At 51.2% G+C, this 57,671-nt stretch carries 47 protein-coding genes, 1 tRNA gene and 1 riboswitch (1 of these 49 running past the window's edge); of the genes, 25 read left to right on the forward strand and 23 right to left on the reverse strand.

Going from position 1 to position 57,671, the window contains the following annotated elements:
• The 4 genes from ACXAFR_RS15230 to betI all read left to right on the forward strand — a co-directional run.
• On the forward strand, window positions 1-1,370 hold a 1,370-nt coding region (locus ACXAFR_RS15230), incomplete at its 5' end, for a TonB-dependent receptor domain-containing protein (protein WP_475178408.1).
• A gap of 92 nt (window positions 1,371-1,462) precedes the next feature.
• The gene (locus ACXAFR_RS15235) at window positions 1,463-3,496 is read left to right on the forward strand and encodes a sulfotransferase (protein WP_475178410.1); all 2,034 of its coding nucleotides are present in this window, start codon (window positions 1,463-1,465) and stop codon (window positions 3,494-3,496) included.
• 123 nt (window positions 3,497-3,619) lie between these two features.
• Window positions 3,620-5,143, forward strand: a complete 1,524-nt coding sequence (betC, locus tag ACXAFR_RS15240) for a choline-sulfatase (protein ID WP_475178413.1) — start codon at window positions 3,620-3,622, stop codon at window positions 5,141-5,143.
• A gap of 225 nt (window positions 5,144-5,368) precedes the next feature.
• A complete protein-coding gene (gene betI, locus ACXAFR_RS15245) occupies window positions 5,369-5,944 on the forward strand; it encodes a transcriptional regulator BetI (RefSeq protein WP_475178414.1) in 576 nt (191 codons plus the stop codon).
• A gap of 42 nt (window positions 5,945-5,986) precedes the next feature.
• Here betI and nikR read toward each other — a convergent pair whose 3' ends face one another.
• From nikR to ACXAFR_RS15275, 6 genes are all read right to left on the reverse strand, one after another.
• A complete protein-coding gene (gene nikR, locus ACXAFR_RS15250) occupies window positions 5,987-6,436 on the reverse strand; it encodes a nickel-responsive transcriptional regulator NikR (protein ID WP_475178418.1) in 450 nt (149 codons plus the stop codon).
• 122 nt (window positions 6,437-6,558) lie between these two features.
• Window positions 6,559-7,929 carry a type III glutamate--ammonia ligase gene (glnT, locus tag ACXAFR_RS15255; RefSeq protein WP_475178422.1) on the reverse strand — a complete coding sequence of 457 codons (1,371 nt, stop codon included), beginning with the start codon at window positions 7,927-7,929 and terminating at the stop codon, window positions 6,559-6,561.
• Between the two features lie 289 nt (window positions 7,930-8,218).
• Entirely contained in the window at window positions 8,219-9,001 is a 783-nt protein-coding gene (locus ACXAFR_RS15260; protein WP_475178424.1) for a creatininase family protein, read from the reverse strand.
• Window positions 9,001-9,909: an ABC transporter ATP-binding protein gene (locus ACXAFR_RS15265; RefSeq protein WP_475178426.1), complete on the reverse strand. Its 909-nt coding sequence runs from the start codon at window positions 9,907-9,909 to the stop codon at window positions 9,001-9,003. The genes ACXAFR_RS15260 and ACXAFR_RS15265 overlap by 1 nt, the downstream gene beginning before the upstream one ends.
• A 9-nt stretch (window positions 9,910-9,918) precedes the next feature.
• Complete coding sequence (locus ACXAFR_RS15270; RefSeq protein WP_475178428.1) at window positions 9,919-10,866, reverse strand: ABC transporter permease; 948 nt, start codon at window positions 10,864-10,866, stop codon at window positions 9,919-9,921.
• Between the two features lie 186 nt (window positions 10,867-11,052).
• On the reverse strand, window positions 11,053-12,021 hold the full coding sequence (locus tag ACXAFR_RS15275; RefSeq protein WP_475178430.1) for an ABC transporter substrate-binding protein: 969 nt from the start codon (window positions 12,019-12,021) through the stop codon (window positions 11,053-11,055).
• 596 nt (window positions 12,022-12,617) lie between these two features.
• A riboswitch (guanidine-I (ykkC/yxkD leader) is annotated at window positions 12,618-12,777 on the forward strand.
• 55 nt (window positions 12,778-12,832) lie between these two features.
• Here ACXAFR_RS15275 and ACXAFR_RS15280 point away from each other — a divergent pair.
• From ACXAFR_RS15280 to atzF, 4 genes are all read left to right on the forward strand, one after another.
• Window positions 12,833-13,612 carry an urea amidolyase associated protein UAAP1 gene (locus ACXAFR_RS15280; RefSeq protein WP_475178433.1) on the forward strand — a complete coding sequence of 260 codons (780 nt, stop codon included), beginning with the start codon at window positions 12,833-12,835 and terminating at the stop codon, window positions 13,610-13,612.
• A gap of 5 nt (window positions 13,613-13,617) precedes the next feature.
• Window positions 13,618-14,256 carry an urea amidolyase associated protein UAAP2 gene (locus ACXAFR_RS15285; RefSeq protein ID WP_475178436.1) on the forward strand — a complete coding sequence of 213 codons (639 nt, stop codon included), beginning with the start codon at window positions 13,618-13,620 and terminating at the stop codon, window positions 14,254-14,256.
• A 115-nt stretch (window positions 14,257-14,371) separates the two neighbouring features.
• Entirely contained in the window at window positions 14,372-18,073 is a 3,702-nt protein-coding gene (uca, locus tag ACXAFR_RS15290) for an urea carboxylase (protein ID WP_475178438.1), read from the forward strand.
• Window positions 18,070-19,902, forward strand: a complete 1,833-nt coding sequence (atzF, locus tag ACXAFR_RS15295; RefSeq protein WP_475178439.1) for an allophanate hydrolase — start codon at window positions 18,070-18,072, stop codon at window positions 19,900-19,902. Before uca ends, atzF begins: the two co-directional genes overlap by 4 nt.
• Window positions 19,903-19,992: 90 nt before the next feature.
• On the opposite strand, the gene ACXAFR_RS15300 is transcribed toward atzF, so the two are convergent.
• Genes ACXAFR_RS15300 through ACXAFR_RS15310 form a run of 3 tightly spaced genes read right to left on the reverse strand, consistent with a single transcriptional unit; the run spans window position 19,993 to window position 25,814 of the window.
• Complete coding sequence (locus ACXAFR_RS15300) at window positions 19,993-21,375, reverse strand: efflux transporter outer membrane subunit (RefSeq protein WP_475178441.1); 1,383 nt, start codon at window positions 21,373-21,375, stop codon at window positions 19,993-19,995.
• Window positions 21,375-24,545 carry an efflux RND transporter permease subunit gene (locus ACXAFR_RS15305; protein ID WP_475178442.1) on the reverse strand — a complete coding sequence of 1,057 codons (3,171 nt, stop codon included), beginning with the start codon at window positions 24,543-24,545 and terminating at the stop codon, window positions 21,375-21,377. Before ACXAFR_RS15305 ends, ACXAFR_RS15300 begins: the two co-directional genes overlap by 1 nt.
• Window positions 24,546-24,572: 27 nt before the next feature.
• Window positions 24,573-25,814 (reverse strand): efflux RND transporter periplasmic adaptor subunit, encoded by a 1,242-nt coding sequence (locus ACXAFR_RS15310; protein ID WP_475178444.1) that lies wholly within the window; start codon window positions 25,812-25,814, stop codon window positions 24,573-24,575.
• 527 nt (window positions 25,815-26,341) lie between these two features.
• On the opposite strand from ACXAFR_RS15310, the gene ACXAFR_RS15315 reads away from it, so the two are divergent.
• The 5 genes from ACXAFR_RS15315 to ACXAFR_RS15335 all read left to right on the forward strand — a co-directional run bounded on the left by ACXAFR_RS15315 (window position 26,342) and on the right by ACXAFR_RS15335 (window position 31,785).
• A complete protein-coding gene (locus ACXAFR_RS15315) occupies window positions 26,342-26,965 on the forward strand; it encodes a TetR/AcrR family transcriptional regulator (RefSeq protein ID WP_475178445.1) in 624 nt (207 codons plus the stop codon).
• A 130-nt stretch (window positions 26,966-27,095) separates the two neighbouring features.
• On the forward strand, window positions 27,096-28,082 hold the full coding sequence (locus ACXAFR_RS15320) for an AraC family transcriptional regulator (protein WP_475178447.1): 987 nt from the start codon (window positions 27,096-27,098) through the stop codon (window positions 28,080-28,082).
• Between the two features lie 418 nt (window positions 28,083-28,500).
• Complete coding sequence (locus ACXAFR_RS15325; protein WP_475178450.1) at window positions 28,501-30,021, forward strand: glycoside hydrolase family 5 protein; 1,521 nt, start codon at window positions 28,501-28,503, stop codon at window positions 30,019-30,021.
• Between the two features lie 217 nt (window positions 30,022-30,238).
• Window positions 30,239-30,940 carry a P-loop NTPase family protein gene (locus ACXAFR_RS15330; protein WP_475178452.1) on the forward strand — a complete coding sequence of 234 codons (702 nt, stop codon included), beginning with the start codon at window positions 30,239-30,241 and terminating at the stop codon, window positions 30,938-30,940.
• A 2-nt stretch (window positions 30,941-30,942) separates the two neighbouring features.
• On the forward strand, window positions 30,943-31,785 hold the full coding sequence (locus tag ACXAFR_RS15335; RefSeq protein ID WP_475178454.1) for an alpha/beta fold hydrolase: 843 nt from the start codon (window positions 30,943-30,945) through the stop codon (window positions 31,783-31,785).
• A 67-nt stretch (window positions 31,786-31,852) separates the two neighbouring features.
• Here the strand turns inward: ACXAFR_RS15335 and ACXAFR_RS15340 are convergent, their stop codons facing one another.
• The gene (locus tag ACXAFR_RS15340) at window positions 31,853-32,377 is read right to left on the reverse strand and encodes a hypothetical protein (RefSeq protein WP_475178456.1); all 525 of its coding nucleotides are present in this window, start codon (window positions 32,375-32,377) and stop codon (window positions 31,853-31,855) included.
• 212 nt (window positions 32,378-32,589) lie between these two features.
• Between ACXAFR_RS15340 and ACXAFR_RS15345 the strand changes: the two genes are divergently transcribed.
• The 6 genes from ACXAFR_RS15345 to ACXAFR_RS15370 all read left to right on the forward strand — a co-directional run bounded on the left by ACXAFR_RS15345 (window position 32,590) and on the right by ACXAFR_RS15370 (window position 36,587).
• On the forward strand, window positions 32,590-33,219 hold the full coding sequence (locus tag ACXAFR_RS15345; protein WP_475178459.1) for a DUF4136 domain-containing protein: 630 nt from the start codon (window positions 32,590-32,592) through the stop codon (window positions 33,217-33,219).
• Between the two features lie 125 nt (window positions 33,220-33,344).
• Window positions 33,345-34,184, forward strand: coding sequence for an MliC family protein (locus tag ACXAFR_RS15350; RefSeq protein WP_475178461.1), 840 nt, complete (start codon window positions 33,345-33,347; stop codon window positions 34,182-34,184).
• 94 nt (window positions 34,185-34,278) lie between these two features.
• The gene (gene minC, locus ACXAFR_RS15355) at window positions 34,279-35,097 is read left to right on the forward strand and encodes a septum site-determining protein MinC (RefSeq protein ID WP_475178463.1); all 819 of its coding nucleotides are present in this window, start codon (window positions 34,279-34,281) and stop codon (window positions 35,095-35,097) included.
• A 124-nt stretch (window positions 35,098-35,221) separates the two neighbouring features.
• Window positions 35,222-36,031 (forward strand): septum site-determining protein MinD, encoded by an 810-nt coding sequence (gene minD, locus ACXAFR_RS15360; protein WP_475178466.1) that lies wholly within the window; start codon window positions 35,222-35,224, stop codon window positions 36,029-36,031.
• 2 nt (window positions 36,032-36,033) lie between these two features.
• Window positions 36,034-36,288 (forward strand): cell division topological specificity factor MinE, encoded by a 255-nt coding sequence (minE, locus tag ACXAFR_RS15365; RefSeq protein ID WP_475178467.1) that lies wholly within the window; start codon window positions 36,034-36,036, stop codon window positions 36,286-36,288.
• A 149-nt stretch (window positions 36,289-36,437) separates the two neighbouring features.
• Window positions 36,438-36,587: an entericidin A/B family lipoprotein gene (locus ACXAFR_RS15370; protein ID WP_475178468.1), complete on the forward strand. Its 150-nt coding sequence runs from the start codon at window positions 36,438-36,440 to the stop codon at window positions 36,585-36,587.
• Window positions 36,588-36,732: 145 nt separating this feature from the next.
• Here the strand turns inward: ACXAFR_RS15370 and treZ are convergent, their stop codons facing one another.
• The 5 genes from treZ to ACXAFR_RS15395 all read right to left on the reverse strand — a co-directional run bounded on the left by treZ (window position 36,733) and on the right by ACXAFR_RS15395 (window position 44,422).
• Window positions 36,733-38,475 (reverse strand): malto-oligosyltrehalose trehalohydrolase, encoded by a 1,743-nt coding sequence (gene treZ, locus ACXAFR_RS15375; protein WP_475178470.1) that lies wholly within the window; start codon window positions 38,473-38,475, stop codon window positions 36,733-36,735.
• Window positions 38,476-38,490: 15 nt separating this feature from the next.
• Window positions 38,491-41,154: a malto-oligosyltrehalose synthase gene (gene treY, locus ACXAFR_RS15380; protein WP_475178471.1), complete on the reverse strand. Its 2,664-nt coding sequence runs from the start codon at window positions 41,152-41,154 to the stop codon at window positions 38,491-38,493.
• Window positions 41,144-43,243 (reverse strand): glycogen debranching protein GlgX, encoded by a 2,100-nt coding sequence (gene glgX / locus ACXAFR_RS15385; RefSeq protein WP_475178472.1) that lies wholly within the window; start codon window positions 43,241-43,243, stop codon window positions 41,144-41,146. Before glgX ends, treY begins: the two co-directional genes overlap by 11 nt.
• Window positions 43,244-43,787: 544 nt before the next feature.
• Window positions 43,788-43,863, reverse strand: a tRNA-Ala gene (locus ACXAFR_RS15390).
• Window positions 43,864-44,005: 142 nt separating this feature from the next.
• Window positions 44,006-44,422, reverse strand: coding sequence for a globin (locus tag ACXAFR_RS15395; RefSeq protein ID WP_475178474.1), 417 nt, complete (start codon window positions 44,420-44,422; stop codon window positions 44,006-44,008).
• A gap of 281 nt (window positions 44,423-44,703) precedes the next feature.
• Between ACXAFR_RS15395 and ACXAFR_RS15400 the strand changes: the two genes are divergently transcribed.
• The 3 genes from ACXAFR_RS15400 to ACXAFR_RS15410 all read left to right on the forward strand — a co-directional run bounded on the left by ACXAFR_RS15400 (window position 44,704) and on the right by ACXAFR_RS15410 (window position 46,988).
• Window positions 44,704-44,985 (forward strand): polyhydroxyalkanoic acid system family protein, encoded by a 282-nt coding sequence (locus ACXAFR_RS15400; RefSeq protein ID WP_475178476.1) that lies wholly within the window; start codon window positions 44,704-44,706, stop codon window positions 44,983-44,985.
• 10 nt (window positions 44,986-44,995) lie between these two features.
• Window positions 44,996-45,823 (forward strand): hypothetical protein, encoded by an 828-nt coding sequence (locus ACXAFR_RS15405; protein ID WP_475178478.1) that lies wholly within the window; start codon window positions 44,996-44,998, stop codon window positions 45,821-45,823.
• Window positions 45,824-45,992: 169 nt separating this feature from the next.
• A complete protein-coding gene (locus ACXAFR_RS15410) occupies window positions 45,993-46,988 on the forward strand; it encodes an NAD(P)H-dependent glycerol-3-phosphate dehydrogenase (RefSeq protein WP_475178479.1) in 996 nt (331 codons plus the stop codon).
• Between the two features lie 48 nt (window positions 46,989-47,036).
• Here the strand turns inward: ACXAFR_RS15410 and ACXAFR_RS15415 are convergent, their stop codons facing one another.
• A complete protein-coding gene (locus ACXAFR_RS15415; RefSeq protein ID WP_475178481.1) occupies window positions 47,037-47,636 on the reverse strand; it encodes a phasin family protein in 600 nt (199 codons plus the stop codon).
• A 362-nt stretch (window positions 47,637-47,998) separates the two neighbouring features.
• Here ACXAFR_RS15415 and ACXAFR_RS15420 point away from each other — a divergent pair, with 362 nt between their 5' ends.
• Entirely contained in the window at window positions 47,999-48,625 is a 627-nt protein-coding gene (locus tag ACXAFR_RS15420; protein ID WP_475178483.1) for a TetR/AcrR family transcriptional regulator, read from the forward strand.
• 10 nt (window positions 48,626-48,635) lie between these two features.
• Here the strand turns inward: ACXAFR_RS15420 and ACXAFR_RS15425 are convergent, their stop codons facing one another.
• Window positions 48,636-50,054, reverse strand: a complete 1,419-nt coding sequence (locus ACXAFR_RS15425) for a cryptochrome/photolyase family protein (RefSeq protein ID WP_475178484.1) — start codon at window positions 50,052-50,054, stop codon at window positions 48,636-48,638.
• Window positions 50,051-51,043, reverse strand: a complete 993-nt coding sequence (locus ACXAFR_RS15430; protein ID WP_475178485.1) for a YbgA family protein — start codon at window positions 51,041-51,043, stop codon at window positions 50,051-50,053. The genes ACXAFR_RS15425 and ACXAFR_RS15430 overlap by 4 nt, the downstream gene beginning before the upstream one ends.
• A 202-nt stretch (window positions 51,044-51,245) precedes the next feature.
• Between ACXAFR_RS15430 and ACXAFR_RS15435 the strand changes: the two genes are divergently transcribed.
• Window positions 51,246-52,094, forward strand: coding sequence for a DUF1223 domain-containing protein (locus ACXAFR_RS15435; RefSeq protein WP_475178487.1), 849 nt, complete (start codon window positions 51,246-51,248; stop codon window positions 52,092-52,094).
• Window positions 52,095-52,121: 27 nt separating this feature from the next.
• Here ACXAFR_RS15435 and ACXAFR_RS15440 read toward each other — a convergent pair whose 3' ends face one another.
• From ACXAFR_RS15440 to ACXAFR_RS15460, 5 genes are all read right to left on the reverse strand, one after another.
• A complete protein-coding gene (locus ACXAFR_RS15440; protein ID WP_475178489.1) occupies window positions 52,122-52,838 on the reverse strand; it encodes a YebC/PmpR family DNA-binding transcriptional regulator in 717 nt (238 codons plus the stop codon).
• Window positions 52,839-52,925: 87 nt separating this feature from the next.
• Window positions 52,926-53,690, reverse strand: coding sequence for a YciK family oxidoreductase (locus ACXAFR_RS15445; RefSeq protein ID WP_475178491.1), 765 nt, complete (start codon window positions 53,688-53,690; stop codon window positions 52,926-52,928).
• 72 nt (window positions 53,691-53,762) lie between these two features.
• On the reverse strand, window positions 53,763-54,419 hold the full coding sequence (locus ACXAFR_RS15450) for an HAD family hydrolase (protein WP_475178493.1): 657 nt from the start codon (window positions 54,417-54,419) through the stop codon (window positions 53,763-53,765).
• Window positions 54,416-55,135 carry a bifunctional 2-polyprenyl-6-hydroxyphenol methylase/3-demethylubiquinol 3-O-methyltransferase UbiG gene (gene ubiG / locus ACXAFR_RS15455; RefSeq protein ID WP_475178494.1) on the reverse strand — a complete coding sequence of 240 codons (720 nt, stop codon included), beginning with the start codon at window positions 55,133-55,135 and terminating at the stop codon, window positions 54,416-54,418. The genes ACXAFR_RS15450 and ubiG overlap by 4 nt, the downstream gene beginning before the upstream one ends.
• Before the next feature lie 23 nt (window positions 55,136-55,158).
• Window positions 55,159-56,499 carry a TRZ/ATZ family hydrolase gene (locus ACXAFR_RS15460; protein ID WP_475178496.1) on the reverse strand — a complete coding sequence of 447 codons (1,341 nt, stop codon included), beginning with the start codon at window positions 56,497-56,499 and terminating at the stop codon, window positions 55,159-55,161.
• A 247-nt stretch (window positions 56,500-56,746) separates the two neighbouring features.
• On the opposite strand from ACXAFR_RS15460, the gene gyrA reads away from it, so the two are divergent.
• Window positions 56,747-57,671, forward strand: the 5' end (the start) of a protein-coding gene (gene gyrA, locus ACXAFR_RS15465) for a DNA gyrase subunit A (RefSeq protein ID WP_475178498.1). Its footprint extends 1,649 nt past the window's final position; 925 of the gene's 2,574 nt are visible here — the first part of the coding sequence; it begins with the start codon at window positions 56,747-56,749; its stop codon lies beyond the right edge, outside the window.

A 57,671-nucleotide genomic window follows, 5' to 3' on the forward strand; every position in this document is an offset into this window, starting at 1 on the left:
TTCCCTATTATATTTGTAATTATCCGGCCTACGACCAATGTGGATCTTCGGTTCTAGGCTTCGACGGCTACACCGAACAGACACGCTCAACCCACGAAATTCGCCTTTCAACGGATCCAACACGCTTAGTGAGTTTCACTGGTGGCGTTTATTATGATGACGACGAAATCATCAATCGAGGTAATTGGATATACCAAGGAGCCTTTGATGTCGGTGGTTTTGTACAGCGTGGGCCAATACCTGATTCTACAGCGTCGGATCCTGGCATTCGGGATCCTGCGGTTGTTTTCTTCAACGATGCCACTCGCTCGCAGGAGCAAATTGCCGCCTTTGGTGAATTGACCTGGAACGTGTCAGATGTTCTGAGTTTGACCGCCGGGGCGCGCTGGTATGAGATCGATTTAGAGCTGGTTGGTTCGTCAAATAATGGTACTCAGACACCAGGAGCAACGCCAGGCACCAATTTTGACGAAGATCTCAGCCCTGTTACCGAAGATGGCGTCGTTGGTAAATTTACCGTCAACTATACGCCCAATCTCGATATGCTGTTTTATGCAACCTATTCAGAAGGGTTTCGGGCGGGAGGATTTAACCGTCGTCCAAGATATCGACGTGCTTACGATCCTGCAACGGATGGCGCTGCGGTGCCGGCAAGTGGTTACGTTCAGACGACTGCATCTGACCCATTAGCGGAAGTTGTCGTCCCTGAAGCCTATGAATCGGACGAAATCAGTAATTACGAATTCGGGTGGAAGTCAAACCTGGGTGATTCGTTTCAATTTAATGGTTCTGTTTACTTTGTCGAGTGGTCTGATATTCAAATCAGTCTCTTTGATGCAGATACCATTGAAGATGGAGGCAGTGGGCAAAACCTCTACTACATCATCAACGGTGGTGAAGCAGAAATTTACGGTATAGAGGGTGATATTGTTGCTGGCCTTACCGATTATTTTACGTTGTTTGCTGCGTTTTCTTACAACGAAACGGAGTTGACGGATAAGCCGGAAGTCGGCGGGGATGCACTCCTACCGGTTGGCACTGAGCTGGCCGTTGCACCGGAGCTGCAAGGTAATATACGTGGTCGATTCGACTACAGCTTGGGTGATTTCCAATCCTTTTCGCAACTCGCTGCCGTGTATCGTGATAACGCACTTTCTTCCGTCGCTGTAGGTGAAGACTTTCCTATTGATTCTTACGTGACTTTGGATTTCGCAACGGGTATTTCCGCCGATCAATGGAAATTGGAACTCTTTGTTGAAAACCTAACCGATGAGCGTGCTGAGCTTTTTATCAATAATCAAGATGATATCACTCGAGTCGTCACCAATCGACCTCGTACCATGGGACTTAGGGCGTCGTTTGATTTTTAGAGGCGGTCTGTGACGGGTGTTGGCTTTCGTTAATCGGTTTACGTTACTCTATCTGAAAGCCAATACTGTCACGAGTTAGGTAAGGGAAGGTTATGACGTTGGATAAAGATAACCGAAATCTAAACGAAGGTTCGTTGCAAGGTCTGCTTGATCAAGCTAAGTGTCAATTACAGAAGGGCGATTTGTCGGCATGTGCTAACGTCTTGGAAACTATTCTGAGCGACGAACCTTCACAACGAGATGCCCTGTATCTGACAGCCGTTGTGCAACGTTATGGGGATCGGCTCGATGATGCATTGACAACGCTGTGTCAACTTTTGACGATTCACCCAGAGTTCGACCGTGGTTACCAGGAGCGGGGCCACAACTATCGGTTACTTAACTTACCCTTAGAGGCGATTGCTGCTTATGAAGCAGCGATTAATATCAATCCGTTACTGGTGGCTTGCCGGAAAAATTTAATAGGTCTTTATGAGTCTATTGGTGAAACTCAACGTTCTGTGTATGCCCGTCGGGAAGTGGCGCGCTTGGAGGGAATGCCTAAGCCACTATTAAAGGTCGCTAGCCTGCTTCATCAAGGTCATTTATTCGCAGCTGAGCAGAAGTGTAGGGCTTTTCTGAAAAAGTATCGGCATCATCCTGAAGCCATGCGTCTGCTCGCTGCGATAGGGATCAAACTTAATATTCTCGATGACGCTGAGGTATTGCTGGAGAACTGTATACGATTGGCGCCAGATTTTCACTTAGCTCATTTTGATTATGTCGCTGTGCTGCACAAACGACAGCGATTTCTACAAGCTTACGAACAGGCAAAGAAGCTCGTTGCTTTGGATTCAGACAACTCTTCCTTCCAAATGGCGTTGGCAAATGCCTGTATTGGTATTCGTGACTTCGATGCAGGGCTTTCAATCTATCGCCAACTGAGCCAACAAAATTCCAATAACCATCTGGTGCACATGTCTTATGGTCATGCCTTGAAAGCGGTCGGCCAACAAGAGAATGCAATTTCAGCCTATCGCCGTGCATTTTCGATTAAAGCAGATCATGGCGACGCTTTTTGGAGCATGGCTAATCTTAAGACGTATCGATTTTCTGATGAAGAAATTGCTGTCATGGTTTCTAAAGAGTCAGCTGAAGATATAGGTTTGGTCGATAGGTACCATATGTGTTTTGCCCTAGGTAAAGCGTTTGAGGATAGGCAGGATTTCGAAAGATCTTTTAACTACTATCAACAAGGTAACGCCTTAAAGCGTGACGAGCTTGGATATGATCCTGAAAGAATCAATGCTGAACTTGAACGACAAAAGACATTTTTTGATGGAGCATTTTTCTCCGCGACGGATTTTCGAGGCTGTTTGGAGCCGGATCCTATCTTCGTTGTTGGCTTACCGCGTGCGGGATCTACGCTTTTGGAGCAGATTTTAGCGTCCCACTCCCAAGTCGATGGAACCCTGGAGCTTCCCAATATTCTTGCACTTGTCCATCGACTCAACGGTCGGCAGCTCGCTTCCAGTACACCAAAGTATCCTGGTGTAATTTCTGATTTAACGGAAGAAGATTTCAAACGCTACGGGCAGGAATATCTCGATTCAACACGGGTTTATCGTCAGGGTGCTCCTTTCTTTACCGATAAAATGCCAAACAATTTTCGCCATATTGGTTTAATTCATCTGTTGTTGCCAAACGCCAAAATTATCGACGCTCGTCGGCATCCCATGGCCTGTTGTTTTAGCGGATTTAAACAGATTTTTGCTGAAGGCCAAGAGTTTACTTATGGCTTGTCAGATATCGGAGCCTATTATCGTGGCTATATAGAGTTAATTGATCATTGGCAGTCGATATTGCCCGACAAAATATTAACCGTTCAATACGAAGATGTTGTTTCGGATATTGAAACTCAAGTCGCACGAATCTTAGATTTCTGCAAATTACCTTTTGAGCGAGAGTGTATCGATTTTCATAAAACGGAGCGTGCCGTGCAAACCGCAAGTTCTGAACAGGTACGGCAGCCCTTGTATCGCTCGGGTTTAGAGCAATGGCAACATTTTCATCAATATCTACAGCCTTTAGAAGATGCGCTAGGTGAAGAGGTGATGTGTCGCTATCCCATTGATGGGGCTCGGTAAAAGGCGTTTATACGTGATGGATAGATTTCGAGTGCGATGTTTAAGTTGCCTCTGGTCAGAGCGGTAAAAGAAAAGCGTCGGTGTTTTTATTGTTAGGGAAACAGCAACAGTTAGGGAGACAATATGTCACAACCCAATCAATTAATTTTGATGGTCGATCAAATGAGTGGCGTGCTTTTGGATGATAAATTCATTGATGTACTGCATATTCCAAATATACGGAGATTGATTGACATGGGTGTTAAGTTTGATAACGCCTATACCTCAAGCCCGTTGTGCACGCCATCGCGAGGAAGTTTTATGACAGGGCAGTTACCCTCTCGTAATGGCATTTACGACAACGCGGCGGAGTTCAAGGCAACGACGCCTAGTTATGCACATTATTTGCGCAAACTTGGCTATCAGACAGCGTTAAGTGGAAAAATGCACTTTGTCGGGCCAGATCAATTGCACGGCTTTGAGGAGCGATTAACCACAGATATTTACCCTGCGGATTTTGGTTGGACCCCTGACTGGGAGAATCCTCTTGAGCGCATCGACTGGTGGTATCACAATCTGAGTTCTGTAACCGGGGCGGGCGTTGCTGAAATTTCCAATCAATTGGAGTTTGATGATGAGGTTGCCTACCAGGCAAAATTAAAACTCTTTCAATACGCACGTCGTCTGGATCCGAGGCCTTTTAGCTTAACCGTGAGTTTCACTCATCCCCACGACCCCTATGTTGCGCGTCGGCAGTATTGGGATCTTTATGATCATAATGGGATTCCTATGCCGGAATCTCTGGAGATTGCCTACCCCGATCAAGATCCCCATTCCCAGCGGCTTCTTGATGCTGTGGATTTTTCGCGTTTTAACGTTACCGCCGGGGATATTCGAAATGCCAGACACGCGTATTTCGCAAACATCAGTTATTTGGATGATAAAATAGGCGAGATTTTAAAGGTTCTGAAACAATGTGATTTTACTGATGATACACAAATAATTTTGTGCGCTGATCATGGTGATATGTTGGGTGAGCGTGGACTTTGGTACAAAATGACCTTCTTTGAGTGGTCGTGTCGAGTGCCGTTGGTGATCACCGCTCCGCAGATATTTAAACCTCATCGAGTTAAAACTCCCGTTGCAAATCACGATATATTACCGACTCTAATAGAGATGAGCGGTGGTGATCCCAACGATCTGGCTGCTCCCATCGACGGAAGAAGTCTGGTGTCTCTTGCCGAAGGTTCTGAGGATTCCCAACGAGGGGCCTACTCAGAGTATTGCGCAGAGGCGTCGGTCGCGCCTATGGTTATGATCCGGCGGGGACCGTATAAGTTTATATATTGCCCAAACGACCCAGCGCAGTTGTTTGATCTGGATGTAGATCCTTTAGAATTAAATAACGTTTTTGATCATTCTGACTATGCAGGTATAAAGACGAGCTTTCTAAGTGAGATGGAGCAGCGCTGGAATTTTGAGACGTTTACCGCTGTGGTAAAGTCGAGTCAAAAATGTCGTCAGTTGGTCGATAGCGCCAATCGAAAAGGCTATTTTACACCTTGGGATTTTCAACCACAGCAAAATGTTCAGGAACGTTTTATGCGTAATCATATGGATCTTAATGTTCTTGAAGAAAACAATCGTTATCCTAAGTTGGAGCCTTAGAGGCTAATCCTGTCTTGCTGATTCTAGATTGTTATTATTTGTTGGTAGTGCTTGCAATAGGCATTAAGAAAAACACTCTGTCGGTATAAAGTGGGATTTTGGTATACTTTATAAGTGTTTGAGCGGAGGTGCAGACTACGCCTACCAGAATCTCTGGTGTGGGCTAGTGAAGGGCATCGACGACTCATTGTGCGATACGACGCGTTTAAGGAGTTTTAAAATCTGATGCCAAAGGTTGGAATGGGCCCTGTCCGTCGAGCACAATTGATAAAGGCTACGTTTGAAACGGTCAACGAAGTTGGCTTGGCAGATGCGACCATCGCTCGAATCGCGAAGAAAGCGGATGTCTCGACAGGTATTATCAGTCACTATTTCGGTGGCAAAAATGGACTGCTTGAAGCATCCATGCGTGAGATTCTAAAAAATCTTCAAATAAGTGTCTCTGAGGCGTCGGTATCTGCGAAGACGCCCAAAGAGAAGATCAACGCGATTATTGATGGTAATTTTTCATCGCTACAAAGAGATCCACAAGCAGTGACCATTTGGCTGGCGTTTTGGAGCGAGGCGATGCACGTCCCAGAACTCAACCGGCTTCAAAATGTGAATAAACGCCGGCTGTACTCCAACCTTCTTTTTTGGTTTAAAAAGCTTTTGCCGAAAGAGGACGCTGAACTGGCAACAGCAACTATGGCAGCCTTAATCGACGGTATCTGGCTTCGCGGTGCTTTTGATCATGAAGGGATCGACCCTGATCGCGCTAAATTTATCACTCACAGATATCTTCAAATGCTTCTGCCTTAAGGGGGTAGCTATTGATTACCAAGGTAAATACACGACAAGGGGTTACGTATTCTTGGGTGGCAGTGGGTGTATGGGCGGAATAATATAGGAATTCAGTAGTAGTTTGCCGTAGACAACGCCTTTCAGCGTAATCATTTTATCCGCAATCATTGTGAGCTTATCAGCCGGACCTTGAACCAAAATAATTGACAGGGTATTGGTGTGGGTCAAATTCACGTTTAAGTTAGAAATGACTTCATCGATGTATTCAAACTGCAATCCGTGAAGCTTACTTTGCAACCCGGGAGTTGCGTGGTTGTAGACCAAATTTACCGTACCTGTCATCACCTCGCTGCCTTGTTGAGCTCTATGATCATTGAGCTGTAAATTGATCATATCGCAGATGGCCTGAGAGCGGCTTTCAAAACCTCGTTCGGCGACCATTTGGTCGAGACCATCCAGCAAACTTTCTGGTAGAGAGATGCTGATACGGCTGAGTTTCTCCTTGGTCATAGTCTTTGCTTCCGATTCTGTCAGATAAGGACTCCCGCCCGTGCGGGAGTCGTAAATCTATAGGTCTATTGCACGACGGCTAAAACAGGAAACTGCCGGGAATACTCCGGCGGCTCCGTCGATTAAAACAAGTGTGTGTAACGTTCAATTTCCCACGCACTGATGTGTAGATGATATTCGTTCCATTCCTGTTGCTTGTATCGAACGAATTCATCTTTTAGTTCTTTGCCTAACGTCTGCTCGACAAACGGATCGGCGTCGAACGCCTGAATCGCTTCCTGCAGAGTACGTGGCAGGAAGCTGATACCCATGTCTTGTCGCTCGTTTTCTGTCAACTCGTAGAGATTGCGCTCTTGAGGTTTGCCAGGATCAATCCCTTCACGAATTCCCTCCAAACCCGCCGCTAATGCGAGCGCTGCCGCTAAGTAGGGATTAACGGCACCATCGGCATTGCGTGATTCGCAGCGGCCGCCACCCATGGGCACCCGAACTGAGTTTGTGCGGTTATTGGAGCCGAACGAATTAAACACCGGTGCCCAGGTGAAATAGGGCATGTCACCCTGACGGACGAGGCGCTTGTAGGAATTCACCGTTGGTGCGAAGGCCGCGCAAAGCGCGGGGCCGTGTTTTAGAATACCGCCGATAAACTGGTAGCCCGGTTGAGTCAGCCCCAGACCGTGTGGATCATCTGCCTGTGAAGACTGAAACAGGTTTTTACCCGTCTCTCGGTCGTAAAGGGACATATTGAAATGCGCGCCGTTACCAGTTCTATTGGAAAATGGCTTTGGCATAAAGGTGGCCAGCAGTCCTTCCTGCTTGGCGTATTCTTTGGCCATCAGTTTTAGAAAGGTAAAACGGTCGCAGGTAGTCAGCGCGTCAGCGTAGTTAAAATCGAACTCAAATTGCCCGTTGGCGTCTTCGTGATCGAAGGAATACAGCCCCCAGCCCAGATCATCAATGCTGGTTGCCATACGATCCACCCAGCTGAAGTTACTCAGGAAAGCACGGGTGTCGTAGCAGGGTTTTTTCAGCTTATCGTCTGGATCAGGTGCCACCAAACTTCCATCGTCATTTTTCTTCAGTAGAAAGACTTCCGCTTCAATACCCAGGTTCATGCCAAAACCCATGTCGGCCGCTTGCTGCTGAATTTTCTTCAGCAATACGCGGGTATTCAATTCGTAGGGTTTTCCGTAGAGGGTATTGTCGGCGGGCATCCAGGCGATTTCTGGCTGCCAGGGCAGTTGAATAATGTGGTCAAGGTCCGGCACTGAGGCAATTTCATCGTCATTGGGTGCCTGACCCAGACCATCTAACGCATAACCGGTATAGAGTTCGGAACCGTGGGCCATATGATGCAAGTGGCTCAAAGGTACAATTTTTCCCTTGGGGATTCCGTGAATATCTACATAGGTTCCCATGCAGTACTTCACGCCTTTGTCTGCGAGCGCGGTTTGTAATGCCGAGATTTCTGCGTCGGATTTGGTCTCAATCATGTCGTTTACCTGTTTTGCAATGATATTGACCCGGCTGAGCCGTTAGGGCGGCTAGCCGAAAATTCATCGAGTCAGTCAATAATGACTACTCATATTTTCGCCGGGAGATGGTTTCGTACTGAATATGACTACTCAAAATTTGCTTTGAGCAGAATCCGGGACCCTCAACGCTATTTGAATCGACAACTTCTGTCTTCAGGCTCGCCGTAAAAACATCCCTGTTGGCTCGAATGCAGCGTCCATGCTGCATACGGCCTTCAGCCAGAAATTATCGACATAGCGTTGAGCATCAAGCGGACATATCTCCAGTCAGTACACTCTGGTGATAACTGTGATTAAGTGGAGATTCCTCCGTTGTTGCTTTAATCAATAGGGCTGTTAAATCTTCCAGCATCCATTGATACAGTTGCGCGCCTTTCTCTTTTGTGGCGGAAGAGGGGCGTCCAGTAACACCGTTGCTGCTGGTGCGATTCACGGGATGGCTGAAAATGCAGCCGTCGGTGCGATCCGGGTCATCCGCTTCTGAAAGCTTGTCTTCTCTTACAATATCCGGGTGTAGCGCCAGCATCAGTGCGGTTTCGGCGTCATTTGCATGCCAGTCATCGGCATCATCAAAGTGTGCCTGTTTTACTCGATTAGACAAGCGTGCCGTGTGCAGCAGTGCCACCATAAACCCGTCGTGTTTGGCCCTTAGCATTTCCAGCGCGCAGCGAAGAGGGGCTTCGTTAGTTACATGCCCGTTGACCAGTATCAGGCGCCGGATACCTGAGGACTGAACCCAATCTCCGATATCACAAATGACGTCGATCAGAGTCTTGGGGTTTAACGCCATGGTGCCAGGCCAACGCCTGGAATGACCGATGGAACAACCGTAAGGCAGCGTCGGTAAGAGAATGACGGGCGCTTGAACGGCAGCATTCTGACAGAGTGTGTGGGCGATAGCGGTATCCATGCCACACCCCATATGGGGGCCATGTTGTTCGGTCGCGCCTATGGGCAGTACTGCTGTTTCAATACCCGAGGTGACCGCGGCGGCGACTTCTTCCCAGGTCATGTTTTGCAGGTCGTACATCAGAAAACACTCCCGACGTCAGAGTTGACGTTAACCATGCGCACCAGGTTCAGATGATCATCATCGTCATTGTCCGATGGGGGATGTATCAGATGTTCAATGTGCTGCTTAGTCGCGAGAAATTCCGGCGACAAAAATTGATCCGGGTTGCGGGGTTGAGGAACGGGAACTTCAATAAGCTCCTGAACTTCGCCCGGATTGGCTTTAAGAACGAGAATGCGATCCGCCAAATAAACAGCTTCGTCCAGATCGTGAGTGATAAAGAACACCGTGATGTCGATGTTCTTCCAGATTTCCATCAAATAGGCTTGCATCTTGGCGCGGGTTTGCGCGTCGAGAGCACCAAAAGGCTCATCCATCAGCAGAATTTTTGGCTGGTTGGCCAATGCTCGGGCGATGGCGACGCGTTGTTTCATTCCGCCGGACAATTGCGAAGGATAATGATCCTGAAATTTTGATAAGCCGATCAAGTCCGCCCACTGACGGGCTTCCGCTTCGGCATTGTGTTTATCGAGTCCACCTTCGACCAACCCAAACATAATATTCTGTTTGACGGTCAGCCAAGGAAACAGAGTGTAACCTTGAAACACCATGCCGCGTTCTGGGCCGGGGCGGGTTACCGGCTGGCCGTCCAATAGGATTTCACCCTGAGTGGCGGTTTCCAGGCCGGCAAGTATACGAATCAATGTGGATTTACCGCAGCCGGAAGGGCCAATGACACACACAAATTCCCGTTTGTGAATGCTCAGATTAATGTCTTTCAGTGCCGTGACTTTGCCGTTGCGGGTTTCAAATTCTTTCGTAAGGCCATTGACCTGCATGGTGACCGGGCGCTGTTTTAAACGGGTAAAACGATCTTTAACGGCGTCACTTTGCTGCTTGTAATCCGGTAGCTGTAGTTCAGACATGGGCGACTCCTATTGGGCTTTTTGCCAGGGGAACAGACGTCGACCCAGCCAGGCGAGCAGCAGATCGATGGTGAGTCCGAGAATGCCAATCATGATGATGGCGGCGAAGACGTTTTCGAAATTTTTGTAACGAGCTTGCTGGGTAATAAACCAGGTAATTCCCGAGCTGGTACCAATCAGTTCCGCCACGATCAAATAGGTCCAGGCCCATCCAAGCAAAATCCGCGTGTCGCGATACAGGTCTGGCAATATTCCGGGAATAACGATGCGAAAGACCATAGAGCGATTGTTCGCGCCTAATGTTTGGCCCGCTTCCAGTAGTGCTGGATCCAGCTTGCGAGTGGTATTGGCGACGACCAACACTTGCTGAAAAAAAGTGCCGATAAAAATAATCGCGATTTTCGGCGCTTGGTAAATACCGAGAATGGCCACGGCGAGCGCGCCAAAAGCCGGTGCAGGCAAATAGCGGAAAAATTCGATAAAAGGTTCAAACAGTCTGGAGAAAAAATCAAAGGTTCCTGCCAGAATGCCTAACGGAATACCGATGATTGATGAGAGTACAAATCCCCAGAAAATAACTTGGATACTGCTCCACAAACTTTCATGCAACCACATCTCACTGCGTCTTTGTGGTTCTGTGGTAAACGCCGTGTAAAACGCCGTTGCCACTTCGTGAGGCGCTGGCAGATAGACCGGGTTGGCCGGGATCCCCTCCGGAAGCGCTGTGCCGGCTTCTTCTGCTTTCGCTGTCTCCGAATCAAATACCGCATTGTCGACGAGCATTTCTGGGCGAAAATAACTGACGGAACCTGGGTCCGTAATTTCTGTTTGAGGATGCCAAAAAAAGGGGACGTAACTCACCAGGCACCAGAGCAAAATGGGCAGTGCAAAGCTGAGCAGGGTGACCATGGAGCGTGTTTTGGGTGGCAAGCGTTTGTTGACAGCAAAAAGCGACATGCTCGGTTCCTGTGGGTAACGAGTGATTGAGGTTTGGGGTGTCGGCTGTCGGAGAATCGACAGCCTAGGGAACTTCTGATTAATGTTGGCGAGGCAGCAAGGGCAACGCAGGTAATTAGTCAGATGTTCCCTGGTGTATTCGTGGCGGGCGGCGGGCTTAATAAAGCCGCCGCCCAGAGAAGCAATTTACTTCGCTTCTTTCATCAGCGACATGTCGATGTAGGCATCAATCACCTGAGGTTCCACATAGACGGCGTTGTCGACGTTAAAGTCGTCAGCGATTTTGCTGGAACCATAGATCGACTTGAATCCATCGGCTTTTTCCGCAAATTCGAGCGCGTCTTTTATGCTCATAATATGGGTGCCGTCGATAAAGCCTTTATATTCCTCAGGTGAGAGTCCAACACGGGCAGCCATAATAGAAATGGCTTCGTCACGGGTTTTCTCATCGTTTAAGAAAGCTACAGCCATGTCCCAGGCTTTAAGTACTTTGGCCCATTCATCACGGTGTTGTGCGAGGCTGGCGGGTGATACTGCCAGAACATCGTAGATCAAACCGGGTTCATCCATAGAGGAATAAATGCGGGTGGAACCGGGTACTAAATTCAGTGCCTGTCCGGAACTTGGCTGCCAGGCAACGATGGCGTCGACTTGTCCGGAGGCCAATACCTGCGGTGTTTCGTTGGTGGGCACGTTTACCAACTCAACGTCACTTTCGGTCATGCCATTTTTCTCAAGCGCGTTGAGCAACAGCAGGTGGCTGACAAAACCGATTTCGACACCGATTTTCTTGCCTTTGAGTTCTTTGATCGAGGAGATGCCGGGAGCAGCTACGACCATATCGTTGCCGTTGGAGTAATCATTGATAAGAATCATGACATTTTGAGCGCCAGTGGCGCCGGTAACCAGTGCATCGCCATTGGTCATGGTGACAGCGTCCAACTGGCCTGCGGCGAAGGCATCCATACTGGCGACATAGTCAAACCATTCGAACTCGACGTCGACGCCGACCTCTTCAAAAAAATCTTTTTCGATGGCGATTTCCCAAGCGACCCAGCCTGGCCAGTCGCTGTAGCCAATCTTCAGGGGTTCAGCAATGGCTGAGGCAGCCATGGTGAGACTCGCCAGCAGGCCGGCAATCAGTCCTTTCTTCATCAGATACTCCAGGTAATGTCCAGTTTTGTTGCTTTAGTGTTACGAATCATGGTTTTCGTAATACTGGAATTTGCATCAGTCGTGCCAGTCAGTCAAATAAATCGGCGCGGTGACGATCTGTCTGATTCAGCGGATGCAAGCTGCAGCACCTCGTCGAGTGGCTGAGTGTGCGTGTATGTCTTGGAAGACTAAGCGTTTTAATCGAGCCTGAGGGACTCATCGATATCGTTTTAGTTAGGGCAGGACGATGAAATAAAAATTGTTTTAATTCATGCCAGAGGAAGGAGACTGATCGAAAAATACAGAATAAAATGCACAATATGTGTGCGAGATCGGGTTTTCTAACCTCTATGTGTTTCAGATGGGTGCGTTTTGTGCGGCTGCTGTGGATAATGTTTGCCTACTCAACGAGATCGCAGATTTGCATCCTCTTATCGCAACGCCGTTAATCCCGCGTTGAACCAAGGTGGGCGACGAAAGAGCTTTGCCAAATGGTATCCAGTTTGCTAACGTTAAATGCGTCCGTACCCCTGTGTCCTTATCCAGACCGGACTGATGCGGTTATCCAGAATAGACCGCATCTTACAATTTGCTTTTCAATGGAAGGCTAGGGTTCCGGCCTGCGACTGATATCAGAAAATGGATATCGCCGCTGGTGACTGGTCCGAGAGCTTTCGACCTTTCTTAATCCTAGAGCGACCTATGTTGGTCGGCTGGGATTACAAGGTTACACGGCGGGACAAAAGCCCGGGAGACTCAAAGGCGGTAACGCGCCGGGGTACTCCATGTGTTTCCTGAAGAGAGGTGTCTTATGATCCACTCCCTACATTATCAAACTCGTTTGCCCGCAGGTGGCCATTGGTCATTGCGACTGCGCCGCGGCACGGTTCTGCGTCTGACGGATCTTAATGGCGGCGCGAATGTCGGCATGCTTTTTTATAATCCCGAGAATCTGTTGGAACGCTACAACGCGCCGGATTCCTTGAAGTGCCAGCACACCTTTCGGGTAACGGCAGGACACTGTCTTTATTCCGATATGGGGCGGATTTTTGCGTCCGTTGTGCAGGATTCCCACGGTTGGCACGATACGGTGTGTGGCAACAGCCATGCGCAACACGTGGCAGATCGCTGGGGCGAGCGGGATTATCAGAATGCACGTAACGACTGGCATCAAAACGGCACCGATGCGTTTCTGGTGGAGCTGGCCAAGTACGGTATGGGCAAAACGGATCTGGCGTCTAATCTGAACTGGTTCAGTAAAGTTGCTACCGATGCGCAGGGTAATCTCGGTCTGGCCGCCGATGCCGGCGCGGCGGGCGCCCAGGTCACGCTGCGTTTTGAAATGGATACTCTGGTGGTGATGCACGCCTGCCCACACCCGCTCAATGCCAGCGAGCAATATCCCGCCAACCCCGTGGGTATCGAGCTGGGGCTTGCAGAGCCTGTCGCCGAGGATGATCTCTGTCTCAACCTCTGTGACGAAAACCGTCGCGGTTTTGCCAATAACGCGCTCTATTATCTTGGCGCCAACCACGACTATCCGCAGCCGGTTCCGGCGGCGTTATCCAATCTTCAGCCTGCCGGGGAGTAAGTAAAATGTTGACCGAAAGCGCATTAAATTCTGAGCTGGCAGTGATCCGCGATACCGTGCCTGCGGGCGATTATTACATTCGGGTGATCGAGGCCGGGCAGACGGTACGACTGCTGGACCTTGAAGGTAATCAGGCGGCGGACACGCTTTTTTACAGTGCCGCAGACCCCAGTGAGCGCTACAGCGCCAGTGATACCATTCGCGAGCAGGGGAATGTTTATCTGACGACCGGATCTGTATTGCGATCCAATCTGAACACGCCGATGCTGGAAATCGTTGCAGATACTTGTGGTCGTCATGACACACTGGGTGGTGCTTGCGCGACCGAAAGTAATACCGTGCGTTACGATCTGGAGAAGCGTTGCATGCACGCCTGTCGTGATAGCTGGATGCTGGCGATTGCCGAGCATCCGGAGTTTGGTCTGGACAAAGCCGATATTGCCCACAACATCAACTTCTTTATGAATGTGCCGGTGACGGAGCAGGGCGGACTGACGTTTGAAGATGGCATTTCAGCGCCGGGCAAATATGTTGAGCTCAAAGCGTTGATGGATGTGGTCATCCTGATTTCCAATTGCCCGCAATTGAACAATCCCTGCAACGGCTACAATCCGACACCGATTGACGTTCTGATCTGGGATTAATGGTCGGAAGCCAGCCGCTGGCTGGCGGTCAGATTTTGTCGTTTCAGGGACGGCCCGGGAACGATATCGAATAATTGCAGGACGACCTGCACCGCGAACCACGGAGCCAGACTCAATGACTGGACTCAGCAAAGTACTGATAGCTAACCGCGGGGCAATTGCCACCCGCATTATTCGCACGCTCGATGCCATGGGCATTGAATCTGTCGCCATATACGCGGATTGCGATGCCGACAGTCTGCACGTACGTCACGCGACTCAGGCCGTGTGCCTGAATCCGGACACACCGGATCAGAATCAGGCCAGTCATACCTATCTGAACGTCGATCGGATTCTCACCATCGCAAAGGAAACCGGCGCAGAGGCGATTCATCCCGGCTACGGTTTTCTCAGCGAAAACGCGGATTTTGTTACGCGCTGTGAAGCAGAGGGGCTGGTTTTTATTGGCCCGACACCCGAGCAGATCAATGTCTTTGGTCTGAAGCATCAGGCGAGGGATCTGGCGGTAAAAAGTCAGGTGCCGTTGCTGCCCGGTTCTGATCTGCTGGCCGATCTGGAGGAAACGCGTACGGAAGCCGCGCGCATCGGCTACCCGGTCATGCTCAAATCTACCGCCGGTGGTGGTGGCATCGGAATGTCTTTGTGTCACAGCGAAAGTGAGCTGATCGATGCCTTCGAAACCGTCAAACGGCTGGGGGCCAATAACTTCGCCAACGATGGCGTCTTTCTGGAAAAATTCATCGCCCGCGCCCGGCACATTGAAGTGCAGGTGTTTGGCGATGGTAAAGGCAGTGCGCTGGCAATTGGTGAGCGGGACTGTTCCAGTCAGCGTCGCAACCAGAAGGTGGTGGAGGAATGCCCGGCACCGAATCTATCGGAAGACATTCGTCAGCAACTGCACACAACCGCGGAGCGTTTGCTGGCCAGCGTTGCCTATCGCAATGCCGGTACGGTGGAGTTTATCCTCGATGCGGATTCCGGTGAATTTTATTTTCTGGAAGTGAACACCCGCCTGCAGGTCGAGCATGGGGTTACCGAAGAGGTCTACGGTGTTGATCTGGTGAACTGGATGGTGTCTCTGGCGGGAGAATCTCGCGGAGGGGCCGCGCCGGATCTCACTTCTGAGCGGGAGCAGTTGTCTGCCCGGGGCCATGCGATTCAGGTTCGACTCTACGCCGAAGATCCTTACCGTAACTTTCAGCCAGCGGCGGATCTGCTGACGCAGGTGGATTTTTATAAAGGCGAGGCGGACGAGCGCGTGCGCGTCGATACCTGGATCGAAACCGGTATTGAGATTCCGCCCTTCTTTGATCCCATGTTGGCAAAACTGATTGTTCACAGTAACGACAGGACACAGGCGTTAGCGCTGCTGCAGAAAGTCCTGGGTGAGTCATCCATTTATGGTTGTGAAACCAATCTGGATTATTTGCGGGTGTTAACGAGTGATGCACGCTTGCAGGCGGGCGAAGTTACGACCCGTTACCTGAACGATTTTCGCTATTCGCCAGCGCGTATCGATGTGCTGGCCGGTGGAACCCAGACGACGATTCAGGATATGCCGGGGCGACGGGGTTATTGGGATGTGGGTATACCGCCTTCTGGTCCCTTTGACAGCCACTCATTTCAATTGGCGAATCGTCTACTGGGAAATGACTCTGATGCAGCGGGGTTGGAGATCACCATTCAGGGGCCGACCCTGCAATTCAGTCAGGCGACCAGAATTGTGTTGGGCGGTGCCGATATTGATGCCAGCGTCACGCGCAATCGTGATAGCAGTATGCTGTCTGTTTCACCCTGGGAAGTCATCGAGCTGGCTGCGGGAGATATTCTGACTCTTGGGCGGGTTTCGCAGCAGGGCGGCGCACGCGCCTATCTGGCCGTGGCCGGCGGCATTCAGTGTCCGGATTATCTCGGTTCCAAATCCACCTTTACCCTCGGCCAGTTTGGTGGTCATAACGGCCGTGGTTTGAGGGCAGGGGATGTGCTGCATTTGGATGCCGCTGCCGTTACTTCCTCGGCAGCCTCAGAACGTTTACCCGAAGAGCTGCGACCCGCAATCTGCTCGGCCAGTAACCCGGCTGGCAGTCAAGTCTGGGATCTGCGGGTGATCTATGGCCCGCACGGCGCGCCGGATTTTTTCACCGATAACGACGTTGAGACCTTTTTCAGTACGGATTGGGAAGTGCACTACAATTCGAGCCGCACCGGTGTACGCCTGATTGGGCCCAAGCCTGAATGGGCGCGCAAAGACGGCGGTGAAGCCGGCCTGCATCCCTCCAATCTGCACGACAACGCCTACGCGTTTGGTTCAGTGGATTTTACCGGTGATATGCCGGTGATTCTGGGGCCGGATGGTCCGTCTCTAGGCGGCTTTGTCTGTCCGGCGACGGTGATTAGCGCTGACTTGTGGAAACTGGGTCAATTGCGCGCCGGTGACAGAATCCGTTTTTTGCCGGTGGCACTGGATACCGCTGTAGCGCTAGAAAAGGCCGCGCAAGAATCCATTGCCAGTCTGACGCCCGTCTCTGTTGATGTCCCTGTCGTAGAACCGAAGACACCCATTCTGTCGAGCTTGAGTGCGGCCGAGTTTGGCGATGACATTGTTTACCGTGCCGCTGGCGATCACTTCCTGCTGGTGGAATACGGCGAGATGGCGCTGGATCTGCGCCTGCGGTTTCGCGCCCATGCATTAATGCAGTGGCTGCAGAAAAATCCGTTAGCAGGCATTCGTGAACTGACACCGGGCATTCGGTCGCTGCAGGTTCATTACGATTCACAGGTGCTTTCGGCCGCTGAGCTGATCGACTACCTGCACCGGGCTGAACGTACGCTGGCAACGCAATTAGAAGAGCTGACAGTGCCGTCGCGGATTGTTCATATTCCTCTGTCCTGGGATGACGAAGCCTGTCGTCTGGCGATTCAGAAATACGACCAGTCTGTACGGAAAAATGCGCCCTGGGCGCCGAGCAATCTGGAGTTTATTCGTCGGATCAACGGACTCGACAGCATCGAGGCGGTGAAAGACATTGTTTTCAATGCGTCCTATCTGGTGATGGGATTGGGCGATGTGTATCTCGGCGCGCCGGTAGCGACGCCGGTGGATCCCCGTCATCGACTAGTGACGACTAAATACAATCCCGCCCGAACCTGGACGGCGGAGAATTCCGTCGGTATCGGTGGTTCTTATTTATGTGTGTATGGCATGGAAGGGCCAGGCGGTTATCAGTTTGTTGGTCGTACCTTGCAGATGTGGAACCGCTATCGGAAAACGCCGGAATTCACTGAACCCTATCTGCTGCGCTTTTTTGATCAAATTCGCTTCTACGAAGTGAGCCACGAAGAGTTGCAGAAGATACGACGGGATTTTCCTCAGGGGCGCTATCCGCTGAAGATTGAAGAGGGACATTTCAGTCTGTCGGAATATCAGTCCTTTCTGGAGGAAGAGAAAGGCAGCATCGACAGCTTTATGTCCCATCGCAATCAGGCTTTTGCCGATGAACTGGCCCGCTGGCATCGCGATGGTCAGTTTAACTTTTCGGTCGAGGAGTCTGAGGTCGAAGTGACCGAAGGTGACTGGGGGGAGGAAGCCATTCTTGCGGACAGCCCGGTTTCCGGTTCTGTCTGGCAGGTCACTGTACAAGAGGGTGAATCGGTCAAAGCGGGGCAGACGCTGATGATTTTGGAATCCATGAAGATGGAAATCGCCATTCATGCACCGGCCGACGGTGTTGTATCAGATATTTTATTGCAGGCAGGCAGTCGGGTGAATCCTGGCCAGACCCTGGTCGTGTTATCCGAAGAGGTAGACGGAAAATGAGTAACGAACAGATTAAAACGATGGATATGAACATCAAGGTGCTGCAGCGCGCCTACCAAGACAATTCCCTGACGCCGCAAGCATTGATCGAAGACATTATCAAGCGCGCGGACGCGGTAAAAGACTACAACATCTTTATCACGCCTCCATCGCTGGACTGGATTCAACCCTTTCTCGATGCGCTTGCACATAAGTCGCCAGAAGACTGCCCTTTGTGGGGCGTGCCTTTTGTAATTAAGGACAATATTGATCTGGTTGGCGTTACAACGACAGCTGGCTGTCCCGAGTTTGCCTATACACCGGAAAAATCTGCATTCGCCGTCCAGGGTTTGATCGATGCTGGTGCCATTCCCGTCGGTAAAGCCAACCTGGATCAATTCGCGACCGGGTTAAATGGCACTCGATCACCTTATGGCCCCTGTCACAACAGTTTCGATTTTGATTATGTGAGCGGCGGTTCCAGTTCCGGGTCTGCGGTAGCGGTTGCTTTGGGCTTGGCGTCGTTCAGTTTGGGAACGGATACAGCGGGGTCCGGTCGTGTTCCTGCCTGTTTTAATAACTTAATCGGTCTCAAACCGAGTATTGGTCTTCTATCTGGAACGGGCATGGTTTACGCCTGTCGTAGCCTCGATTGCATTAGTATCTTTGCCTACAGCGCCGATGACGCTAACGAGGTGTTAGAGGCGGCCGCTGGTTTTGATCCGGACTACGGATACTCTCGCCAGAATCCTTACCCTAATCAAAAGCGGCAGTACGGACTGTCCGATAGCGGGTTGGTGCTGGGCGTGATTCGAGAAGATCAGTTGGCATTTTTTGGTGATGATGCCTATCAGGACGCCTATCAAAAAACATTAATGGGTTTAAAGGATGCGGGTTTCACCTTAAAGGAAATCGATTTTGCGCCTTTCCTGGAAGCGGCAAAACTACTTTATGAAGGACCCTGGGTCAGCGAGCGTTATATTGCGACACAGCCATTGGTCGATGAAAACCCGGATGCGATTTTCCCTGTGGTCAGAGATATCGTAGCGCCGGGCGGTAAACCCCCTGCAACCGATTTATTCAAATCGCAATATCGGCTGAAAGAGTTGAAGCTGGTTTGCGATGAGATACTGGCCAGTGTCGACAGCCTACTGACGCCGACCACACCGCGGCATTTTACGATTGAGGAAATGCTGGCCGAGCCCATCAAAGCCAATAGCCAACTGGGATTCTATACAAACTTTATGAATCTGTTGGATATGGCATCGATTGCGGTTCCAACACAAATGGTGACGCGAGGGGATTCTCCAATGCCCTTTGGTATTACTTTGGTGGGGCCGTGTTTGAGCGATCGCTGGTTGCTGTCTATCGCCAATCGACTGCAGCGAGTCTTTCCTCTGGCCGCCGGTCGTACCGGCTATGCTCCGACGGCCAATCAAGCAAACCCGGTTGCTAATCCTGCGACTATCGATGTATTGGTGTGTGGTGCGCATCTCGATGGGTTGCCGCTGAATTGGCAGCTTCGTGAACGTGGCGCACATTTGAAGTCGGTTACGACGACCGCTCCTGTCTATCGCATGTATGCGCTGGCGGGAGGTCCGCCGTTACGCCCTGGTTTGGTTCGGGATGAAATAGAAGGCGCTGCGATCGATGTTGAAATCTGGTCGGTTCCCGCAGAACATTTTGGCTCCTTTGTGGCGGGTATTCCTGCACCCTTGGGCATCGGCAAGGTGGAAGTTGCCGATGGATCACAGGTTAGTGGCTTTATCTGCGAACCCTGTGGAATCGCCGGTGCGGAAGAGATTACACACTTTGGTGGCTGGAAGGGGTGGTTGTCTCAAAAAAGCTAATACTCTCATGCCTTTGGTATCGACATCCGGCCTGCGCCGAGGACGGATGTCGATACCTGCACGGTGCGACTTTTGGTTAAACGGCGTCAATTACAGTAGCGTAATGGCACCACCGAAAGATTGGTAAATCGTGACCAGGCGGGAGTAAGTCTGTTGTTCCAACACGACCATCTGATCTCGACTGCGCAACAATTCTCTCTGTGCATCGAGAAAATCCAGGAACTCGCCGCTGCCGGCATCGTAGCGTTTACGGGCTATCTCTACCGCTTTCTCGCTGGCTGTGTACTGTTGTTCTGTTAGCAGTTCCTGGCGTCGACTGTAGTTGTAATTTTGCAGCGATCGCGACATATCGTTAAGCCCCTCATAGATACTTTGCTCAAATTCGGCAAGCACCATTCGAGACGACGCCTCTGCTGCGTCCATGCGAGCGTGAACCGATCCCAGATCCATCAGTTGCCATTGTAAGCTCGGCGCGACCGCCCAGCTTTCTGTTGCGGCACTTAGGGTATTGCCGGGGGAAGAGAGAAAGCCGAGAAACCCAGTGATGCTCAGATCCGGATACAGGTCTGCCGTAGCCACGCCGATGCGCGCACTGGCGGCGGCCAGTTCTCGTTCTTTACTGGCAATATCTGCCCGGTATTGGAGATAGTTTTTCCCGTCGACAATCGTGACTGGCGTGGACAGCGCCGGCAACGCCTCCTGCTGACCAAGATCCAGTGCATCGGGTGTCGTCGCCAACAGCGATGCCAAGGTTGCCAGAGCCGTTGTCAGTTCGGCATCGAAGGCGGGAATGCCGGCTTCGATTTCCCGCAGCTGCGCATCCATTCGTGCCAGCTCCAGTTCCGATTCGGTCCCTGCGTTTAGGCGAGCCTGAACAATGGCGCGACTTTGGCGCAGTATGTCGACGTTTTCCCTGGCAACGCGCAGGCGAAGCCGCATACCGCGCACGGCACCATAGGTGTCCGCGACCTGAGTGATAATGTGCAGCTGCGCATCTTGCCAGAGAAACTCTGCCTGTTGAGCGTCAGCACGAGCGGCTTCCTGGGCGCGTTGAATACGTCCAAAGAGATCGAGATCCCAACTTAGATTGGCCCCGGACTGATAGCCTCGAGACACGAGATCATCATCTGCGGGATCGAGGGAGGTGTTTTTACCCGCTTCATAGGAGGTGTCGAGCGTCCCCTTTGGAAACCTGTCATTGTTGTTGTCTCTAAATACTGCGTAGGCTCTGTCGACATTGGCTCTGGCTTGTACCAGGGTTCTGTTTTCCTGCAGTGCTCGTTCAATCAATTGATTCAACGTTGGATCATCAAATGCCTGCCACCAATTGAGCGATTGTGTCGCTTGTTCAAAATGGGTCGGTAAGGTCACCTGCCCAAGCTGGGCAGGTGCGTGATAGTCAGGCCCGACCGCGCAGGCGGTCAGCGTGCTGATGGCTGTCGCTAGTAAGGATAACCGTATACCAGATAACATCAGTGGGCTCCTTCTACATGTGTAAGGACATTTTTTGAGTGATCAAGCTTAGAGTCCCGTTTCGCCAGTAAGTAATAAAACAAAGGGGTGAGAATCAAACCAAACAAGGTCACACCAATCATTCCTGAGAAGACAGCCACGCCCATCGCCTGCCGCATTTCTGCACCGGCTCCGGTCGAATAAGCCATAGGTACAACACCCATAATAAAGGCGATTGAGGTCATCAGGATTGGCCGCAGTCGCAGACGTACAGCCCGCAAAATAGCATCCATTCTCGCCATGCCAGCGTCCTGCAGTTCCTTGGCAAATTCAACAATCAAAATCGCATTCTTGGTGGCCAGTCCCGCGAGTACGACCAACCCAATTTGCGTAAATACATTGTTATCGCCGCCGTAGATCATCACACCCGTCAACGCGGAGAGCATGGTCATGGGAATGATCAGGATAATGGCGAGCGGCAGACTTAGGCTCTCGTATTGGGCGGCCAGAACCATAAACACGAGCAGTATCACCAGCGGATAAATATAAATACCTGCATTGCCCGCCAACTCCTGCTGATAAGTCAATTCGGTCCATTCGTAGGTCATCCCGTTCGGCAAGGTATCTGCCAGAATACGTTCAATGGCCGCTTGCGCTTCTCCGCTGCTGTAGCCAGGAGCAGGGCCGCCATTAATTTCTGCCGTGGTAAATCCGTTGTAATGCATCACCCGGTCGGGACCGGCAGAGTTGGACACATGAATAAACGCACCGAGGGGAATCATGTCACCCGAGTTGTTGCGAACCTTAAGTTGGCTGATCTGCTCGGGGGTTTGCCGAAAGGCTTCGTCCGCTTGCATATTCACCTGATAGGTTCGTCCAAACTGGTTAAAGTCGTTGACATATACCGACCCCATATACGCTTGCAAGGTGGCAAACACTTCCTCCAGTGAGACAGCATGCTGTTTTGCTTTGGTGCGATCCACGTCCACATCGAGCTGTGGGACATTCACCTGATAGCTGGAAAACACACCGGTAAGCGCGGGGTCTTGAGCCGCTTTCTGGATGACTTGCATGGTGATGTTAAAGAGTTCGTCATAGCCATAGTTGGCACGATCTTCAATCTGCAATCGAAAGCCGCCAATGGTACCTAGTCCCATGACGGGTGGTGGTGGAAATATCGCGATGTAGGCATCGTCGATGGCTGCGAACTTTTGATTTAGGGTCGCTGCGATGGCTGCTGCCGACATGGACGGATCTTCCCGTTCATCAAAGTCCGTCAGAGTGGTAAACACGACACCACTGTTGGGGCTGTTGGTAAATCCGTTGATGCTTAGGCCGGGAAAAGCAATGGAGTGGGAGACCCCAGGTTGTTCTCCGGCGATGCGCGACATCTCACGAATGACGGCCTCGGTGCGATCCAGTGAAGCGGCATCGGGCAATTGCGCAAAGGCGATCAAATATTGTTTGTCTTGAGCGGGCACATAACCGGTTGGCGTGGAGGTAAACTGATAGCCGGTAAGGGCGAGCAGTCCGACATACACCAGCCCCGTTAACGCACCAAAGCGAATGACTTTTTTCACCAGAAAACCGTAGCCGTGAGAAAGCCAGGCAAAAAATCGGTTAAACGGTGCGAATAGCCAGCGACCGAACAGGGTATCGATTGCTCTAGTCAGCCAATCTTTAGGCTGATGGCGCCCCTTAAGTAACAACGCTGATAGCGCTGGGCTAAGCGTCAGCGAATTGATCGCAGAAATAAACGTTGAAATGGTAATGGTCAGAGCGAATTGCTTGTAAAACTGGCCAGTCAACCCGGACATAAACGCTGTGGGGATAAATACCGCTGCCAATACCAGTGTTGTCGCTACGATGGGGCCGGTGACTTCGCGCATCGCTTTGCGGGTGGCGTCGTAAGGGGAAAGACCATCCTCGATATTACGTTCGACATTTTCCACCACGACAATCGCATCATCGACGACAATGCCAATGGCCAGTACCAGTCCAAACAGGGACAAAGCGTTGAGGGAAAACCCCATGAGATGCATAAATGCAAAGGTGCCAACCAGCGAGACAGGAACGGCGACCAGAGGAATAATGGACGCTCGCCAGGTCTGCAGAAACAGAACCACGACCACCACCACTAGCATCAAAGCTTCGAGCAAGGTTTTGACGACGGCTTTGATGGATCCACGTACGAATACAGTTGGATCGTAAACGATCTTGTAGTCGAGTCCTTCGGGGAAATTCTGCGACAGTTCCGCCATGCGAGCGCGGACATCGTTGGAAATTTGGATCGCATTTGATCCTGGCGCCTGGAAAATGGGAATGGCGACGGCTTCTTTGTTATCCAAGAGTGAGCGCAATGCGTAGGTAGATGCACCGAGTTCAACGCGAGCAATATCTTTCAGCCGAGTAATTTCACCGTTTTCGCCAACTTGGACGATGATGTTTTCAAATTCTTCGACCTGTTCGAGGCGACCTTTGACGTTGATCAGCAGCTGAAAATCTGATTCGCCACTCGGCTGGGCACCCAGACTTCCCGCGGCAGCCTGCTGGTTTTGTTCGCGTATGGCTGCAATCACATCCGTGGGGGAAAGATTGAGTGAGGCTACCTTGTTGGGATCCAGCCATACCCGCATGCTGTATTCGCCAGCACCGAAGAGACGAACCGAGCCGACTCCTTCTATTCGGGCCAGCTCATCCTTCACATTTAAGGTGGCGTAGTTGGACAGATATAGCATGTCGTAGCGGTTATCTGGCGAGGTCAGATGCACGACCATGGTCAAATCGGGTGACGATTTTTCCGTGGTTACACCGAGTCGCTGCACTTCCTCGGGGAGCCGTGGAAGTGCGCGATCTACGCGACTCTGTACCTGTGTCTGCGCAAGATCCACGTCGGTGCCGATGGCAAACGTCACCGTCAACGTCATTAGTCCGTCTGAGGTTGCCTGGGAGGACATGTACAACATGTCTTCAACGCCGTTGATTTCCTGTTCGAGGGGCGAGGCGACGGTTTCCGCGATAACTTTGGGATTGGCGCCAGGATAATTCGCCGTAACGACGACCGTCGGAGGCACCACTTCCGGGTATTCGGTGATCGGTAGTCGCCAGACAGCAATCGCACCTACGATGAAAAATAACAGCGACAATACGGCGGCAAAAATGGGTCGCTTAATAAAATATTGGGATAGCATGCTAAGTCCTTTGTGGAAACACCTGACTTAACCGCGAGCGTCTGACAGTGTCAGTTCGCGGTTGAGTTCAGCGCTGTCTCTATCGAGTTTTTCCTGTTCGGTGTGAATGGAAACCAGTGTGTCATCCACCGTCATGGGTTTGATTTGAGGGTCGATTTGCATGGTTGGACGCACCCGTTGCAGTCCGGCGGTAACGATCAGATCACCGGGAGAGAGGCCTTGGGTTATGACTCTCAAACCGTGTACTTGCTCTCCGAGAGCAACCGGCCGGTACTGAAGCGTATTCTCAGAATCCACCACCAGCACATACTTGTTATTTAAGTCGGTGCCTATCGCTTTGTTGTCGATCAGAATGCCTTGATGAGGGTCGCTACTGGTCAACCGAATTCGCGCGAACAGCCCCGGAATCAGTTGATGGTTGGAATTGTCAAATCTGGCTCTGACACGAATGGTTCCCGTCTGGCGATCGATTTGGTTATCGACAAAATCAATGCGGCCTTGAAATGGATAGTCACTGCCATCGACAAGCCCCATGTAAACTGGCGTTGAAGAATCTCGTGTGTCAGCACGCTGTCCTTCTTCCGCCAGGCGGTTGTAACGGAGATAGGTTTGTTCATCGAGATCAAAATAGGCGTACATGGCTTCGGTGGAAACCACTCGCGTCAGCTCGGTTTGACCTGCGGTGACGAAATTTCCTTCCGTTATTTGCGCATAGGAAACGCGGCCATCAATGGGGGCGGTGACTTCAGTGTAAGTGACATCTAATTCTGCACGGGCGAGTTCCGCTTGCACAGAAGCCAGTTGTGCAGAGGTCTGTTGTTTCTGAGTGAGTCGATTGTCCAGGGTTTCTTTGGAGATGGCCCGTTGTTCAGCCAGCTGCACAGCTCGATCATAATCCTGGCTCGCCAAACGAGCAGCGGCAGTGGCATCTTGCAAGTCTCCTTTCAGTCGCTGAACTTCCGTGTCGAAAGGCGTCGAGTCGATGCTGAAGAGGATGTCACCTTTTTTGACATAGGAGCCTTCTTGGAAACGAACACGTTCAATGTAGCCTGAGACTCTTGGCATCAATCGGACGGTTTCTGGCGCCTGTAGACGACCGGTAAATTCATCCCATTCTGTAAAACGTTCGTGCAGAACTTCTGCCACAGTCACTGCCGGCAAAGCGGCGGCGGCCGCCTCAGAGTTGGCTTGTTGGTCACCACAGCCGGCCAGAAAGCTTGTCGAGGCGATGGCGAGGGCAAGGGCGTACTTTTTCATTGGCTTTTGCATGAGTTGAATCTCCTTGTTCATGCAGTGCAGATTTTGGCATTAAAAATGTTGGCGGAGGCGCTGGGATAGCGCTCATAGTTAATTTTGTACCGAACGGTAAGAATATGCTTGAATCCGCTCGCTTGCAATAAATATGTACCGTTCGGTAAATATTCTTTACAATGATCTTTGTCAGCTTGGGAAGCTAACGGGATGGCCACGTATTTCTGATGACGTCAGTGACGGAATTCGTTTTTGAGTTAATGGAAAATGTAATGGCGTGATATTGCAGTGTTGACCTGGTCAGCGAACGCTCATGGTTTCGCGTCCAGCCAGTGAGGTAAATAGTAGTGGGCTGCAACCGCTCTGTGAATGTCAAATGCTGATGAAAACTTGCCTAAAACTACATGATGGTAAAGTTAACGAGGGCAAGAGTGGGGCGATTCTTGTAATCATGTGTATTATGCGAACCATTGTTATGGGATAGAATAAAAAACATTGCTTCCACCTTCGTTATGGACGTTGGTGTTTTTCAGAGGATTCAAAAGATGTCTAAAGTTATGCGCTCCACAGCCGTCGGCAGACCTCGGGGTTTTGATAAAGAAGAGGCATTGGCCAAGGCGCTCGAGGTTTTTTGGCGCAAGGGATATGACGGTGCGTCGCTGTCGGATTTAACCGAAGCGATGGGGATTAACAAGCCAAGTCTTTATTCTGCCTTTGGCAATAAAGATCAACTGTTTCTAAAGGCCATAGAAGCCTATGAAAGTCGGCCTTGCTCGTTCTTCTATCCGGCGCTTGAAGAACCGACGGCTTTTCAGGTGATAAAGTCGATGTTGTATGGTGCTGCTGACAATTTTGCCGCCAAAGATCAGCCCCACGGATGCATCATTGTGCAGGGGGCTCTTTCCTGCAGTGAAACAGCGCAATCGGTGAAGGAAGCATTGATCGAGCGGCGCATGGAAGGCGAATTGCAGCTTCGTGCGCGTTTAATGAATGCTCAGAAAGATGGAGACATTGATTCTAGTGTCGATATCTCGACCCTTGCCCGTTATGTGGGAACGGTATTGCAGGGCATGGCTATTCAGGCAACAAATGGTGCCACGACAGATGACTTACGGGCCGTCGCGGACCTTACGCTAGCAAACCTGCCAGGAGTATCTTCTGGCGTATGAGGTCGGACTCTGCCTTAAACTCCAGAAAACTTGCACGATCCTCCAGGCGATGAGTTGTCGTCTGGTCGGGGATGATAGGCCCCGCATATACTGAAACGATGACTGATGGATGATCTCTGAGGGAATGACAATGACGCTATACGAACCGATCAATCCCAGGGAAAAAGGCAATGCCTACAGCTTGCCAGCTTCGGATTACGAAATGATGCAGGCGCTCCGTTATCAGATGATCGTCCAGCTGAAGAACCGATTGACGAAAACCGACAGCGTGGCTGATTCTCGTTTGGGATTGAACATCTTTCGGGCAGATGAGCCGACCGAAAAAACACCTGGGGTGTATGACCCCATCGTTTGCATTCTTCTGCAAGGGGAAAAACAAATCAGCGTCGGCACGGATGTGATGAATTATCAGGAGATGCAGTTTTTACTGGTTCCCGTCACTTTACCCGCCAGTGGGCGGGTGATTTCAGCAACCTCTGAATCACCTTATTTAGGGATGGGGTTTGCGATCGATTTAAAGGTGCTTTCAGAATTGGTGATCGAAATGGGGGCTGCCTTGCCGCCTGTTTCTTGCCAGTCGGCGGGTGTGGCTATCAGCGATATTGATTATCCTCTGATGTCTGCCTTTGGACGGCTCCTTCGTCTGCTTGATCACCCGGAAGATGTCGATGTGATTCTGCCGTTGTTAAAGCGAGAGATTCTCTATCGGTTGCTGATCAGCGATATTGGAGCCCAGCTGAGAAATTTCACCTCTCTTGATACACAGGCTCATCGGATCGCGAAGGTCATCGACCAGTTGCGTCAAAAATATAATGAAACCCTGCGCGTGAAAGATCTGGCGGAAATGGTGCATATGAGTGAATCCGCTCTGTATCAAGGGTTTAAATCCATGACGGCAATGACGCCGCTGCAATTTCAAAAGCAGCTGCGCTTGAATGAAGCTCGTCGGATTATGCTGTTCGATGGTGCAGAAGTGTCCACAGCCAGCTATCGGGTCGGCTATGAAAGCCCATCGCAATTCAGTCGTGAATACAGTCGCTTATTCGGTGCCTCGCCGAAGGCCGATATTTCGCGATTTAAAAAATCCGGTCAAATTGAAAGCCGCCCTGACGTATAGATTTTCTGGGAGCATTTTCTGGCAAGTCAGGCTGGTGATATCTCTGACTCATTGTGGATCTCTTTTTTAATTGATGGGTCTAAGGTGGGGGTCATTAAATGGAACCTCTGCGCGCTGGTCGGCCTATTGCGTCGTAAGGCTTTTTTGTGTCCCTGTCGCCAATTTCACATGTTGAAAAATGCGACAAGGTTCCTATCCGACAAATCATTGGATTGGATATAGTACTCCCATGCAAAGGAGACGCGTGGCAGGGGATGCTTTCTAACTGAATGGGGCTTGTTGACCCCGAGCGGTGTGGTAATCAGTGGTTCCTTAGCTCTTCATTCGTCGTCTGACGTTAAGCACGTTGTTTTCCGCAAAATCATCCGCTGTATCTTCTAAGATTGCGATTTCCGAAATTTGAATCTGACTTTCCGCAATGCCTCGTAAAATCAAAACACCTCTGTTTTTTATTGTTAAACACCTAATTTGCCTGTTCATGATGGCTCTTGTTCTCTCCGGATGTGGTGCTTCTGGATCGGGCGCGTCGTCTGAAGGTGACGACGAAACCAATTCCTCCATCTCTTCGGCAGATGTCGATCTGACCTCCGTGGCAAGCGATGGCTCCGAAGAGGTTAATGGGGATCAGCCGGATGATGGTGCGAACACCTCCGACGAGCAGAGCGATGAGGAGCGGGCAACCGACGCATCCGCGGCGAGCGATTTAAACACGGTTGACGGTGATACGTCGGATTTGACCGTTGACACCGACACCGATTCTGGCATGAGCCTGCTTAGCACGCATGGTACGTCGATTGTGGATGAGAGTGGTCAGGCGATCCAGCTCAAAGGTTTCAATCTGGGTGGCTGGTTTGTTTTGGAAAACTATATGGCGCCGGTGGACGCGAGCGATGAACCCGCGACAGACAGCTATTCGGTTATGGCGAAGCTTAACGAGCGTTTTGGGGTAGAGACCCAACGCGCCTTGATGAAGGTCTATCAAGAAACCGGGATAACCGCATCCGATATCGAAACCATCGCTGCGGCGGGGTTCAACGTGGTGAGAATTCCTCTTTGGTGGGGGCAGTTTTTTGATCTGGACAACGCGAGCATTAGCGGCTTTCGCTCTGATGGTTTTGATGTGTTGGATAGGATTGTTGAGGCCTGTCGGGATAACGGCGTCTATGTGATTCTTGATTTGCACGGTGCGATTGGCGGGCAAAGTCTGCATTTTCATACGGGGCAAGCAGATAGCAATACACTTTGGAGCGATTCCCAAGCGCAATCGATGACGGCTTGGCTCTGGTGGCAAATCGCCAATCACTACAAGGGTAATAAGACCATCGCCGGGTTTGATCTGCTCAACGAGCCGGATGTACGTACCACGAGTCGAAGCTGGACAGCGGCAGATACCGAGCAAGTCTGGGAAATCAACGATCGCTTTTACCGCGCGGTTAGAGATGCCGATGCTGAGCGAATGATTATAATCGAAGGCACATTCGGGAATTGGAACTGGAATCAGCTACCAGACCCTGCGGACTATGGTTGGACCAATGTTGTCTATGAAATGCATGAGTACCAATGGGATAGCAATGGCGGTACTTCGACAGACATTGCCACGATAAAGGCAGGCATTGATAAACAGGTGGCAGATTTTGAAAATCATGCTGGTTGGAATGTGCCTGGCTACATTGGCGAATTCAATGTCTTTAACGGCGGGGCGGAGGCCTGGCAATATGCCATTCAGGCTTATAATCGCGCAGGACTGAGTTGGTCGATGTGGTCGTATAAAGCCGTGAATGGCGTAGCCCCGAACTTTTGGGGATGGTACGACCCTTACTACTGGCCTCAACGTCCAAATTTGGACACTGATATTGCCAGTGAGGTAGAGCGGAAGTGGCGTCTCTGGTCCACGACAGACACCTTCGATTTGAATACAGCGTTGGGTATCACTCCGTAGCAGATTTCGTCAGACGTCGTTGATGACTGCTAAAGGGGTTCTAGCGTTTTTGCCCCCACATGGGTGGCTGACGTGAAGTCGCCATCTTCCAACGTTCTGTTCACCAGCGCGTAAAACCAAAGATAGATTTTATTCTCGCCGGAAAATACGACACAATTCTCCCCCTTACAGACCGTCGGTACGTTCGATGCCGACTATTGCGATGGAGAAGCGTGAGATGAGCAGCATTCACTTAGTGGGTGGCGAGAAAGGTGGTATCGGAAAATCTGTCCTCGCCAGGGTACTGGCGCAATACTATATCGATAAAAAAATTCCCTTCTTGGCGTTTGATGGTGACCTTTCCCATGGAGCGCTGATGCGCTATTACCCAGAGTTCTCTCAGCCAGTCGACATTCGCGACTTTGAAAGTGCCGACCGGATCGTTGAAGAGGCCGCTGAGTCTGGCTCCCATGTCATCGTAGATTTACCTGCACAGTCGTCGTCAACCATTGATCGCTGGATGGAAGAGAGCGGTTTGGTGGCTCTGTGCGAAGAGATTGGTATCAGCTTAACCATGTGGCATCTGTTGGATGATGGTACGGATTCTGTTCGCCTGTTGGAAAAAACGCTCGAGACTTATGGCGAAGGCCCGGCGTATGTGCTGGTACGCAACCATGGTCGTGGAAGTGACTTTAGCTTCTTCGACGAATCTAAAGCCAGAAAACAGGCGGAAAGCGCCGGAGCGAAAATCGTTGATCTGCCCGGTTTGCACGCGGGCGCTATGCGAAAAATCGACCGTATTGGCGCCAGCTTATGGGCTGCCGCAAACAACAAGAATGTCGAATTGGGGCCGACGCTGGGTTTACTGGAACGGCAGCGGGTACGTGTTTGGCTAAATAATGCGTATAAAGCGCTGGATAGTGTGATAGACGGACGTTGACATTGAATCGTCTCAGTATTCGGCAGCGGATGATCGATCGGATCGACACCGACCTGGTCAGCGCTGAGATCATTTGCGGTGGTATCAGAACAGCTTATTTGAGTGCTGGCACAGGACATCCGCTGATATTGCTCCACGGTGCTGGCGCCGGTGCCGTGACTTGGTATCCCGCCATTGCAGATTTGGCTCGGCATTTTTGTGTGATTGCGCCAGATATTGTTGGTTATGGAGAGACTGATAAACCGGATGGAGACTATGATCGAGCGTTTTTTACGCAGTGGTTGCGAGGTTTTATCGATGCCATGGCGCTGTCGACATGTCATCTGGCGGGCATATCTCAAGGTGGCGCGATTGCGATGCAGTACGCCATCGACTGCCCGGAAAGGGTCGATCGATTGGCAGTAATTAATGCAGGTGGTTTCGGTGCGAAGGCATCTGTGGCCTCTCTTGTGGCCATGATTGCGATGCACGCGTTTCCGTCCCGGTTGGCGAATCGTGCCTATGCACCTTTCATACTGACAAAACCTGCGCGGCGGCATCCCGACCATGCGGACTATTCCCTTGCCGTGTTAAAAAGCGACGGAGGAAAGAAAGCGTTTCAACAGGGAAGGGGTGCTGCGGTCGCTGCGTTTTCCGATGACAGTCTTAGGCAGATTAAACAAGAAACACTGATTTTATGGGGAGAAAATGATCGGTTGTTTCCGGTTGAAGCTGGAAAAAGGGCTTCGACACGGATTCCAAATGCGCAATTTTTGAGTATTCCCGATGCCGGCCATTTATGTTTGATGGAGCAACCAGAGACCTTCAATGAGAAAATGACGTCATTTTTCCTAGGCGCTCTCTAAGCTGCATTCGTGAAAAACGACATGGGCAGGCGCGATGCCTGCCCCGAAAGTCTTGCTGTCGCCGAGGTTACTCGGTGACTTCCTGCTTAACCGCTGCTTTTTTCGCTGCGACTTTGCGTTTTGCCGTGGTCTTTTTGGCCGAGACGGTGGACTTCATTTCTTTGGTCGCGTCTTTAAAAATTTTCATGCTGTCGCTGAGCTTTTCAGAGCCCGCTTTCATCATGTCATCCATTTTGCTTTTCTGCTTGCTGGCGCCGGTTTTAACCGCACTGGAGCCTTCCTCAAACAGGGTTTTGAAATCTGACGCTGTTTTGGAAACCTCAGATTTGGTCGTGGTGACTAAACCTTCACCTGAGCCTTTCATTTTGGAAAACATTTCTTTGTTGGCCGCGATACGATCATCAAACACTTTTTTGTTGATGGCGTAGGCTTCTTTCATTACACCAAACATTTCAGAGTAGTATGACTTGATAGGACTTGTGTAGTCGGAGGTTGCGCTATCCGCTTTTTCAGTGAATTTTTTGAAGGAATCTTCAACGGTTTTAGACATATCACCGACACCGGTGAACAACTTGCTGGAATAGGTGGCCATAGAGCACATCTCCTTTCTATTAGAACGAAATAATTTCACGCTTTATAATGGGCAAATTAGGTAAAAAAACTAGAAATTGCATACTAAACTTGATGGGTATAATCTTTCGAATGGTAGAAATGAGTGCCAACAGGCGTGTTACCGTGCCGTCGGGGGCGAATCTGTGGAACTGGCCGCCATCCCTTTCCTCCTTCCTTCAGGAGCCGTGTCCTTTGTCTGAGAAAGTTACGTGGTGGATGAGTAAGAATGTCATTTTTGTACTGATGGTGCTGGCAACAGGTTGCGTTACCAGTAGTGCAAAAATTAACCAGGAAGCTGCCACCTATTCGGCTGTTTCTGTTGCCCATGCGGATTTTATGCCTCGTGAAGGGCAAACATTCGCCTGGTATCAAAAACCTCTGTTGGAAAATTCAGCATTGCCCGCATCCGCTGATTTTCAGTCGCAACTGATGGCGTTGGTCGAAGCCCAACTGGAGCAGAAAGGGTATCGAATGGTGAGCGAACAATCCGCAGCGGATTACGTTATTGGTGCAGCGATTGTCAGTCCATCGGCGCCGGCAAACGAGCGCCTGAAAAATTTTTTCAAATTGTTTCCCATGCAGCAGAGCCGTTCAGGAGATTTACCTGAAGCAATTGCCTATGTGGGGGTGATATCACCAGCCAGCGTTGCCGCCCTCGGATCTAATGAGAAAACCCGCGATTTATTATGGCGCTCCTCCTTGGAAACTCAGGTGTTGGGCGATAAGCTCTCGCCGGAAGAGCGCAATGGGCGGCTCGAAATGCTGTGCGGTAAATTATTCAAGCGATTTCCGCCCGGATTGGCGGAAGAAGGAAGCCAATAGTCGCGATCTTTTAAGAGGTAAAAGGCGGTTTGTCGGTACATCAATGATAAGATTGCCAGCCGCCATTACCGTGTTGTTTGCTTGTCTTCGTTTGTCGTGACGGGCCTCCTGAATTAGGAATATTAATGATTTACAGGTTCGTCCTGCTTTCGATTATGCTGTCTTTACTCGCTGGTTGTGCTTCTCAAGAGGATGCGTCAGCAGTCAATATACGCGATGCCGTTGTGGAAACGGAGCTTTCTCAGGCCGGTTACGATGAAAACAGTTGGGAGCGTTTGATTCCCAAAACCTGTCAGGAATTTTATGACGGTTGTAATTTTTGCCGTCGCAGCGGCAGGAGTGTGGCGTGTATTCGCCGCAGCTGCTCAAAATACGAGCGACCTGAGTGTCTTGATCGGGTCAGTGGCGCCGCGGCCATTGATGACATGATCAGTAGAGATCAAGCGCAAGCCGAACCGGATGACGTGACGGACGAGGACCCGCCGCAACCGCTATCTAATGAAGCGGCGACAGCGCCCACTGCGAAGACAGAGAGTGGAGTGGTTGAGCCTCCTCCGGCGCCAGTATCTGTCGACCAGTTGCCGGCGATGGGGGCAGCTCGAATAAACGTGGACGAATCTGTGGCAACGAAACCTGTACAGCCGTTGTCGAATCGGGAGCCGGGCGTGCCAACAGATGTTATTCTCCCCAAAACGATAAAGTATCTTTGTGCGGAAAATGAACGCTTTGCTGTTAGTTTGCACGCCTACATCCTCGAAGATCAAAAGCTGCTATTGAGTGATGAGCAGGCCGTCTTGAGAGATTACCAAACTCGACGGGCTGAACTGCTGTTGCGCGAACCCAGTGCTTCGGGCAGCAAATATGCAAGTCAGTCGCTGACCTATTGGTCCAAAGGCGAAGAAGCGTCACTCGAAAAAGATGGCAAGGTATTGTACAAGGGCTGCCGAGAAGTTGCTGACTGGTAAAAGTATCAGGACGCATGGCTTAGGCACATTAAACAACGTTTCCGCCAGTCTTTATATGGCGGGTATCAAGCAATCCAGGTAGATCAGGGAGCCTATGAGCACAGTCAAACAAAAGAATACCGTCGCAGACGCGTCATCAGGTTTTCGGTTGCGAGGGGGACTTTATCCACTGACGTTGCTGGAAATCAGCGCCTATGATCGGGATTCCTTTGAGGCTTTTTTGCAGCAAAAAACGGCCGAGGCACCAGCGTTTTTTCGCCATACGCCGATTCTGTTAAGTCTGGAAGGGAGAGCAGATTTAGCGGTGCCTTTAGCGGATGTGGTCGCTTTGGCGCGCAGTTATCATATGATCCCGATCGCCTTGCGTGGCGGTAGTCAAGCTCAACAGGAAGACGCGCTGGCCGCCGGTTTGGCGTTGATGCCAGAGTCGCGTAATCGCGATACGTCTGGTGCTCGTGACCTTGGCTCCGCCGATGCTGCAGCTCGCGAAGTTGTTGCGCAATCCCTTGAAAAAGCTGCTGAAGCCGTCGCTCAAGAGGCCGCGGAGGCGGCCGCACCACTGCCGATTACCAATGGGGGTAATCCAAATAAGGTGGTGAGTATTCCCATTCGCTCCGGTCAACAGGTATATGCTGCCGGAGGTGATCTTATTGTTCTGTCATCCGTATCCCCTGGGGCCGAGGTATTGGCCGATGGCAACATCCACATCTATGGTGCCCTGCGAGGGCGAGCACTGGCCGGTGTGAGAGGGGACAAGAACGCCCGTATTTTTTGCCACAGTTTGGAGGCAGAACTGATTTCTATCGCCGGGGACTTTAAAGTAGCAGAGGATCTCCGCGGCGAACACTGGAAGCGTTCAGTACAGATCGAACTGGACGACACAAAGCTGTCGATACAAGATCTAACCAAGTAATTTTTTTGCAAGTGGCCTATCTGCAGCAAGTTTTTTACATAAATATAAGCATTTTTGTGCTCGTTATTAGCTTACTGCCGTTTCGCCGTCTATATTTCTCATTTTATTAAGAAGGATTCGGGACTTGACCAAAATAATCGTTGTGACTTCAGGTAAAGGGGGGGTAGGCAAAACCACGACCAGTGCGGCGATCAGCAGTGGACTGGCATTGCGTGGCCACAAGACCGTGGTTATCGACTTTGATATCGGTCTGCGAAATCTGGACATCATCATGAACTGTGAGCGTCGGGTGGTCTATGATTTCGTTAATGTCATTAACAAAGAAGCCAACCTACGGCAGGCGTTGATTAAAGATAAGCGGGTCGAGAATCTGTTTATTCTGCCTGCTTCCCAGACTCGTGATAAAGATGCCTTGACGAAAGAGGGCGTAGAACAGGTACTGAATGAGCTGGCGGAAGACGGCTTTGAGTACGTTGTTTGTGATTCTCCCGCGGGGATCGAGCATGGAGCATTTATGGCTCTGTACTTTTCCGACATCGCCGTGGTGGTGGCAAACCCAGAAGTGTCGTCTGTTCGTGACTCGGATCGTATTTTAGGGATTCTGCAAAGCAAATCCCGCCGCGCTGAGCAGGGGAAAAAAGTCGAAGAGTATCTGTTGCTGACCCGTTATAACCCATCGCGAGTGGCCAACGGCGAAATGCTGGGTGTCGATGACGTGGAGGAGATTCTGGCAACCAAATTGTTAGGGGTCATTCCTGAATCTGAGTCTGTGCTGAAAGCATCCAATCATGGGGTGCCGGTGATTCATGATCAGGAGAGCCCCGCTGGGCAGGCATATCAGGATGCCGTCTGCCGACTATTAGGAGAGGACAAGCCCCATCGCTTTCTGGAGGTTGAAGCTAAGGGCCTCTTTGCGAGAATCTTTGGGAGGTAGGCATGGGCTTTTTTGACTATTTTCGTAGCCAGAAAAAAGACTCAGCGGCGATTGCGAAAGAGCGGTTGCAGATCATCGTCGCACATGAAAGAACACAGCGAGGCCAGCCGGATTATCTGCCCAAGCTGCATCAGGAACTGGTCGACGTCATTCGTAAGTACGTCGATATTGATCAGGATCAGGTGGAAGTGCAATTGGACCAGCATGAACAGTGCTCGGTTTTGGAATTAAACATCACACTGCCCGATAGAGACTAGTCCTTAACAGGATTTTTACTTCAGGGTATCAGGCAGGGTTTTGTGTTCATTTTGGCACAAGCTCTGCTTCTTTCTTATTTCGCAAGACACGTCATCTCACCGGAAGCTCAGGGCGGTGGGGGTATTTTGTTGATAGAGAAGGATCCACTATGAAGTCTAACGTTACAATTCGTCATTCCCTTTTTGCTTTGATCAGCGCGGGCCTATTGGTGCTGTCTTTAACCGCTTGCGAAACAACGAAAGGCGTCGGAAAAGACATACAGAATGCAGGCGAAGCGATGGAGGATGCTGTCGAATAAGGCAAACAATTTGCAAGCCTTGGCCGTTGCTCAATCATTTTGAATGACGGCCAAGGTTTCATTCTTCCAACGTTGAGTGTCGTAAAATTGCTATTTATCGGGTAAATCCTGCAAGAGAACTACGCAGATCCTATTTTAGTTCTGATTAAGTGGCTTTTGATATCACCGTGAAAATAACGATACTGGACGTGCCGAGTTGAAGCGTATTGGCTTCGAAAGCACAGTTGCCCGACTGCAGAATCACCTCGTCAAGTTGGCCATTGATGTCCGTAATAGTGACGTCATTTTGACCAAAATTGGCTGCGATTCTGAAACGGCCGCGCTCGATCAGAATCCAACCCTCGGCGTCATCAAATCGAGTGGCGACACAGCTTAAGTCATCATTGCGCAGTTCCGGATGGCGTTTCCTAAGTCCCAATAACGTTTTGTACCAGGAGAGCATGTCGTTGTGAGAAGGCTCTTCGAGCTCGTCCCAGTTCAATCGTGATCGATCAAAGGACTCTATCGCTTGTGGATCAGGAATGTCTGATGGCTTCCACTTAAAAGCTTTAAATTCTCGCTTGCGTCCTTTGGTGACGGCTTTGCCAAGCTCTTCGTGGTGGTCGGTGAAGAAGACAAACGGGCTTGAAGAGGCCCACTCCTCACCCTGAAATAACATAGGTACGAAAGGAGACGTCAGCAAGATGGCGATTCCCTGTTTGACGGTTTCAAGCGGAACAATATGGTTGATTCGGTCGCAGCGGGCACGGTTGCCCACCTGGTCGTGATTTTGAATGAACCCCAACAGTTGCCGACCCGATATACCAACTGCTTTACGACCGTGAACGCGCTGACGGTAGGTGGAGAATTTGCCGGCGAGGGTAAACCCGCTATCCAGAACGTTGGCCAGGTCACTGGCCTTGCCAAAGTCCTGATAATACCCCTGTTGTTCGCCGGTCATCAGAACGTGCAGGGCGTGATGGAAATCTTCATTCCACTGGGCATCCATGCCATAGCCGCCAACGTTTGGGGATCTTAGCAGACGGTGATCGTTGAGATCACTCTCTGCAATCAGAATTAAGGGGCGGCCTAATTCAATTTCCAGCGTTTTTACTTCGGCGGTAATTTGTTCTAAAAAATGAACGGCAGACGAATCGAGAAACGCGTGAACGGCATCCAATCGCAAGCCATCGAAGTGGTAATCTCTCATCCACATCAAGGCGTTATCGATAAAAAAACGGCGGACTATATCACTGTCGGCACAATCTAAATTAACGGCTTCGCCCCAGGGCGTTGCGTAACGATCGGTAAAATACGGGGCGAATTGGCCCAGGTAGTTTCCGTCTGGACCCAAGTGGTTGTAGACCACGTCCAAAAGCACCGCGATCCCTTTCTGATGACAGGTGTCGATTAAGTGTTTCAAATCGTCGGGACTGCCATAGTGGTGAAAGGGCGCATAGAGATCAACGCCGTCATAACCCCAGCCGTGGCGGCCAGGAAATTCTGCCAATGGCATAAGTTCGATATGAGTAACGCCGAGTTCGAGCAAATAATCCAGTTTGTTTTCTAATGCCGCATAGGTGCCCTCCGGTGTGAAGGTGCCGACATGTAGCTCGTAGAGTACTGCGGATGTCATTGGTACTTGTTGCCAGTTGTCGTCCTGCCAGGCATATTGTTGGTGATCGACCCAGCGTGACGGGCCGTGAATGCCTTCTGGTTGCCATGGAGAGCGGGGATCTGGTAGTGGCCCCTGGCCATCCAGATATAAGCTGTAATCCGTCCCGTTGGTCAGCGCTTTAGTGTCGATCTCCCACCAGCCCCGTGGCGTTTTCTGCATCGCGTATTTTTCGCCGGCAATACAGGCTTCGAGGGATTTGACTCTGGGGGCCCAGACGGAAAGTAATGCCATTGATGTGGTGTCTCCTTAAGGTAATAACGTCAGCAGACCGACGGGGATGTCTGCCAGAAGTTCATTCAGCAAGATTTTGCCGCTCCATTGTTTCCCGTTTAGCGGGTCATACCAGTTCCCTGGGGGCAGTTCGATGTGCGTATTGTCCCAATTGCCTTTGAGGCGTACAGACCACCGCGTGGTTATGACGATGACACTTTGTCGTCCATCGGGGCTGGTTCGCTGATGGGCAACCAGGTGCAAAGCTCTACTTCCTTGGGCGTAAACTGGGTTGTAGTTTGCGTTGGCGCCAAAGGCATCACTGTGGGATTGTCGCACATCCAAGGTTTTTTGCAGTAACCAGATTTTTGGCAGTCCGCTGTCATAATCCTCGACAACTTGTGCGGCGCTCAGCGTCTTGGCGGTTGCCAGTAACGCCTGGCGACATCGATAGTCGACGGGCCGTCGGTTATCTGGGTCGACCAAGCTCAAATCCCACAGTTCTGTGCCCTGATAGATGTCAGGAATACCCGGTACCGTTAACTTTAACAGTGTTTGTGACAGTCCATTAGCCCATGAGGCAGGTTTTATTGTGGTAACGAAGGTGTCCAGTTCATCGCAAAATGTTTTGTCATTGAGAAGGCTTACAGTAAATTGCCGCACAAGACATTCGTAGTCTTCATTATTTTGAGTCCAGCTTGTGTAACATTTTGCTTCGCGGACTGCTTTTTCCAGGTAATGAGTCAGACGTTCTTCGTTGATTGGCCAGGCGCCGACCAGCGTCTGAAAAACGAGATACGCGGTATTTTTATCTGGCAGCTGGTCTGGAGATTGTGCCGAGTACTTGTGCCACCATTGATCGACTTTGTTAGCCCAGTGTTCGGAATGTTCCGTCAGCGCGATCAGGCGACAGCGCATGTCCTCACTGCGTTTTGTGTCGTGGGTGGTGGTGGTAAGCATCGCCAGGGGCCACTTTTTTTGACGTTGCTGCAGGTCTTTGTGCCAGTCTTCCAGGGGCAGGCTGAAGGTTTCAGGGGCACCGCCGACTTCGTTTAAACACAGCAGGCGGTTATAACGATAGAAGAGCGTGTCTTCGATGCCCTTAGCCATTGTTGGCCCTGTGAGTTGCTGAAAGCGCATGGCCAGTTCAGCCTCGGCCTCACCGGGAATTTCTAACAGGAGTATTTGCTGCAAAAATTCAAACAGCTCGGGATCCATGTCGTCTGCCAACTCTCGAGCCCCGGTAATGGCAGTGCAAATGGTGTATCGATCCTGATCCGTAACACGGCTTTTAGCGGCTTCGACGTAGCTGCGATAGACGGGGAATGAAACTGCGGTTAAGCGCAGGGCCTGTTTGAGTTCAAAGCGCGTATAGTCTCGATAACACCGATGTTGTTCGCAGATATCTACAAACAGGTTAGTTAGCCGATTGAGTTCACTCACAAGATAGTCGTCGAGGATCAACATTTTGCAATTGAGGGCGAGCGAAGCGTACGCCTGATCTTGTCCCGTAAACGAACGATAAAAATCAGTGAGAGGCGTATTTGCATCCGGGTCGATCAAAATGCGGGTGCAGGCGTTCAAAAAATCGTAGCCGGTTGTGCCTTGAATGGGCCAGTCTTCTGGTAAATGTTCTCCGGGTTCCAGTATTTTCTCACCGTAGAGAATGGCTTTAGGGCAGGACTGTCGCAATTGCTGGAAGTAGGCTGCCGGGTTACGCAGGCCATCCGGGTGATCAATACGCAATCCCTGCACCCAGCCTTTGGAAACCCATTTCAGGGGCAGTGCGTGAGTGTCATCAAAAACCTGTGGGTTTTCCACGCGAATGCCTGCCAGCGTAGTGACATCAAAAAAACGCCGATAGCCGAGATCTCGGCTGGCGGTTTTCCAAAATGCCAGCCGATAGTTTTGCTGATCAATGATTCCATCGAGTTTTTCAACGTCTTGGTTGAAACGCTCAAGAGCGTTTTTAATCGCGGCGGCGACTCGGTCTGATTCATCGCAAAGTCGCAGACGTAAATCATGCAGCACAGCTTTGTCGCGATGTCGGCGTTGTACCGCAGCCTGCACCTTGACCGTTGGGCGCGGCAGTCTGCTGTGGCTCTCTGCCAGAAAGGCCAACTCTTCTGAGCCACAGTCTAGGGCCGCTTCCTGCAGGATAATCGCGATGCTAGACGGGTCTAGAGGGAATTGGTTGTCGTAGTAATTTAAAACAAAACGCTGTTGGTCGAGGGCGAGTTGCAGTTCTCCGGCTTCAAGTACTCGGCCATAATGATTGCCTAACACCGGCAGTAGGATTTTATTCGGCCATCGCTCTTCGGTATTTTCCCAGTCGACATCAAAATAGGTGGCGTAGAGGCTGGCGGCTCCGTTTTCCAGGACATCCCACCACCAGGGGTTGCTGTGGGTTTCTATGGCCATGTGGTTAGGGACGATATCAATGATATGTCCCAACTCCGCAGCTCGTAGGGCCTCGCAAAAGCGCGCGTGCGCCGTGTCACCACCTAATTCATCGTTGACCCGAGTCGGGTCGACGACATCGTAACCGTGAGTGCTACCATCCGCCGCCTGGAGATAGGGTGACGTATAGATATGGCTGACCCCCAGATCTCTTAGGTAATCAATGATGGCTATCGCATCGGCAAAGGTAAACTCGCTATGAAGCTGCAGGCGGTAGGTGGCGCGAAGCTCACGCGCCATGGCGCAACACCACCAGGCTGTGACTGCTGACGGTCAATTGTTCGCCAGGCTCCAGCGATTTCGGCTCACTGAGAAAGCCGATGTCGGTATCCAATTCCAGCAGCCAATGTTCTCCCCATTTGGCGGGTGGCAGAGTGAAATTAAGGGGTTCTACGTAGGCGTTAAAAATAACGTAGAAGTTATCATCAGTAACGGGTTCCCCGCGGGGATTCGGATTGGGAATGGATGCCCCGTTCAGGTAAACACCAATCGATTTTGCCCAGCCGGTGCCCCAATCGGCTTCACCCATTTGTTCGCCATCATTGGTAAACCAAGCAATATCCGATACTTCTTCGCCGTGAATGGGGCGGCCGTGAAACCATCCGCGACGACGGAAGACAGGATGAGAGCGGCGATAGTCGATTAATGTGCTGCAGAAATTGAGCAGTTCGCTGTCGGCTTCTTCCCAGTTAAACCAGGAAATGTCGTTATCCTGGCAATAGGCGTTGTTGTTGCCTTGCTGCGAACGACCGAATTCATCGCCACCCAGTAGCATGGGAACGCCCTGCGATAGCATCAGCGTGGATAGAAAGTTCCTTTGTTGCCGGAGTCGGAAATTGTTGATTTCCTCCGAGTCGGTCGGCCCTTCGGCACCGCAATTCCAGGAGCGATTATGGCTCTCACCGTCGTTATTATCCTCACCGTTCGCGCTGTTGTGTTTTTCGTTGTAAGACACTAAATCCCGTAAGGTAAAGCCATCGTGTGCCGTAATGAAATTAACACTGGCAAACGGCAGGCGCGAGTTTTTTTCGTAGAGATCGGAGCTGCCGGTAAAGCGCGAGGCAAATTCGCCCATGGTTTGGTCTTCACCGCGCCAGAAGTCGCGCACACAGTCACGATATTTGCCATTCCACTCTGTCCAGACCGGGGGAAAGTTCCCCACCTGGTAACCGCCTTCGCCCACATCCCAGGGCTCGGCGATTAGCTTAACCTGACTGATGACAGGATCCTGCTGAATGAGATCGAAAAACGCAGACAATTTATCGACGTCGTGCAGTTCCCGGGCTAGGGTGGCGGCCAAATCAAAACGGAACCCGTCCACGTGCATTTCCAGAATCCAATAGCGTAGAGAATCCATGATCAACTGTAGAACATGGGGATTGCGCATATTCAAACTGTTGCCCGTACCCGTGTAGTCCATGTAGTACTGACGATCATCGGTGAGCCGATAATAGTAGGCGTTGTCGATGCCTTTGAAACTCAGCATTGGCCCCAGGTGGTTGCCCTCGGCTGTGTGGTTGTAGACCACGTCCAGAATCACTTCGATACCAGCCTGGTGTAGCGCTTTGACCAGACCTTTGAATTCAGCAACGACAGCACCCGGGCGTTGGTCCGAGGCGTATTCGCTGTGGGGCGCAAAATAACCGATGGAGTTGTAGCCCCAATAATTGCGCAAGTCTTTGTCGACCAGATGTTTATCGTGAATAAAATGGTGGATCGGCATAAGTTCGACGGCAGTAATTCCCAAGTTCTTTAGGTAATCAATAGAACTCGGATGGGCAAGCCCGGCATAGGTCCCACGAATTTCTTCTGGAACATCTGGGTTCTGAGCGGAAAAACCTTTGACATGAGCTTCATAAATGACTGTTTCGTGCCAGGGGATTTGCAGGCGGCGATCGCCGCTCCAGTCAAAATGAGGTTGGTGCACGACCGAGCGAGGAATGTAAGGTGCACTGTCCACCTCACTTTTGCTCAGCGGGCCTTCAGCAAACTGATAGGGAAATAGGGCTTCGTGCCATTTCACCTGACCGTTTACGGCTTTGGCGTAGGGATCCATCAAAAGCTTGTTTGGGTTACAGCGGTTTCCCTGTTGCGGGTTCCAGGGGCCGTGGACCCGGAATCCATAACTTTGTCCGGGCTCGATACCGGGAAAATAACCATGCCAGCAAAATCCGGTGACTTCCGGAAGTTCTATGCGCGTTTCTGTGCCTTCGTCGTTGTAGAGACACAGCTCAACAGATTCTGCGGTTTCTGAAAACAACGAAAAATTCGTACCGGAACCGTCAAAACTGGCTCCAAGTGGGTAGGGATTCCCTGGCCATACTTTCATGATACTTCCCAATCCTGTGATGCAATAATGAGAGTGAGCGGCATCGAACGATGTTTGCTCGGTAAGGGTATCGCGGTGGAGATGTTACTTCTGGGCTCCTGTACTTTAATCTAGGGGAGCGGGTGTTTGCCTGTCATCCATCGTTTTCAAAGGTCTGGAATAAGCGGTATACCGCGGATAGGGCGCCACCATGCTGTAGTTATTAATCGCCAGCAAAAAGCGCGCCCAGCCGAAATGTCATAAGGCTAAGTCGTGCTGAATTTGGACGCGTTGATTGTACGGCACAGTATTGCCAGGCTGTGTTGCAAATTGACGTATTTTGACGTCCTGGCGAGGATGCGGATGACAATGTGATTTTGAAAAGTGTTCTGCGTGCCAAAGGGAAGGCGAGTTGGTTTGGAACGACCACAAGGGAGCCAGAAATTGAAGGGGGCGTTTGTTAAATTTACAGCGGCTGCTGGCAAATCATGCAAGGATTCTGATTAGGGGGGATTTCACTAGTTGGTGAGAGCTGGGGGGGGGATGACGAATAGTACGGGAAAATTGGTGGAGCCTAGCGGGATCGAACCGCTGACCTCAACACTGCCAGTGTTGCGCTCTCCCAGCTGAGCTAAGGCCCCATAGTGTCGGAAACCGGTGGAATACAAGGCTAGTAATGTGATTTCACTTAGCGTTGCAGGGCGGTCCCTAACGAAGAGGTGCGCATTCTATCACTCAGGATCCGACTGTCAACTGTTGTCGATGATCATTGCTTCGACGCTACTAATGGCTGCTGACAAACTTAATATAGGTGATCCCCGGTGCCAAAACCAAACGCCAGGCCAGTTCAACGTCTTCAGAATAGTCTTTGTCAAAAGATTGCAGCGCTTCCATCAGGCTGTCTTCCCACTGGTCAAACAGATAAAGGGGAACTGCATGCCCCCGGGAGCCGTGAACTTTGCCAAGATGTTGGAGTTGTTGGGTGAGTTTGCGGGTGGTATAAAATTCAACCAACGTTTCTAGGGAGTCGTGCAGCATTGTTTTCTGTGCACTCATATTGGTGTTGGCGAACAACCGGGCAACGTCGTCGGACTTGGTGAAAAATATCCGATAGAACTCACCAATAAAGTCAGCGTTATAGCTTGAGTTACCGACTGCGCGCAAAAAACTGTCACGAAAAACCTGTTCGTAGTCAATCACTGTTTCGCCCCCCTTTCGAACCAGTGGCTGACAATTTAGCATGGTTGATCAGAAATGTGTTGTTCTGGAGCAACAAGTCGCGCTATACAGTTTTTCATAGCGCAAAACTGAAGTGCATCCTGAGGGGCAGATCGCCGGCCATTGGCCGGTGCTGGCGATTGTGAATTGAATAATGCTGTTTTTACCCCATATAGTAGATACACGAGTTAGTGGGAGATTCTTCTCCCTTTTCGGGTCGAAGCTTAGCGTCCGGATACAATTTGAAGCAGAGAGAAAGACCTATGGCAACCATCGAAATTCAACGCACTCATTCCATGGAACTGAACGAGGTCAGGGATGCGGCACAGAAATTGGTGGATCGTCTGGAGAAAGAGCATGGGGTCACCTATGCCTGGAATGATGATACGGTAGATTTTAAATGTGCACCCAAGGGGATTTCCGGCCGCTTGGCGGTAGATCCTCAAAAGCTCGACCTGAAGATTAAACTTGGGATGTTGGCCTCAATGTTCGAGGGACCACTGCGTCGGGAGATCGATTCCTACCTCGATAAACATATTTCCTAAAGGGGGATGTATGGCGGATTCTGAAGCAAAGTCTGAAAGCCCGGCGTCGTCAGGGGTTGAGAATCCGCCCGCTAAGTTTGATAGCGCTCATGGTGTCGACGACGAAAAAGACGCCGCTAAGTCGACGGGATCGGTACTGAAGGCGGAAAGCCATGATCAACCAGGGGAAAATCTGTTTGCGACCCTGTTTGGTGGCGTTTCGGAGCTGTCATCCCAGGCGGTGAAATTCGCCGCCAGAAAAACTCGCGATACAACTTTTCGTGTGTTCAAAAATACACCTGAACAGCTTGAGCTGCTCGGTAAGGCGGGGCGGTCGTTGCGCGATTTGCGTGAGGTCGCGGGCGTCAGTTTGGACGATGTTTCAAAAGCGATCGACCTGCACGATCCGGATTTACTGCGCAGTGTGGAAGAGGGCAAGGCCGCCTTGCCGTTTGAGGTGCTGCTGAGGTTGTCCTCGTTTTATGCGCGCAATGATCCTGTGCCTTTTGTGATGAAATATGCCAGGGTTTACAGTCCCCGGGTATGGAAAATGTTGCAAGCGGTTGGTGTTGATCGAATCATGCTGCAAGCCGAGCGCGAATTACAGTTTTTACAGATTTATCGCTCTCGAGATGCCGCTCGTAAACTTTCCGATGAAGGCTTTAATGAGGTGTTGGCGTTTACCCGCAAAGCCTTTGAGATGTCTCTTCACTTCGCCAGTGAGCAGGAGCAGAAAGTCAGCGAGGCAAAGCGGGCGGCCGACGAGGCGATGTCTGGCTCGAAGGGCGATGCCGCAGCTGCAGCTGAGACGACCGGCAAGCGGGCTCAGGAGCAGCGCCGTACCGGCACTGAGGAGTAGTTTTGTTCGGGAGTGGTTAGATCTCCTAACGTGTAGGGACGACTTGCACCTATCGTCATTGTGGGATCACTATGATCCCAAACAAGAAAAATTTACGTATTTACAGACACTTGTGGTCAGCGAAGAGGATGACATCTCGCGCTGATCGTCGTGGTTAATGGGAGGAACTATGAAACTGAATGTCGCAGTATTGGGTGGCGGGAGCTGGGGTACAACGGTGGCGTCTCTGGTGAGCCGCAATACCGAGACCACTCTCTGGGCTCGCAATATTGAGACTGTGGAAGAAATTAACCACAAGCACTCAAACGAACGCTACCTACCTGGCGCAAAATTACACCAGCGTCTCAAAGCAACAACGGACCTGGAAGGCTTGGTGGCGAACTGCGATGTTCTCATCATGGGAATTCCGTCTCAGTCTTTCCGCAAGGTTTTGGAGCAAGTTCAGCCACATATTCGTCCCTGGGTTCCTGTGGTCAGCTTGACCAAGGGGCTAGAATTAAGCACTCGAAAGCGCATGACAGAGGTCATTGTCGACGTTCTACCTGGGCATCCTGCGGGGGTGTTAAGCGGTCCCAATCTGGCGCGAGAAGTGATGGCTGGATACGCCGCAGCCAGTGTTATTGCAATGGAAGATCCCATTGTCGTGCAGGAGCTACAAAATATCTTTAATAGCGGCTTGTTCCGTGTTTATACCAACAATGACGTCATCGGCTGCGAGTTGGGTGGCGTGCTCAAAAACATCATTGCGTTGGCGACGGGAATGGGTGACGGCCAGGGGGCGGGAGAAAATACCCGTTCAGCGCTCATCAGTCGGGGACTTGCTGAGATTACCCAGCTGGGCGTTGCCATGGGTGGTCAGGCTCAAACATTCGCTGGACTTGCCGGCGTTGGCGATCTGGTGGCCACGTGTACCAGTGAGCAGTCTCGAAATCGCCATGTTGGATTCCATCTCGGGCAGGGGAAAACCATTGATGAGATCGTCAATCAGATGCACATGGTAGCCGAAGGTGTGAAAAGCGCGCCGACGGTGATGGAATTGGCGGACCAGTACGGCATCGAAATGCCCATCTCTCGCAAAGTTTTCGATGTGATTCAGGGCAACAGCACCGCCGCCATGGCGTACAAAGGCTTGCTGCGAGCTGATATTGGTGCAGAGTTCGAATAGCCGTTAGATCTCTCTGGATCTGGCGACGCTTTTCCAGCAAGCCCGGCTTTATTCTGGGTTGCTTTCACCGCTATTGGGCATTTCTTTACCGGGTGCTGCGGCTGTTGGTTTCTTGGTGGCAGCCGCGCGCTTACGCGGTGTTTTTGGTTTGGGCTCCGTTTTCGATTGTGCCGCCTGGGCAGACAACTCGTCGATTTTCTCATTGAGCGTGCGCAATTGTTCGCGTGAAATCACGGCTGGGACAAAGGCATCAACACGCTTGCGGATGGTTTCGAGGCGGTGATGTATCGAGTCGCTCAGTTTATCCAGCGGAATAGAGTCACTTTTCAGTTTGCCGAGAGGAATATCCTTCGTTAGGGATTGCAGTTTTTCGGCGCTGGCGCTGAGTTTTTCCTTCTGTGCACTGAGTGCCGCATTGGTTTTTTCGACAGCGGCCTGCTGTGTTTCAGAGAGGATTTTCTGAGTCTGGCTTTCCAGCTCTTCCCCTCGGGCAACCAGCTTTTCGAAGAAGCCTCGAGTCTCTGCATTGACTTTTTCGTAGCCGTTTTGCAAGTTATCAAAACTCTGGCCATAGGCCCCTAAACCAGCCAGCCAAATTTTACGGCTGATTTCTTCTGTTTTTTCGTAGGCTTTTTTAATATCTTTCATAAAACGGCTTCAACATCTCTTTACGATAAAAACACAACCCGTGTTCAGAATAGGGCGGCAACCCCGTTGGCGCGGAAGAAAACATCAATCTACGATGATTTCCTATAACATTTGTGCGCGCACCATCTGGTGATGGCTTCGAATTCACCTTGATGGTTAGGGATATTAGCGACAAATTCTAGAATATGCATACTAGGAGGCTCTGAATAGTTTACTGCGTTGTATTCGCTGCGTTAAAAATGACGTCCAAATTCTCATTAGTTTTCAGTGACCCCCGCGGAATACAGTCATTTTTGCCTTTCGTTTACCGCCAAGTACCCCATTGTTCAGAGCCAGCCCGGAGCAGTAAATCAGGGAGTTGGATGAAAACCAAAGAGAGAATACTGCAGGTCAGCCTGAGGCTTTTCAACGAGCTTGGCATAGCCAATCTGGCGGCGATTGACGTCGCCAACGAAATGGAAATCAGTCCTGGAAATCTGTACTACCACTATAAAGGTAAAGGGGAAATCCTGGTCAGTCTTCTGGAGCGTTATGAAGATGCCTTGCAGAAGGGTTTTTTGATACCGTTAGTGCAATCTGAAGCGGGTAGCGAAGACAGTTGGCTGAACTTTTACGCACTCGCTGAGTTGATGTACCAGTATCGGTTTTTGTTCCGCAGTCTGACGGATATACGTGAACAGTTTCCGGAAATTCATGGTTCGATTAACCGGATTTTGTTGGCCAAAATCAAGCTGGTTACCTTGTTGTTGGCATCGATTGCTACGTCTCAGGCAGAGCCTTCTCCTGATGAGCGAGAACAGCCGCCGCTGGATGTGGCCCTCATTCTTCTCCTCAACTGGTTTAATTATCGAGAAATGGCGGCGGCAACAGAAAGCCCGGGTTTGCTGATACAGGGATTAATGGTGCGCTTTGAGGGGCTTTTAAGACCCTATTGCAGCCCTGACATGCAGGGCTTTATGCGACTTAGCAATGAAAATTATTATCCGTAGAGGCGATGCATCAGTCGTCGGATTGACTGCCTAGGGTTGCTTTGAAGGTTTCCAGGGCGGTAGCGCGCGCTTCACGATAGTCGATAATGGGTTGTGGATAATCCAATTTCCGACGTTGTTCGCTGGTGGGGGTGTGTATCTGCTTGTCGGAGAGGGATTCCAGCTCAGGCAGAAAACGGCGTATAAATTTCCCTTCTGCATCGTATTTTTTGGATTGAGATTCCGGATTGAAAATTCGAAACCAGGGTTGCGCATCACAACCGGTCGATGCGCTCCACTGCCAACCGCCGTTGTTGGAGGCGAAATCACCATCGATCAGATGGTTCATAAAAAACGACTCACCTTGATGCCAATCGAGAAACAACAGCTTCGTGTAGAAACTCGCCGTCACCATACGTAACCGATTGTGCATCCAGCCGGTTTGCAACAGCTGCCGCATGGCGGCATCGACAATAGGGAAACCGGTTCGACCTTCCTCCCAGGCGCGCTGATGATGACGGTTGTTAGACCAGGGAATCGCTTTGGTTTCCAGTCGAAAAGGTTGTTCTCGGCAGAGCCGAGGAAAATGAACCATCAAGTAACGATAAAATTCGCGCCAGGCAACTTCACGAATCCAAGGATCCTGCCGCCATTCGTTGCCGTTTTCTCTGGCTTGTTGTGCCGCTGCCTGAGCACACTGACGAGCGCTGATCGCGCCGACGGTAAGGTAGGGAGACAGCAAGCTGGTTCCTTTAATACCGGGATAGTCGCGGGCATCAAGGTAGGTGTTGGCGCGATGCTCTGCGAAATCTTTTAGAGATTTTTGCGCCGCTTTCTCGGTTGCAGGCCAGATATCGTCGCGAAAGTCTCCGGATCCAGGCAATGTCAGTGTGGATTCTTCATCGACGTCAGACCAGTGATCGGGAGCGGCTCTTGGCACCGGCAGGGGATTCAATACATCGTCTTGCAGCTGCGTTAACCATTGACGGTACCAGGGAGTGAACACCTTAAAAGGGGTGTCTTGTTGCGTCAGAAGAGTTTCTGGTACGACCAATAAATCTGCCTGATGCCGGCTCACATCAATGTGTTGTTTCTTGAGTAGGTCAGTAACGGCCTTGTCTCGAGCCTGTTCATTGACGGGTACTTCTTGATTCCAGTAAACCCTCTGCAAGTCCCAGTTGAGGCAGTAGTTTTTTAGGGTTTCAGGCACATCGGCAAAGTGGTGACATTCAAGCAGATCGAGAGGGACATGCTTTTTGGCAAGTCGTTGTTTTAAATCTGCCAATAAACCTGACTGCAATCCTATTTTCGCCGGAGAGTCGCCGTGTTCCTGCCACTGGTCGGGGCAGGCGACATAGACTGCTCGGCAGGGCTCCTTGCGACTCATGGCGGAATGAAAAGCTGGGTTATCCGCCAGGCGTAAATCGTTTCTAAACCATATTAAATTCACAGGCGATTTCTCAGTCCGAGGTCATCGGGGTAGGGCTCCCAGTAGCGTTGAGCGCGCACATAATGGCTGCCTTCACGTTCGATGTAGTGGCGCAACAGTGTTAGTGGAGTAATCAGTGGAATCTGACCAATACGATAGCGATGAATGATGTCAACGATGTTCTGGCGGGCGGCGCCGTCAACAGAGTGTTTCAGAAACCCCAACAGGTGCATCAGCACATTGGTGTGGCCGCTGCGTTTTGCGGGTTTCGCCATGGCTTGCACCAAGGCGCTTTGATAGTACTCGAGTACCTCGTCAATCGGTGTTCGACTGGCATCGGCCAAATAGCGGCCCAGTTCCCGGTAAATCGGTTGGCTGTGGGCGAGCAGGACAAATTTATAGCTGCTGTGGAAGGCGAGAAGATTACCGTAGGTCGGTTCGGCACGTACTTCGTTGCGGAAATGGTGATGCGCATAGACTCGAAGGACGAAGTTTTCACACAGGGCAGGGTCGTGTAAGCGACCTTCTTCTTCCAGGGGCATAAGCGGGTAGCGTTCCTGCAGGGCTTTGGCAAACAAACCAGAACCTTTGTCTTTGTGAGGATAGCCATTGTCCATGTAGACTTTTACCCGCTCAAGACCGCAGCTGGGGCTGTTTTTCATCAGGATATAACCATCGAGGCCATCGAGTTGCGTCAACTCGTTTTCCATCCCGGTTCGAAGTTGTGGCGCCAGATCATCCGTGCCCTTGTCAGAATCCACATAAATCAGTTTTGGGGATTGCGGGTCACCAGCCAACCGCATGGCTGGTCGGGGAATTCCAAAGCCAGCGCTGGCCTCGGGACAAAAGGTGCGATATTGAAAGTAGTTGCTGAGTGTCTTCAGACACAGGGCCGATTGGCAGTGGCCGCCGTTGTAGCGAACGGACTGGCCTTCGAGACAAGCACTTAAGCCGACGGGAATTTTGGAATCCCTGGGAGGGTTGTTTTCAGCGACAAGGCTGTTGGTCATGGTTGTTTTACCTGGCGGCTGGTTTTCACGGTTTATATTTGCTCTGACATTGCCTCTCAATGAGTGAGGGACTCGATCAAAGATTGCTAAGTTTACGTTTCTTCAGCGGGAAAGGTTTTCGCCGATACTGCAGGGCTTGCCCCCATTGAACTATTCGGTGGGCTTCCATGACTAAGTAAAGATTCCTTTCAGATAAATGGCTATGTTTCCCGATCCAAAACAGACACTTCTGTCGTTATTGCTTCTTCCTGCCGCATGTCTGGCGCAGTCGGATGTTGATCAATCGCACCGACCCGAGCACCAAATATTTTTTGCCAGTGGAGAAGATCAGGTGCAGTTGTTGGAGCTGTTTTCATCGCAGGGTTGTAGCAGTTGCCCGCCGGCGGCGTCGTGGATGTCGACGCTGTTGGAGAGCCCTCGACTTTGGCGTGACCTGGTACCGGTCAATCTGCACGTCGATTACTGGGATCATTTGGGGTGGAAGGATCCCTATGCCAGCATTTTTTTTTCCCAGCGTCATCGTCGCTACCGACTCTATGGGCATGTTGAAACACTTTACACTCCGGCGTTTTTTTACGGGGGGGAAGAGTGGCGAGGTTTTTTCAATCAGCAAGCTTTGCCTGGGCCGGGAGATCGTCGGGTTGGGCAGTTGCGTGTGCGGGTTAACGAGGAGCGCCTAGCGGCGAGTTTTGCGGGTCAAACCGCTGGGGCACTGCAGTTGAACATTGCGTTGTTGGGATTTGACCGAACCACCGAGATTGCCAGCGGAGAAAACCAAGGCCGGCAGCTACGAGAAAATTTTGTGGTGGTCAAGTATAAGGCGCTTACATCCCATTCCGGGCGTTGGCAGTCTCACCGTCCTGAATGGCTGGCGGCAGGTTTTTTTGAGGAAGATGCGCACAAGTCGGATGTGGAGGGAATGCAGGAGACCGCATTGGATTCACCCCAGGGGCAAGATACCGGCCCGCGTCGTCAAGCGGTTGCTTTTTGGGTGAATTCACCGGGCGACCCATCGCCAGTGCAGGCTGCGGGAGGGTGGCTCCCGCAGTAACACACCTACCATTGCTGGCGATGAGCTCTACTGTTCAGCGTTGTGATAAATGTTTTGCACGTCGTCCAGTTCGTTGAGCATATCGAGAAATTTCTCAAACATCTCTTGCTCTTCTTCGGGAATCGGCGTCGTGGTCTGCGGCAAAAACTGAATTTCTTCGACCTCGAAATCGATCTCACCAAAGGCATTAGCCAGTGCTTGCTTGGCTTTGAAGAATTCGGCTTGAGGCGCAAAGATGGTGATCATGCCGTTTTCGCATTCGATATCGGTTACATCGACATCGTCTTCCATCAACGCTTCTAGTGTCGCCTCTTCATCATCTCCGGTGTAAGACAAAATCGCGCAGTGGTCGAACATATGGCTGACCGAGCCCTGGGTACCCAACTTGGACTTGGTCTTGGTGAAGCAGAGGCGAACGTCTCCAAACGTGCGGTTTGGATTGTCGGTTAAGCACTCAACAATCACCATGCAGTTGCCGGGACCAAATCCCTCGTAGCGCGCCACATCGAAATCTTCGCCACCGCCACCGCGGGCTTTTTCCAAGGCTTTGTCGATGACGTGCGCTGGCACCTGATCTTTTTTGGCGCGATCCATCAAGCTGCGTAGCGCGAGATTCCCATCGGGCTCTACACCACCTTTTTTGGCGCAGGCGTAGATCTCGCGTCCGTATTTGCTGTAAACCTTAGTCTTAGCCGCGGCCGTTTTGGCCATGGATTCCTTGCGGTTCTGAAAGGCTCTACCCATAAATTGCGGTTCCTGTTTACGTTGATGGCGGGGATTCTAACCGCTCAGAGGCACAGTGCAATCCTCAAGCGCATTTTCCCTTCGCGTTTAGCTGTCTTGTACCTGGTAGCTGAATTGCTGGCCGGTGACGCCAACACTGTTTTCACCGAGTAAATAGAGATACCAGGGAATCAATGCTTCAGGACTTTTTACTGTCTCGGGATTTTCGGCGGGGTAAGCCTGGGCGCGCATGGTCGTCCGAGTTCCGCCTGGATTGATGCTGTTCACGCGTATGTTGGTGGCGCCCTCGCATTCCTGAGCGAGAGTCTGCATCATATTTTCGTTCGCTGCTTTGGAGGCAGCGTAGGCGCCCCAGTAGGCTCGGCCTTCGTAGCCGACACTCGAGCCGGTGAATATGACGGAAGCGTTATCGGCCTGCTCTAAGACTGGCAGCAGACTTTTGGTGAGTAAAAACTGCGCGATGACATTGACCTGGAAGACGCGCTGCCAACGATCGGCGGAGTAGTTGCGCAATGGGGTTTTTTCGCCCAGATCTGCGGCGTTGTGAATTAATCCGTGCAGAGCGCCAAATTCATCGAGCAGCGCCTGGCTCAGATCCAGATAATCTTTTTCACAGGCACCTTCGAGGTTGACCGGAAAAATCGCCGGTTGGGGTAAACCCAGTTGTTCAATGTCGTCGTAGACTGCTTCCAGTTTGGCGGTGGTTCTGCCCAGTAACACGACGGTGGCCTGGGCTTTGGCGCAGCCCAGGGCAAGCGCTTTGCCGATACCGTCGCCGGCACCGGTGATTAATACGACCCGGTCTTTCAGCAAGTCTGCACGGGGTGTATAGCCGGTTGGCAGGGAGTTCATAATCTACCTCTGTAATTCTGTTGCACATGACACGCCGCTCTCGGTTCTGGCGTGGCAGTGGGTTTCTGGCGTCTATATATACTGTTCAATTACGCTGCGAATATCCGCAACCTGGTAGGCGATGTGGTGAGCGCCCCAGTTGCTGGGATTATCCGTTTCTTTGATGTAGCCATAGGCGGCGGCGATGGTAATGCTTCCCGCCGAAAGACCACAGTCGATGTCCCGCTGGTGATCGCCGATAAAAATTATCTCATCGCTGTGGCAATTCAGCAGACGTCCGGCCAAATAGAGTGATTCTGGGTCGGGTTTGGGGCTCCCCACGTGATCTGGGCAGATGATGCAGGCGGGTCGCAATTCCAGGGATTCGAGCAACCGCAGGGTAAAGATTTCGGGTTTGTTGGTGGCGATTCCCCAACTGAGGTTTCTGTCTCGCAAGTATTCCAGTAGCTCCAATATTCCGGGAAACAGTTCGCACTTGGTGGCCAAGTGCTTGAGGTAGAGGGTAAGGAATTCTTGCTTCAGTGCATCAAAACCCTCGTCGCCTTCCTGAATTCCAAAGCCAAGGGTTACCAGGGCGCGGGCGCCGTCGGAGACTGTTTTGCGAATGTCTTCATCGGGGAGAGGGGGCAGTTGTCGCTGCTCTCTCAGTAGGTTTAAGACATAGATAAAATCCGGGGCAGTGTCGAGAAGTGTCCCGTCGAGGTCAAAAACAACCGCTTTTAGACTCATGGGGTATCGGCTCCAGCGGGTTTACGTGCGCAAACCATATAGTTTACGTCCACGTCTTTTTCCTTCAGCTTGAACTGGCGGGTAAAGGGGTTATAGACCAAGCCTGTCATGTGCAGCAGATCGAGTTGCGCGTTGCGAATCCAGCCAGCGAGTTCCGATGGCCGGATGAACTTCTCGTAGTCGTGGGTGCCTTTGGGCAAAAACCGCATCACGTATTCCGCTCCGATGATCGCCAGGGCGTAGGCTTTGGGGTTCCGATTAATGGTAGAGAAGTAGAGATAACCACCCGGTTTGCACATACGCGCGCAGGCGGCGATGACTGAGGCGGGATCGGGTACATGTTCCAGCATTTCCAGACAGGCTACGACGTCATAGGTCTCGGGTTCACGCTCGGCTAACTCTTCGGCGGTGATTTGTTCATAGTCAACGGACAGTCCACTTTCTAAACCATGCAGCTTGGCGACTTGCAGCGGGCCGTGGCTGGCGTCGATTCCTTTAACGGTTGCGCCGCGATAGGCTAAACCTTCCGACAGTATGCCGCCGCCGCAACCGACATCCAGCACCTGACACTCTGCTACGGGAGAATGGCTGTCGATGTAATTACAGCGCAGGGGGTTAATGTCGTGAAGGGGTTTGAATTCACCGTGCTTGTCCCACCAGCGACTGGCCAGGGCTTCAAATTTTGCCACTTCACTGAGATCGACATTGGCTTGCATAACTCTATCCGCTTGTTGCTGTATCAGGAGGTTTGGTTTACTGAGGCGATGCGCTGTTGCCAGTCTGCGACTTCTTCTTGCAGATCGGCCATTGACAGGCTGGTTAACTGAAAGTCATCCAACCGTAGTTGACCGTTGATCCAGACGTGGCTGACGTGTCGCGTAACACCATTGTAAACCAGCGTTGAAACCGGATTGTACAGGGGCTGAAATTCCAGTGCATCGAGTTTGAGTGCGACCAAATCCGCGCACTTGCCGATTTCCAAGGATCCCAGGTCTGCCTCCATGTTCATGGCGCGAGCACCGTTGAGGGTTGCCATTCGCAGTGCTGCATGGGCATTTAGCGCTGTAGCCTTGCCGCTGTAACCTTTCGCTAACAAGGCGGCCAGCTGCATATCGGCGATGAGGTCCTGCCCATTGTTGCTGGCGGCGCCGTCGGTGCCCAGGGCGACGTTGATCTCCCGTTCCAGTAAGGCATCTACCGGACAAAAGCCGCTGGCGAGCTTCATATTGGAACGGGGACAGTGTACGACGTGGGCGCCCGTGGTTTGCAGTATGTCCATATCCTCGTCGGTGAGTGCGGTCATATGGACACACTCGGTAGTGGGGCTCAACAACCCCAAGTTGTGCAATCGGCGGATGGGGCGATCGCCACCGGCCGCAAGAGCGTCATCCACTTCTTTTTGAGTTTCGTGGAGGTGAATTTGGATGGAGGCACCGGTGTTTTGTGCGCCCTCAATAATTCTTTTTAACGGCGTGTCGGATACGGTGTAGGGCGCGTGGGGGCCGTAGGCAATGGTGATCAGGGGATCCTTCTGATGAGCGCGAATCAGCTGCTCACCTTTGTCGATGTATTCTTCAGGGCCCTGACCCCAGGCCGTTGGAAAGTCCATGATTGGAAACGCTAGGCGCGCGCGAATGCCGGCAGCTGCAGCAACCTCTGCAGCGGTTTCAGGAAAGAAGTACATGTCAGCAAAGCAGGTGGTGCCACTGCGAATCATTTCAGCGGCTGCCAGTCGAGTGCCAGTGCGGACAAAATCGGCGCTCACGAATTTGCCCTCTGCCGGCCATATGTGCTGTTCCAGCCACTCCTGCAGGGGATAGTCATCGGCGTAACCACGCAATAGGCTCATGGCCGCGTGATTGTGAACGTTGATCAGTCCGGGAATCACTAGGTGCGAGTTCAATTGAGTCCGCGCACTGTCGGGATAACGCCGTTGCGCTTCGTCGATGGAGCAAAGGTCGATAATGCGGCCATTCAGAATGGCCAGTGCCTGGTTTTCCAGAAGCGAATCTTTTGGAATCACGGGAATCAGCCAGCGACACTCGACGATCAGTTCGGGAGTCTGGGTTGGAGCGGTCATAGACATCTCTTGGTTGGCTTCAGAAAGGAATTGTTGTTTCAAGCTTAGTGGTGCTGCTGAGGTGTCGCTTATTAATTGATCGAATCCGGCGACGAACGCTTACTCTCGAATCCATTCTGTGTGTCGGGGAGTCAATGTTTTGGCGACTTCTTGAACAATGTTGATGATTTCTGCTTATGCTACTGATTTTCTGGTATAATTAGTCGATTAATATAACCCTCAGCGAGACCAGAAGGAACCCTCCTCTATGGCTGAACTGGCCAAAGAACTACTCCCTGTCAATATTGAAGATGAACTAAAGCAGTCCTACCTCGATTACGCGATGAGCGTAATCGTTGGGCGAGCTCTACCCGATGTTCGGGATGGACTCAAGCCGGTACACCGGCGCGTACTGTTTGCCATGAGCGAGTTGGGAAACGACTGGAACAAGGCGTACAAAAAGTCTGCCCGTGTGGTCGGGGATGTTATCGGTAAATACCATCCCCACGGCGATTCTGCGGTCTACGACACCATCGTTCGATTGGCGCAGCCGTTCTCGCTTCGTTACATGCTGGTGGATGGGCAGGGCAACTTCGGTTCCATTGACGGTGATGGCGCTGCCGCCATGCGTTATACCGAGATTCGTATGCAGAAGCTCGCCCACGAGCTGCTCGCGGATCTGGAAAAAGAGACCGTCGATTTCGTACCCAATTACGACGGTACGGAACAAATGCCAGGTGTGCTGCCAACCAAGGTCCCTAATCTGCTTATTAATGGTTCCTCGGGCATCGCCGTGGGGATGGCGACCAACATTCCTCCGCACAACATGCGTGAGGTGATAAAGGCCTGTATTGCCTACATCGATAATGAAGACATCACGATCGATGAATTGATCGATATCGTTCCTGGGCCGGATTTCCCAACGGGAGGCATCATCAACGGCCGTGCCGGAATTTTGCAGGCCTATCGCACTGGGCGCGGCCGCATTTATATTCGTGCCAAAGCTGAAATCGAGCGGGACGATAAGCACAACCGTGAAACCATCATCATTCACGAGATTCCCTATCAGCTTAATAAAGCTCGTCTAATCGAGAAGATTGCCGAGCTGGTTAAAGACCGTAAACTCGAGGGTATCTCTGAGTTGCGTGACGAGTCCGATAAAGACGGATTACGCGTGGTCATTGAGCTTAAGC

Source organism: Pseudomaricurvus sp. ABR4_320 (genome assembly GCF_056159445.1).

Bases quoted from the DNA above. Each gene is read 5' to 3' on its own strand.
- ACXAFR_RS15405 (WP_475178478.1), top strand. From the start codon at position 44,996: ATGGCGGATTCTGAAGCAAAGTCTGAAAGCCCGGCGTCGTCAGGGGTT.
- ACXAFR_RS15275 (WP_475178430.1), bottom strand. From the start codon at position 12,021: ATGAAGAAAGGACTGATTGCCGGCCTGCTGGCGAGTCTCACCATGGCT.
- treY (WP_475178471.1), bottom strand. From the start codon at position 41,154: ATGGCGCGTGAGCTTCGCGCCACCTACCGCCTGCAGCTTCATAGCGAG.
- ACXAFR_RS15370 (WP_475178468.1), top strand. From the start codon at position 36,438: ATGAAGTCTAACGTTACAATTCGTCATTCCCTTTTTGCTTTGATCAGC.
- ACXAFR_RS15235 (WP_475178410.1), top strand. From the start codon at position 1,463: ATGACGTTGGATAAAGATAACCGAAATCTAAACGAAGGTTCGTTGCAA.
- ACXAFR_RS15265 (WP_475178426.1), bottom strand. From the start codon at position 9,909: ATGTCTGAACTACAGCTACCGGATTACAAGCAGCAAAGTGACGCCGTT.
- ACXAFR_RS15350 (WP_475178461.1), top strand. From the start codon at position 33,345: ATGATTTACAGGTTCGTCCTGCTTTCGATTATGCTGTCTTTACTCGCT.
- ACXAFR_RS15415 (WP_475178481.1), bottom strand. From the start codon at position 47,636: ATGAAAGATATTAAAAAAGCCTACGAAAAAACAGAAGAAATCAGCCGT.
- betI (WP_475178414.1), top strand. From the start codon at position 5,369: ATGCCAAAGGTTGGAATGGGCCCTGTCCGTCGAGCACAATTGATAAAG.
- ACXAFR_RS15460 (WP_475178496.1), bottom strand. From the start codon at position 56,499: ATGACCGCTCCAACCCAGACTCCCGAACTGATCGTCGAGTGTCGCTGG.
- treZ (WP_475178470.1), bottom strand. From the start codon at position 38,475: ATGGCATTACTTTCCGTCTGGGCCCCCAGAGTCAAATCCCTCGAAGCC.
- ACXAFR_RS15300 (WP_475178441.1), bottom strand. From the start codon at position 21,375: ATGTTATCTGGTATACGGTTATCCTTACTAGCGACAGCCATCAGCACG.
- ACXAFR_RS15340 (WP_475178456.1), bottom strand. From the start codon at position 32,377: ATGGCCACCTATTCCAGCAAGTTGTTCACCGGTGTCGGTGATATGTCT.
- glnT (WP_475178422.1), bottom strand. From the start codon at position 7,929: ATGATTGAGACCAAATCCGACGCAGAAATCTCGGCATTACAAACCGCG.
- ACXAFR_RS15320 (WP_475178447.1), top strand. From the start codon at position 27,096: ATGACGCTATACGAACCGATCAATCCCAGGGAAAAAGGCAATGCCTAC.
- minC (WP_475178463.1), top strand. From the start codon at position 34,279: ATGAGCACAGTCAAACAAAAGAATACCGTCGCAGACGCGTCATCAGGT.
- nikR (WP_475178418.1), bottom strand. From the start codon at position 6,436: ATGACCAAGGAGAAACTCAGCCGTATCAGCATCTCTCTACCAGAAAGT.
- uca (WP_475178438.1), top strand. From the start codon at position 14,372: ATGACTGGACTCAGCAAAGTACTGATAGCTAACCGCGGGGCAATTGCC.
- ACXAFR_RS15400 (WP_475178476.1), top strand. From the start codon at position 44,704: ATGGCAACCATCGAAATTCAACGCACTCATTCCATGGAACTGAACGAG.
- ubiG (WP_475178494.1), bottom strand. From the start codon at position 55,135: ATGCAAGCCAATGTCGATCTCAGTGAAGTGGCAAAATTTGAAGCCCTG.
- ACXAFR_RS15420 (WP_475178483.1), top strand. From the start codon at position 47,999: ATGAAAACCAAAGAGAGAATACTGCAGGTCAGCCTGAGGCTTTTCAAC.
- ACXAFR_RS15280 (WP_475178433.1), top strand. From the start codon at position 12,833: ATGATCCACTCCCTACATTATCAAACTCGTTTGCCCGCAGGTGGCCAT.
- ACXAFR_RS15445 (WP_475178491.1), bottom strand. From the start codon at position 53,690: ATGAACTCCCTGCCAACCGGCTATACACCCCGTGCAGACTTGCTGAAA.
- ACXAFR_RS15430 (WP_475178485.1), bottom strand. From the start codon at position 51,043: ATGACCAACAGCCTTGTCGCTGAAAACAACCCTCCCAGGGATTCCAAA.
- ACXAFR_RS15435 (WP_475178487.1), top strand. From the start codon at position 51,246: ATGTTTCCCGATCCAAAACAGACACTTCTGTCGTTATTGCTTCTTCCT.
- ACXAFR_RS15410 (WP_475178479.1), top strand. From the start codon at position 45,993: ATGAAACTGAATGTCGCAGTATTGGGTGGCGGGAGCTGGGGTACAACG.
- ACXAFR_RS15260 (WP_475178424.1), bottom strand. From the start codon at position 9,001: ATGTACGACCTGCAAAACATGACCTGGGAAGAAGTCGCCGCCGCGGTC.
- minE (WP_475178467.1), top strand. From the start codon at position 36,034: ATGGGCTTTTTTGACTATTTTCGTAGCCAGAAAAAAGACTCAGCGGCG.
- atzF (WP_475178439.1), top strand. From the start codon at position 18,070: ATGAGTAACGAACAGATTAAAACGATGGATATGAACATCAAGGTGCTG.
- ACXAFR_RS15315 (WP_475178445.1), top strand. From the start codon at position 26,342: ATGTCTAAAGTTATGCGCTCCACAGCCGTCGGCAGACCTCGGGGTTTT.
- glgX (WP_475178472.1), bottom strand. From the start codon at position 43,243: ATGAAAGTATGGCCAGGGAATCCCTACCCACTTGGAGCCAGTTTTGAC.
- ACXAFR_RS15450 (WP_475178493.1), bottom strand. From the start codon at position 54,419: ATGAGTCTAAAAGCGGTTGTTTTTGACCTCGACGGGACACTTCTCGAC.
- ACXAFR_RS15305 (WP_475178442.1), bottom strand. From the start codon at position 24,545: ATGCTATCCCAATATTTTATTAAGCGACCCATTTTTGCCGCCGTATTG.
- ACXAFR_RS15325 (WP_475178450.1), top strand. From the start codon at position 28,501: ATGCCTCGTAAAATCAAAACACCTCTGTTTTTTATTGTTAAACACCTA.
- ACXAFR_RS15285 (WP_475178436.1), top strand. From the start codon at position 13,618: ATGTTGACCGAAAGCGCATTAAATTCTGAGCTGGCAGTGATCCGCGAT.
- ACXAFR_RS15270 (WP_475178428.1), bottom strand. From the start codon at position 10,866: ATGTCGCTTTTTGCTGTCAACAAACGCTTGCCACCCAAAACACGCTCC.
- ACXAFR_RS15440 (WP_475178489.1), bottom strand. From the start codon at position 52,838: ATGGGTAGAGCCTTTCAGAACCGCAAGGAATCCATGGCCAAAACGGCC.
- ACXAFR_RS15330 (WP_475178452.1), top strand. From the start codon at position 30,239: ATGAGCAGCATTCACTTAGTGGGTGGCGAGAAAGGTGGTATCGGAAAA.
- ACXAFR_RS15310 (WP_475178444.1), bottom strand. From the start codon at position 25,814: ATGCAAAAGCCAATGAAAAAGTACGCCCTTGCCCTCGCCATCGCCTCG.
- betC (WP_475178413.1), top strand. From the start codon at position 3,620: ATGTCACAACCCAATCAATTAATTTTGATGGTCGATCAAATGAGTGGC.